Genomic DNA, 57,243 nt, shown 5'->3' with positions numbered 1-57,243 from the left:
AGTCATTTCTAAGCCCGCGAGCCTTTTTGTAAGGCAGATTTGGTGTGATTCCAAAGCCGACAGTATAGTCTGGATGGGAGAAGATGGAGGTCTGCCAACGTTCACAAAAAATAAAAAATCGAACGTTTATTTGAGCATGCCGATCCTCCCTTAAGTATAGATACTTAAGGTTTTTTATTTATCTGCGCTCTATATTTATGGCAACCTTGCTTCTTGTGTCGATGAATCACGAGAAGGGGAGAAACAAATGAAAAAGATGAACATTCGTCGTTTTACTGCTATTGGGCTGTTAAGTAGTGTATCCTATTTGTTTATGCTACTAAACTTTCCTATTCCACCATTTCCAGGTTTTCTAATGGTAGACTTTAGCGAAGTACCTGCATTGATTGCCGCAATTGTCTATGGGCCGGTCGCAGGGATTCTAGTGGAGTTATTGAAAAATGTATTAAATTATATTATGCTAGGAAGCCCCACTGGTGTACCTATCGGACATATCGCAAACTTTGTCGCAGGCTTAACATTTATATTACCAACTTATTTTGTTTATAATAAAATAAAATCAAAAAAAGGAATGACGCTTGCACTTATTGTTGGTACAGCGGTAATGGCGTTATTGATGAGCATTCTAAACTATTACATCATTTTACCTTCGTATACGATCTTTATGAATGCACCTGCAATGAGCGCACCTGAAACAAAAGCATTAGTCATTACAGCGATCCTACCATTTAACGCTATAAAAGGATTCATTGTGGCCGTTGTTTTCATGCTTATATTCACACGCATGGATTCATGGTTGCAAAAACAAATGGTAGCTAAAGGTGCATAAGAATAAAAGAGCGACGGGGTCGTTGCTCTTTTCAAAATCAATAAAAAAAGCTGATCTATTGACCAGCTTTTTTTATTGATTTAGGGAACTATAAAATTTAGAACTGTGATAACCTTTTAAAAAATGTTGTCCACGTCTAGCTACAGTGTCTATCGGCTTGCACATTTATCCTCGACTATTCGAATTTCAATGCATCACCATCAAATGGTTCATCTGCCACTTTAATGGAGTCGGTTGGACATCCTTCAAAGGCATCCTGCATATCATCTTCAAGTATTTCAGGAACTTCCGCAGTTCCTTGGTTATCATCTAAAATAACAAAGGCAATCCCTTCATCATCATAGTCGTAAATATCAGGTGCAGCAGCGCCACATGCACCACAAGCAATACATGTATCTTTGTCGACAATTGTATATTTAGCCATGTATATGTCCTCCTTGAGAATAATCTATGTCAGTTTGTATAACTTTTCTCGCTTAATGACGAGTAGTTCAAAAATCTCCTACCCTCATTGTAAATCTGTTTTCATTTCTTTTCAATACAAAAGTGCTAATGGATAGATAACGAATGACATCATGTAACATTTCATGAATAAAATTTTCCTAGTACATGTCAATATAAAAGTACACCGACAATTTTCGTGATAGAATAAAGGATAATGAATAATGGTAAAGGAAGTTAATTGAATGTCTTTTTTACAAGAGATTGTTTTACAGTGTATTCATTTGATTAATGGTGATCGAACGGTTTATGCCATTTATCATCTCTTAAAAGGAAAGAAATCCTCACAAACCATCCAGGATGCACATTTATATCATTTGTCCAAATGGTTTCAAACGACACCTTCTCTATCAAGGGAACAATTTGATGGAATCATTCGTCTATTAGTTAAACAACAATGGATTCAGTTAAATGATCAAAAGGCTGCGATCATCACTAAAAAAGGACTCGCGGAGATCAAGGCCTTTGAACAAAAGATCGATTTTCCTTATTTAAATGGCTGGCAATTACAAGACACTGCAAAAATTGCCTGGAGAAGATTAAACTTGCTTGTACAAGTAGCATCCAATCTCATTTATGAAAACACAAAGTATTATCCAATTGAACGGGATGAATCGATCCAATTTTGGGTAAAGACCTATATACAAAACCTACACTTGAATAGACGACAATTGGCTGATCAATTATATAAAGAGTTTGAATCCTTACTTGATTCACAGGAGGTAGATTGCCCTACCCTCCTTACCCTTAGATTCACAGGGGAGAATTCAACCGGAAAAACTGTTTTGCAATGTGCTCAAATACTGAAAATTGAACATACGGAATACTATTTCCGTTTTCTTCATTTATTCCATTATTGTATACAGAAGATTTTGCAAAATAAGGAAATCTTTCCACTCTTGTATCTGACTGTACAAGATGTACATCAGACGATTCCTTTGACCTACTCAACGATGAAAACATATAGGCTATTCAAAGAAGGAAACTCAATAGAGGAGATCTCGACTATACGCAATTTAAAAATAAGTACCATTGAAGATCATTTTGTCGAAATTGCACTTTTTCATCCTCAATTTTCAATTTCTCTCTTTATTTCACAAGAAAAGATTGAGAAAGTACTTCAGATTGCCCATACATTACCGAATAAAAGGTTAAAACCAATAAAAGAAAGAATACCTGATTTAAGCTATTTTCAAATCAGACTCGTTTTAGCAAAGTACGGAGGTTCAATATGAAGTTAGAAAAGATTTTAGACGAATACTTTGGTTTTCCTTCATTTCGTTTAGGTCAAAAAGAAATTATTCAATCGATCCTAAGTCACCAACATACATTAGCGATGCTTCCAACAGGAACCGGGAAATCATTGTGTTATCAATTTCCGGCTTATTTTTTTGAAGGTTCTATTATCATTGTTTCCCCGTTGCTCTCTCTCATGCAAGATCAAGTTGAACAAATGAAATTCCAAGGTGAGAAAAGGGTGATTGCACTTAATTCATTTCTTACTTTTCAGGAGCGGCAACAAGTTTTAGCGAAATTATCTCATTATCGCTTTATATTTTTGTCCCCAGAAATTTTTAATAATCAAAGTGTATTATCGGCATTGAAAAAAATTAAAATTGGTTTATTTGTTGTTGATGAGGCACATTGTATTTCCCAATGGGGATATGATTTCCGTCCTGAATATTTACGTCTTGGTGAATTCAGACGGGCTTTAAACAATCCTTTAACATTAGCTTTAACGGCAACAGCTACTGAGAAAGTGCGTAAGGATATCCTTCACTATTTGGAATTGGACAAAGTGAAGGAGTGGATCTATACAGTTGATCGTCCTAATATTGCCTTATCCATAGAAAAGATGACTTCTCAGAAAGAAAAATTATCAAAATTACTGCATTACGTTCAACGACTTGAAAAACCGGGGATTATTTATTTTTCAAGCAAGAAAATAGCAGAAGAAATTACGAATTATTTAATGGAAAATGGGGTTTCAAATGTTGCGACCTATCATGCGGATATTGAACAGGAGGAACGAATCTTAATCCAACAACAATTTCTATATGGTGAACTTGATATCATCTGTGCGACAAGTGCATTTGGCATGGGCATCAATAAAGAAAATATTCGATTTATTCTCCATTATCATCTTCCATCTCAACTAGAGTCGTACGTACAAGAAATTGGTCGGGCAGGGCGTGATGGGAAACCTAGTATTGCCATTCTTTTATATGTAGAAGGTGATGAGATCGTACATAAATTATGGATTGAAAATGAATTACCATCGAATGAACAAATTGATGGGTATTTCCAATACGAAAACCAACTGAAAAACAAAGAAATAATCGATTATTTACAATTATCGGAAACTCAACAACGATTTTTGATTTATATAAAAAAGCGCTTAACAAATGAATCAAATCTTATAAAAAGCACCGTTGCAAAGCAAATAAAAGATGACAGGGTGAAGACAAAATACGGAAATTTACAATCAATGTTAAGGTGGATTCATTCGGAAGATTGCTTAAGAAAGGGAATATTATCATACTTTGATGAAGAGATGGAACAGATCATTTCCCCTTGTTGTCAACAATGTGGATTTGATGTGACCACATTTTTTTGTGAACAAAAAGAAACGAGAAAAAATGATAGCGAAAGATCATGGAAAGACCAATTAAAAAAACTATTTAAAGTAGAAGGATGCCAAAAATGAATAGAAAGAATAAACAGGCAAAACTAATCGCACAAATGACAAATAAAGAAGTATTATGGTCACTTTATAGTACACAAATCCTATTATTAACCCTTTCTTTCATCATTGGATTCTTATTATTTGATGATGTTTCATCTTTCATGGAATTATTTAAATGGAAAGATCCATCTGTTTTTTTATACGGGATCCCCGCTGGTTTACTTGTTGTACTTGTTGATTTAGCCAGTATGAAATGGCTTCCGCAACATTATTATGATGACGGTGGAATTAATGAGCGAATTTTCTCAACGCAGACTTATGGTCATATTGCCTTCATTTCCATTATCATTGCTTTTTCCGAAGAAATTTTGTTCCGCGGCATTATTCAAACACATACCGGGCTGGTTTGGGCAAGTTTAATCTTTGCCATTGTTCATATTCGCTACTTATCCAATTGGTTTCTAACCCTAAATGTCATTTTCGTAAGTTTCTGGATTGGCTTTATTTATGAATCGACGAATAATTTGTTCGTGACGATGATGATGCATTTTACCATTGATTTCGTATTAGGGGTCATGATTCGCAGGAAAGCATTGAAAGATCATAAGTAAAAAATAGTTCATATAAGAGAGGGGGAGGACATACATTGCAATAGGGGGGAGGTAAATGGATCCGAAATTAGTACATTTCAATAATGGCACTGATCAAGCAACGAAACAAATGTTACAAGCTCTAATTGACCGTAAACGTAAATTTGAACAATTAAACAAAAGATATACCATCACGATGTGGGTAACGGTTTTCTTTTGTTTTTTCTATATGTACATGCTTTATAAAACAATTATAAAACCATATTCCTACTCTTTTTTTGATATATTTTCTTCAGCTGTTCGCAGGTCGGATATGTTCCTTCTATTTATTGTTGCTGTTGCACTATTCGGCATAATGAAAATATGGAAGGATCAAAAAGATAAAGCGGAAGATGAATTCCATGCCCTCCGTTGCGAAATTATCGATCGAAGTAAAGATCTATGGAAAAACGAAGCATGGGCAAAACGGCACCAATTGTTTGAATTTATGAAAAAAGATTATGGCATTAATCTATATCATGAAAGTAAATAATCGAGAAGGTCTATCCTTCTCGATTTAAATGTTTAGAAAAATTTTTTTTGGCTCCTTTCATCTTTAAGAATTTCAACAGCTTCCTGAAAGCGTTGAGCATGTATTATCTCACGCTCTCTTAGAAAACGTAGAGAATCATTAATATCGGGATCATCACTTAAATTAATTAACCATTGGTAAGTTGCACGCGCTTTTTCTTCTGCTGCTATATCTTCATATAGGTCTGCAATCGGGTCTCCTTTTGCTTGAATGTAAGTAGCTGTCCAGGCTTCTCCAGCTGCATTTTCGTAATAAAGGGCTTTATCATGATTAGCGTAATGAGCACCAAGACCTGCTTTTTTCAATTGATCTGGTGTAGCATCTTTCGTTAATTTATACACCATCGTGGCGATCATTTCCAAATGTGCGAATTCTTCTGTGCCTATATCCGTCAGTAAGCCAATTACTTTATCAGGAATCGAGTATCGTTGGTTTAAATATCTTAATGCTGCAGCTAATTCCCCGTCTGCCCCCCCGTATTGTTCAATTAAAAATTTTGCAAGCATTGGATTACATTTACTTACTTTTACAGGGTATTGTAATTTTTTCTGATACACCCACATGAAGCTACACCCCTTTCTTTTGCGTTAAACTTGCCATGGCCAAGGTGCTTCTTTCCAATCCCATGGATGGCGCGAAAAACTATAACCAAAACTCGTTAAAGATCCATAATTTTTTTCGAAATTGTTCTTAAGCTTTATACTTTTTTGCACGAAGGCATTGTATTGGCGGATAGCATCCATATCATCTGGATGTGTATCTAAGTAAAGAGCAAGTTCTATAACAACGAAATCCACTGCTTGCAGTTCTTGTAAGTCTTTATAGTATTGCGGGGGGACTTGTTTCATTCTCTCGAACCCCCTTTTGCCGTTTCATATGGGCTATAATAAGGGTCATAAAAATATTTCCAAAGGGTTCCTTTTTGTAAAGCTTCAAATGGCGAAAACTGTGGCAAATTAGGTGGCTGAAATCCGATATATAAATGTGGTGGAGTAGAGTAGGTTTTCACTTTCATAGGTGGACACGGATCAAACGGGCTAACGTACGGGTGATACATTTTAAAACGTGTGTGCTTCATCGCTTTATCCCTCCTCACCAAGGACTTCATTTAATGTGTATGAAAGGGAATTTGTCCAAATGTATAGTATTTAGTTTAAAAACACGCCAAGGCTAATCAGATGCTTGTCGCAGCAAAACAGTCGCCTCCGCTTTTCTTGTCTAGCTGCGGCTCCTAGCTGCTCGAGGTCATCTGTTCATCCTTTTTGTGGCAAAGTACGCCACACCAAGGCTGCCCAGATGCTTGTCGCAGCAAAACAGTCGCCTCCGCTTTTAGTTTTATGGTATTATTTATTTCATTAATGAATTTGCTGTGGGGAGTCGTACATGATATTTTTTATATTCACGATTATTTTTTTAGCTATTATTGTTTTGCTTTATATGTGGAAGGAAGCTTTTCGGAATGTGGTTGTTTTTGATCATGTTTATGTTCCTTCTCTTCCTAGTGAGAATCCGGTACGTCTTTTTTTTATTTCGGATATTCATCGCCGGGTCATTCATCCAAGTATCATTCAAAAAATGAAAGATAATGTGGATGTCATTATTATTGGTGGGGACTTAGCTGAAAAGGGTGTTCCGCTTGAACGAATTCAACATAATGTACGAAAGTTATCATCGATTGCCCCTGTTTTTTTTGTATGGGGAAATAATGATTATGAAGTAGATGTGCTTGAATTAAAAAAAATATTAATGGAGGAGAATGTGACGATCTTAAAGAATACCTCAATTACATTTCCACTAACAGGTGGGAAAAGAATTAGATTAATTGGGGTAGACGATTTAAGTAATGGAAATGCGGACAAAAATTTAGCCTTTAAAGAAGTAGTTCCAACAGACTTTAATATTTTGATCAGTCATAATCCTTATTTTATCAAAAAATTACAAACAACCGACCCTATCCACCTAATGTTAAGTGGCCATACACACGGCGGACAAATCCGCTTATTCGGATTGGGTTTATACGAAAAGGGTGGTTGGTTTCAACATCATCAAACGAAATATTTTGTAAGTAATGGCTATGGTACAACTGCCTTGCCACTTCGCTTTGGTGCGAAAGCTGAAACCCACTTAATTACTATTTCGAACAGAAAGAAGCCTGAAGGAATCTCGATTTAAGTGAAACTTCGCATTTGCAAGTTTTTATCCCCGGCCCTGCAACTTCTGGGCAAGTCCACCCCAATCCTCCGCTATTTGGAGGTAGTGCGAATGCCCGTTGATGCGGGAATAAAAGGAATGTTTCCATACGGGAAGCACCTTCTACCATCCCTGACATAGTATATTGATAAGAGTCCATACTCAGGGGGCAGCAATATGAATATTGAACGATTGACATGTAATTCGGTAAAGTTATTTATTTCGTTCGAAGAGTTAAGTGAGAAAGGGCTATTTCACGAACGTTTATTAGAAGATTCATTCGTTTTTCATCAATTATTTGAATCTCTTCTTGATGAAATCGAATCGAAATATGATATTCAATCAGATGGGGCCATATCGATCGAAATTCATTCCTTAACCGATGATGGTGTTACCTTTATTTTTACATTAAATGAAAATGATGTAGAATCTGATCAGGAGCTATGTGTGATGCATGAAAATTTGGAAGGAACGGAATCGATTTATTTATTTGAACAATTTGATCATCTAATCTATTTTATCCAAGATACGAGTCCAAATATCTTAAATAAACTGAGAGCTTCCTTATATATAAAGGATTACCAATATTATCTAACCGTCTTTTTTCCTTCAGATGCGGTGAGATCGATTGTAGAACCATTATTATTAGAGTATGCCAAGATTGCAAATGAAACGATCCATTTATTAAAAGAATACGGTAAGATCATCATCGAAAAACAGGCATTTCAAAAAATTCGAACATACTTCGTGAAATAGACAGGGACAGTATATCCAATCCCTTTTCCTATTTTTTCGGCCAAAATGCATGATTATAGTAAAAATAATCACGATATGTTAGACTATACATTGGTCGAAGTTCTGATATGCAGGGTAAGTTAAACTTGAATTAAATGTCTCCTATCATTGTTAGATGGGAGTTTTTTTCGTTCAATAACTTGAAAAAGGAGAGACCTGAAATGCAAAAGGAAGAATGTATTATCGTAGGCGGAGGTCCTTGTGGTTTAGCCGCAGCCATTGCAATCCAAAAAATTGGACTAGATCCGCTCATCATTGAAAAAGGGAATATCGTTAATTCTATTTATCATTATCCCACACACCAGACGTTTTTTAGTTCAAGTGAAAAATTAGCGATCGGGGATGTCCCGTTTATTATAGAGCAACGAAAACCAAAAAGAAATCAAGCTCTCACTTATTATCGTGAAGTAGCTAAACGCGAAAAATTACGTATCAACCGATTTGAATGTGTCCAGAAGGTAGAAAAACAGGAGGACGCATCGTTTTTGATTGAAACATCAAAAGATATCTATCAAACAAACAAAGTGATTATCGCAACGGGTTACTATGATCATCCCAACTATATGAATATTCCAGGGGAACATTTAGGTAAAGTATTCCATTATTTTAAAGAAGCTCACCCATATTTCGATACCGATGTCGTCGTCATTGGGGGGAAAAACTCCGCAGTAGATGCTGCATTAGAGTTACATAAAGCAGGGGCACGTGTGACAGTGTTATACCGTGGAAAAGAATATTCAAGTAGCATTAAACCATGGATTTTACCCGAATTTGAAGCACTTGTTCGGGATGGTGAAATTATTATGGAATTTGATGCGCATGTAGAACAAATAACAGAGGACCAAGTCATCTACCATGTATCCGGTGTGAATAAAGAGATTAAAAACGATTTTGTTTTTGCTATGACAGGTTATCATCCTGACCATAGTTTTCTAACAAAAATGGGTGTAGAAATTGATGAAGAAACAGGAAGACCATTATTTACCCCTGAAACGATGGAAACAAATATACAAGGAATTTATATTGCTGGAGTGATTGCAGCAGGAAATAATGCGAATGAAATATTTATCGAAAATGGTAAGTTTCACGGGGAACTAATTGCTGAGGCAATTAAAGAGGAAAAATAAAAGGAAGGGGTGCCCCTTCCTTTATTCATGGTGAAATATTTCCTCCAGTTTTTTTGGATCTTCTGTGATGGACAAGGCAATGAGTAATTTCAATCTTGCTTTTTGTCCGTTAAGTCCATTTGAAAAAATAACACCCATCTCTTTTAATTGTTTTCCCCCTCCATCATAACCATAGATATCTTGTGCAATCCCATTAAAGCATCTTGAAACTAAAACGATAGGAATTTTAGCTTCAAGCAGTTTTTTAATCCCCTTTATAGCTTGAGGGGGAAGGTTCCCTTGACCAAATGCCTCAATGACCACTCCATCATATTGTAATTTCAGCATCGCTTCGAGCAAGCTTGAATCCATTCCAGCATAGGCCTTGATTAAACCTACCTGTTTTGATATATGGCAAAACGGATAACACTCCCGTTCAGTTGGCTGATGGTGAAAAATAACGGCCCGTTTCGTGACAATTCCAATTGGTCCATATTGTGGACTTTGAAAAGTAGAAACATTACTAGCATGTGTTTTTGTCACATTTTTGGCTGTATGGATCTCATCATTTAATACGACTAGGACTCCTTTTCCTTTCGCCCTGTCACTTGAAGCTACACGAACAGAGGAGACTAAATTATATAATCCATCAGACCCAATTTCATTACTAGAGCGCATTGCACCTGTCACGACGATGGGGAGATCTGTGTCAATCGTAATATCTAAGAAGTACGCTGTTTCCTCCAAGGTGTCAGTTCCATGCGTAATCACAAAACCATCGTACTTATTTGATCCAAGATGGGTTTCGATTCTTTTTTTTAGTTCATACATTTCTTTAGGCGTAATATGAGGAGAAGGAAGGTAATAAGGTTCTTCCGATGTAATATGAGCGTACTCATTTAATATGGATATTTCCGCGCTTAAAGGGTTTTGATGCCCTGGCAGAACGGCTCCTGTTTCCCGATCCTCATGCATGGAAATAGTACCACCTGTATGTAATATTAAAATATTTTTTTTCTTCATCATCCGCCTCCTAATAAAGTGAAACTTCATCCCCACGGTATGTTAGTTATACTTGTTACACTAAAAAAGCACCATGTCCTGTGGAATCGCCTGACAAGTCCCATCCTCGTCTATCGTCGGAGACCTTTATGGGCAGTTGTCCCCAACTATCTTTTTTGATTCCTCATCATTTTTGAGATGGGTGTTTTACTGCCTGTTAAGGTGAGATAAAGTGAAAAGGGATATTTTCAATCTCATTTATACATGATACGATGATTATAGTAAAACTTCCATAGGATGAGGGAACTTTTAACAGATGAATGTGGACGAAGAGGATTTCATCACGCGACTAATGTATTAGATTTAGATAGAGCAAATATTCCCATTCGGGTTAAAACGGAAAGAAAAGAGGGCTAATATGCTTGCGATTGTTTCGGCTGGAATTGCTCCCGGCTTTGCGCTATTAAGTTATTTTTATTTAAGGGATAAATATGAGGCTGAGCCTATTATTACAGTGCTAAAAGCTTTTCTTTTCGGAGTCATCATTACGTTTCCTATTATGTTTATCCAGTATGTCTTTTCCGCTGAAGAACTGATCTCAAGCAGTTTGGGTGATGCTTTCCTATCCACAAGTTTACTAGAAGAATTTATTAAATGGTTTATATTATTTTATGCCATCTATACGCATGTGGATTTTGATGAGCCATATGATGGAATTGTTTATGCTACAAGTATATCACTTGGGTTTGCTACAATTGAAAATATTTTATATTTAATCGCCCATGGTGTAGAATTTGCCGTTACAAGGGCATTGCTTCCTGTATCAAGTCATGCATTATTCGGTGTGATTATGGGTTATTATTTTGGAAAAGCAAAATTTTCTATGGATGGAAGAACAAATAAATGGCTATTTCTAGCTTTTTTCCTTCCTTATCTTTTACATGGTCTTTATGATTATATTTTATTCATCGAAAAGGTTTGGGTTTATTATATGATTCCTTTTATGCTTTTTTTATGGTGGTTAGGCTTAAAAAAGGTAAAAAAGGCCCGTATTTTAACGGATCGACATCATTATAAAATGGTTATCAAACAAAAAAGTTCTTCTCTTTAAGAGAACATGAAGAAGGGTGAATGCTACTGACCGTAGTGTTCCCCCTTCTTTGTTTTGTTCTTCATGTAAATTAGGATGTTTTTTCCATACTCTTACTTATGTATAAAATAGTGGCTGTTACAAAAAATAGGATTACTGTTTAATACATGATCTGGAGGTTAAACCAACATGAAGAAAAACAACAAGCTCTTTCAGTGTATTTGTGTATTAATGCTTTTTATTGCGCTATTCTCAATTGGGCATGAAGACCATCATGCTAGAGCTTTTTCTAATCAAGTCATTCAAAAAGGAGCTTCAGGTGACGATGTAGTTGAACTCCAATCCCGCCTACAATATATCGGTTATTATAAAGGGAAAATTGATGGTGTTTTTGGTTGGGGGACATATTGGGCATTAAGAAATTTTCAGGATGCCTTCGGGTTACCTGTTGATGGACTAGCTGGTCAGGCAACGAAAAATAAACTGGTGAAAGCGTCAAAATATAACGAGCAATATGTAAAAAAACAAATAAGAGGAGGAAAAAAGTTTACTCATTATGGGGGAGCAGATGTTAATAAAAAAACCCGACAAAATGCTAACCAAATGAAAAAGGCGAATAAGGTCACGGCTGTTAATACACCAAATGGCTTTTCGCAAAATGATATCCAACTATTGGCCAATGCTGTACATGGGGAAGCAAGAGGAGAGCCTTATGAAGGTCAAGTAGCTGTGGCAGCCGTCATTTTAAATCGCATTCAAAGTGCATCATTTCCTAATACAGTATCTGGAGTGATTTTTGAACCACGTGCTTTTACAGCAGTGGCCGATGGTCAAATTTGGTTAACTCCGAATGAAACATCAAAAAAGGCGGTTATAGATGCGATTAACGGCTGGGATCCAACAGGAAATGCCCTATACTATTTTAATCCTGAAACGGCAACAAGTGAGTGGATTTGGACAAGACCGCAAATTAAACAGATTGGAAAACATATTTTCTGTAACTAAAGGGGTGAAGTTAAAATGATACGATCTATTTTGATAGGAGTACTGACTGTTGGAATTATTGGGACAGGGATTTGGGGTTATCAGGAGCATAAGGAAAAAAACGCAATCTTAATCAATTCAGAAAATAACTACCAAAGAGCATTCCATGACCTCACATACCAAATGGATTTATTGCACGACAAAATTGGAACAACCCTTGCGATGAACTCAAGAAAATCATTATCCCCGGCTTTAGCAGAAGTATGGCGCATTACTTCGGAGGCCCATAATGGTGTCGGTCAATTACCATTGACTTTGCTTCCTTTTAATAAAACGGAGGAGTTTCTTTCAAAAATCGGGGATTTCAGTTATAAAACGGCTGTAAGAGATCTGGACAAAGAACCGCTAACAGATAAGGAATATAATCGCTTAAAAAAACTATATCAACAATCTGCTGATATCCAAAGTGAGCTGCGTAATGTGCAACATATGGTATTAAAAAATAATCTCCGCTGGATGGATGTCGAAATGGCATTAGCATCAGGAAAAGAAATGTCAGATAATACGATTATTGATGGATTTAAAACAGTTGAGAAAAAAGTTGAGGGGTATGATGAAGCCAATGTTCAAGGGCCAACGAATCTATCTGTAGAGAAGCGGAAACAAAGCTTTGAACATTTAAAAGGAAAAAATATTTCTAAAAAAGAAGCGATTCATATCGCCAAAAAATATGCAACCCTCAAAAATATTAAAAACGTAAAAGTAACGACGAATGGAAAAGGGGCTGATTTTGATTTCTATAGTGTCTCACTTTCGGATGGCCCAGGAATTGAAGCCAATATGGATATTACCAAAAAGGGCGGTTATCCTATTTGGTATATATTACAACGTGATGTGAAGAAACAAAATATTAGTTTAAATGATGCGTATTTAAAAGCTGCTCAATTTTTAAAAGACAATAAGTTTAAAGACTTGGAGTTACTGGATAGCTCGCAATATGATCATGTAGGGGTCTTTACATTTGTATTGAACAAACAAAATGTAAGAATTTATCCGGATTCAATTAAAATGAAAGTGGCTTTAGATAACGGACAAATTATCGGTTTTTCGGCATCAGATTATTTGAAAAACAATCATGAGCGAAAAATACCGAAGCCTAGTATAATGGCTGAGGAAGCAAGAAAAACGATTAATCCAAAAGTGAAAATTCAAGAAGAACGACTAGCGATTATTGAAAATGATATTTTGGATGAAGTTTTATGCTATGACTTTTTAGGAACTTTAGGCGAGGATACGTATCAAATCTTCGTCAATGCACAAACAGGAGAAGAGGAAAAAGTAATGAAACTAGGGAATGCTGAGCAAAAATTTGGTGAAACATTATAATGAGCAGGCTGTCGAGAAAAATTCGACAGCCCCTTTTTATTTTTTAACTCTGTTAAACTCGGGTGTTGATTTCTGTTCCAGGCACTTCTCTTTTTGCGGGCGATCGCTGAGCACTACGTATTTGTGACCGAATTTCCCGCGAGGAGTCTTCGTGACTTCCACTGCAATTAATAATGGTCCTTAGCACAGCCTGTTTTTTTTTAAAAAGTTTTTGTAGGTTGAAAGACCTGTAATTTCTATATATGATTGAATATATCATATAAAATTAACATAATTTATGATGTTAACTAAGTAAAAATAACTATATTGTTTTAAAATTAGGATGTGTGATGAAAAGTAATGCTGAAAATTGGAATGACGTTAACTTTAGAGCCGGTTGAAATGACAGATAGTAAAGAACAATTCAAGTGCAAAGTGGTTGAAATGGAAGAATCGAAACTTTTTATTACTTACCCCATTAATGTCGTTACGAATAAAACGAGTTTTTTATTGGATGGGATGCAATTAAAAGCTAGTTTTATTGGAGGGCGTTCTGCTGTTTTCATGTTTGAAACAGAAGTGATTGATCGCGTTAAGAAAAAGATTCCAATGCTTGTTCTCCAGGATCCAGGCCCAAGTCTATACATACGGATTCAGAGGCGCCGATTTGTACGAGTGATGACAGGAATGGATATTTCCGCTACATTCGCGTCTATCCCAACCTTTACGACATGCACGGAAGATGTTAGTGCCGGTGGGATGGCGATCTTAATTCCAGAGCATATTCACTTAGAACAGGGGATGGATGGAGAATTTTTAATGGTGGTGCCCATGCAATCTGGGGAATATCATTACATCAAGGTGCGCGGGAAAGTCATTCGAATATGGGAGGATTTGAAACGGAACATTGCCTCAATCGAATTTATAGAATTATCTAGTACCATTCAACAAACCCTATTAAGATTTTGCTTTCAACGACAACTGGCTTTAAGAAAAAAAGGGTTAACCGAATGATACATGAATAGAATGATTTTCCTATTCCTATACTAGTAGATAGTAACCTGAACGTTACGATTAGAAGTATAGGGGTGGGAATGATTGAAAACGATCGAAAGATGGTTAATCAAGCTAACGATTATACAAGTGATTCTACTTTTGGTGACCCAGTTTTTCTTACATAATTGGGATCCTTTTCATGATCTTCAAAAGGTTGCATTATATGAAGGAGTTCATCATGAAATCAAAACCCCCATATTTGAAGTGATGAAGCAAAAATAGGCATGGAGAAATCATAAAACTCCAGCCTTTTTTTCGTAAGTAGACAAATGGTTATTCATATATTAAATGATTTATTTTAGTTATAAAAAAATGTGGGCTCCGAACTACACTTAGATAAGGAGCAATATGTTAAAATAGGAAAGTATTTATTTAGAGAGAAGGTGGAAAGATGAACAAACCAATCAATATTGCAATTGATGGACCGGCTGCAGCTGGTAAAAGCACTGTGGCGAAATTAATAGCGGAAAAAATGCACTATACTTATATCGATACAGGTGCCATGTACCGTGCCCTTACATATAAAGCACTAAAGCAAAATGTAAATGTAGAAATGGAACAAGAACTTGTAGATTTATTAAAGCAGACCAAGATTGATTTACAACCTGGTGAGAAGGGACAGCTTGTTTTTTTGGACAATGAGGATGTCACAAATTTTATACGAACATCAAAAGTAACAAACACAGTTTCGATTGTAGCTAAACACCCCAATGTCCGTTTTGAAATGGTTAAAAGACAGAAGGAGTTTGCGAAAAAAGGCGGAGTTGTCATGGACGGAAGAGACATCGGCACACATGTCCTTCCAAATGCAGAAGCCAAAATATTTTTGTCGGCAAGTGTTGAAGAACGAGCGAAAAGAAGATATACAGAAAATATTTCGAAAGGATTTAAGGAAGATTTAGAGAAGTTAAAAGAGGAAATAGCACGGCGTGATCAACTTGACTCCGAAAGAGAGGCATCCCCATTAAAAAAAGCAGAGGATGCAGTGGTTGTCGATACAACTTCACTCAGTATAGAGGATGTAGTAGAAAAAATTATGTCCGTTGTATCAGAAAGGGTTCGATAAAGGTGACATTTTACTCATTTGCAAGAAACGTTGTAAAACTAGCTTTAAAACCAATTTATCGAATGGAAGTCATTGGTTTAGAGCATTTCCCGAAAGAAGGCGGGGTATTGTTATGTTCAAATCATATTAATAATTTAGATCCACCCGTAGTCGGTATTACAGCGCCACGACCCGTCGTATTTATGGCCAAAAAGGAGCTATTTGAAGCTCCTGTACTTGGGAAGATAATTCACCATTTACAGGCTTTTCCTGTGAAAAGAGGGATGAGCGATCGGGAAGCATTGCGAAAAGGATTATCGGTATTGAAAGAGGGAAAGGTATTTGGATTATTCCCTGAGGGGACAAGATCCAAAACTGGGGAATTAGGTAAAGGATTGACAGGTGCGGGTTTTTTTGCATTACGATCAAATGCAAAGGTCATTCCATGTGCGATCATCGGACCCTATAAGCCATTTCGAAAAATAAAAGTGGTCTACGGACCGCCAGTACCTATGGATGAATTGCGAAAGAATAAAGCGTCTGCTGAGGAGGCGACAGAGGCGATTATGTCGCAAATTCAGCAATTGCTTCACACTTATCGGTAGAAGTCTTCCTGCTTGACAAATGACAGCTTTTGTTAGAAGTTAGTAATAGGTTAATTTTTCTCTGTAAATAATAAAAAATGGCTTTCACATAGTTGGACGTTGCGATGTCTAGCTCAAATTCCGTTCCTACTCTTAAGGAATCCATTTTAATACGGATCAGTGATTCTGCAGTTCAGAAGAACGGATGATGCTTTACGCGTTTCTAAGTATATGTAGTTTCGGATTAAGGAGGAGTACATATGGTAGAGGACATGAATCAAGTAGAAGTAAATGTATATGGTGTGGGCGATCGGGTAAAAGCAACCGTGACAAAAGTAGAAGAAAAACAAGTTCAAGTAGAAATTGAAGGCAGCAAAAAAGACGGAATTATTCCGATTAGTGAATTATCAAGCTTGCATATTGAATCTGCGTCTGATGCAGTTAAAGAAGGGGAACAACTACAATTAATCATCACAAAAGAGGAAGATGATTTATTTGTTCTTTCCAAACGAAAAGTAGATGCTGAAAAAGCATGGGAAGATATGAAAGAGCGTTTTGAGCAAGGGGAAGTATTTGAAGCCGAAGTGAAAGAAGTTGTGAAGGGCGGACTTGTCGTCGATCTTGGGATCCGCGGGTTTGTACCAGCTTCATTAGTAGAAGATTATTATGTCGAAAGCTTTGATGATTATAAAGGCAAAACATTAACGTTCAAAATTGTTGAATTAGACCAGAATAAAAACCGCCTCATTTTATCTCATCGGGCTGTTTTAGAAGCGGAAAAAGAAGCAGCGAAGAAGAATGTTCTACAATCGATTCAAGAAGGCGATATCATTGAAGGAAAAATCCAACGTTTAACTGATTTTGGTGCTTTTGTTGACATCGGTGGTGTAGATGGACTTGTTCATATTTCTCAATTATCCTATGAACATGTTGAGAAACCGTCTGATGTTGTTTCAGAAGGCCAAGATGTGAAGGTGAAAGTTCTGGCTGTAGATCGTGATAATGAAAGAATTTCTTTATCCATTAAAGACACTCTACCTGGTCCTTGGACAAATATTTCAGAAAAAGCAGCGGCTGGCTCTGTATTAGATGGGGTTGTCAAACGACTCGTGTCTTATGGAGCATTTGTAGAGGTGTTCCCAGGAGTTGAAGGCCTTGTTCATATTTCACAAATCTCTCATAAACACATCGGTACACCTCAAGAAGTACTGAAAGAAGGGCAAGAAGTACAAGTGAAAGTACTGGATGTAAATGAAAGTGAAAAAAGACTTTCACTTAGTATTAAAGCTTTACAAGAACCTACTTTTGAAAAAGAAGAATCATTCGATTTTCCAGAGGAATCCAAAGGGTTTCAACTAGGTGAAATGATCGGTGATCAACTTAAAGATTTAAAATAATAGATAAAGTGAAGCTTCAATCAGTGGGGGGGTTCTTCATCCCCACTGAATGTTAGTTGACCTTATCGGACCTTTAGGGGCAGTGATCCTCTACCTATCTTCTAGGTGGGGGTTTTCCTGCTTGTAAAGGCAGGATAAATAAACAAAACCACAGTTTTGAATGAAATATCATTCGAAAAACTGTGGTTTTGTTATCTTTCACTTCTTCTGTCGTCTTCTTGCTTCATTTGGTCCCTCTAACTTTGTTGCTCCATCGTGGTGTAATGCTTGATCACGATCGGATTGAACCCTTCCACTTTTCTTCAATTTCCGTTCCTGACGATCTCTGCCCATTATAACCACCTCCTATCTATAAAATCCCTATCTTTTCAGGACTTATACATGAATGAAAACCGTATTTTTTTCCCATAATGGGAATAATAGGAGGGAGAGGAGTGGATGGAATTTTTTTGATTATATGTTGGGGAAATTGGATTATTACTACTTTTATACTAGATAAAAAACATCCTCGACGTTTCCATATAAGTCTCTTGTCATTGTTGCTCATTATTTTTGCTCATGACCAAATGTTGATTGGAGCATATTCAATTTCTGTTACCTACCTCATACTTGTCTTTCAATCTTTTTATTTCGTGATCAACCTATCCTTGAAAGAGAAGGGGTATTTATTCATCACATCTTTAATGGTGACGATGCTCTATACAGGAATTTATTTGTTAGAGCTCTATGAAAGAGCAGTGTTCAAAACCGATGGTAGATGGTATATATTTGTCGCCATTATGGTTGTGATTCAATTAGTATATCCGGTTAAAAGTCATTTAGGAAAGAAATTTCTTGCCCTTTCCGTAGGATTATTACAAGGAGATTGGTTAATCGCTGTGATTTTGCACTCAGTTTCCTTCCCCTATAAAATAGGGGGCCTTCCATTCCTCGATTTTTACATATTTCATCTTGGAGCGATCTTAATCATGCACTGGTTAGGAAACTTAATTCGTTCTTTAGATATAAAATCTTTTGCGGCAAAGGAGAAACAAAAGAGCTATGAATGAATATGTTTTCCCTATCATTTTTGGAGTCATCATTGGGACGGCCACAAGGTTCTTTTTGTTAAGAACAGATTATCGACAATACCCAACCTACTTACACGGCAAAATCATTCATTTGGCACTTGGCTTTATCGCTGCAGGGTTAGGTACGATTGCTGTCCCTGCCTTAATGGAGGCGAATTATACGGCGATCACTTTTTTAACTGTTGCTGCTTCTCAATTTCGGGAAGTAAGAAATATGGAGAGAAATACGTTAACCATGCTGGATGATTTTGAACTAGTTCCAAGAGGTACAACGTATATTGAAGGGATTGCGATTGCGTTTGAAAGCCGAAATTATTTAGTCATTTTCACTTCCATGATTACAACATTAGTTTATATTCTTTTAAATGTGTATATCGCCATTATTGTAGCTGTGATTTGTATTTTAATATCGAAAGTGTTAAGTGCAGGGGGAAAGTTGAAGGAAATTGTAGATATTGAACATGTCGAACCGCATTTTAAAGAAGCAGGTCTCTATGTAGATAATATCTATATTATGAATATAGGTTTAACTGCTCGTCGTAAGGAGTTGCTTCGTTACGGGATGGGGTTTGTTTTAAAGCCAAAGAGTTTTGATGCTCGATCAACGATAGCAAATTTAGGACAGCGTCAAGCGATTTTACATGATCTATCTACTGCACTTGGTGTCTACCGGGATTCAGGTACACCTGCATTAAGTCCGTTGGCGAAAAGAGATTTAGAAGATGGAAGAGTGGCGGTTTTTGTACTCCCTCAAGAAAAGGATCTGAAAAAGGCGATCACCATTCTAGGTGAAGTCCCGACTTTGGAAAATGCCATTAGAATGCCAACAGAATCAAAAGCTAATGAAAAGGGGCGGAAGATTGAATGACCATCGAAAAATTTATTCTTGCTGCTATTACAACGAATCCTAGTAAAGTGCCAAGTGGTACGGCTGTCTTCCATTGTCATGATAAAGAGGAATTAGAAGTGGTCGCTTCCAATTTAGAGGCTATTTTGGACGGGATCGCTCATCAATTAACAGAAGAGATTTTTATTATCGTTAGACATTAATGCTTTCGTAATTGCGAAGAGATGTAAATATTGATAAAATGTTAAAGTTGAACACCCTTCTAATTAAAGAAGGGTTTTATTTACATTTAACCCCCCTTAATGGGCAGTAAAACCTCCACCTCAAAATGATGAAAAATCAAAGAATAGGTGAAAGATCACTGCTCATGAAGGTCCGGTGATGAAAAAGATGGATCGTGCTAGACTGACTACGGGACGTGGCGTTCTTTAGCGTGGCTAGTTCAACTAACATTTAGGGGAGATAGAGAAACCTCCACTGAATGAAATTTCACATTACAGAGACAATGACAGAATATTGCTTTAAACGATAAAGCTGTATTTTTCTACATATTCTTAGATTCGTCATTCAAGAAAGGAAGAGATAGATGGTTAAACCAGTTGTTGCTATTGTTGGCAGACCAAATGTTGGGAAGTCGACTATTTTTAATCGGATTGTAGGAGAGAGAATTTCGATTGTGGAGGATGTTTCGGGGGTGACCCGAGATCGAATCTATAGTTCAGCTGAATGGTTGACTCACGAATTTAATATCATTGATACTGGTGGAATCGACATTGGGGATGAACCTTTTTTAGATCAAATTCGTCAACAAGCTGAAATCGCCATTGATGAGGCGGATGTGATCATTCTTTTAACAAGTGGACGCGAAGGTGTCACCTCTGCCGATGAAGAAGTGGCCAAAATTTTATATCGGTCAAAAAAGCCAGTGGTTCTTGCTGTCAACAAAGTAGATAACCCTGAAATGAGGGATCAAATTTACGATTTTTATGCATTAGGTTTTGGAGAGCCATTCCCTGTATCAGGTGCACATGGCATTGGGTTGGGAGATTTACTTGATGAAGTGGCTAAGCATTTCCCTGAAACAGAGGAAGAGGAATATGATGATCAAGTCATTAAGTTTTGTTTAATCGGACGCCCAAATGTCGGAAAATCTTCTTTAGTAAATGCCATTTTGGGAGAAGAGCGTGTTATTGTGAGTGATATTGCGGGAACGACGAGGGACGCAGTTGATTCATTGTACACATATGATGGACAGGAATACGTTATTATTGATACGGCAGGTATGAGAAAAAAAGGGAAAGTGTATGAATCTACCGAAAAGTATAGTGTATTACGTGCTTTACGTGCAATGGAAAGATCCGATGTTGTGTTAGTTGTATTAAATGCGGATGAAGGAATTCGTGAACAGGATAAAAAAATTGCTGGGTATGCACATGAAGCAGGGCGCGCCATCGTGATTGTTGTGAATAAATGGGATACAATAGAAAAAGATGAGAGAACTATGCGGGATTTTGAGCAAAAAATTAGAAACAACTTTTTGTTTCTTGATTACGCACCGATTGTCTTTTTATCTGCAAAAACGAAAAAAAGACTTCACACTCTTTTACCAGTCATTAATATGGTAAGTGAAAATCATGCCCAACGAATTCAATCAAGTGTACTCAATGAAGTAATTATGGATGCGGTCGCTATGAACCCGACCCCGACAGATAAAGGAAAGAGATTAAAGATTTTTTATGCTACACAAGTAGCCGTAAAACCGCCGACATTTATTTTATTTGTCAATGAACCGGAATTATTGCATTTCTCTTATGAGCGCTTTTTGCAAAATCGAATTAGAGAAACATTTGGATTTGAAGGAACACCTATTCGAATCATTGCCCGTGCTAGAAAATAAGAGGAAGATTGACACATCTACTTCCTTTTAAATTCTAACCTTGTCATTAATGCAAAGGCTGTGTTAGGACAGATGTTGATTAGAGTGAAAGGCGCGAAGACTTTTGTGAGAGGATGAGAGGGAGGGGAGACGCAGCAGGCGCTAAAATGCTTAGGGGGATCACCTTCCGCCCACAGAAATAGAGGCGCCTGGAGTGAAAATCAACAGCCAAGTTTCACAGAGTCAATGTAAAAGAAAAATAAGCAGGTGATAAATTATGAAAAAGAAAGAAACGGTTGCCGTTGTGGGGGCGGGAAGTTGGGGAACTGCCCTTGCGATCGTTTTGGCAGATAATGATCATCGCGTTCGCCTTTGGGGACATAAAGAAGAATTAATGAAAGAGATTAACGAAAAACATACGAATGAGAAATACTTACCTAATATATCATTGCCAACAAATATTGAAGGAATTCCTTCCTTAGAAAAGGCTTTAAATGGAGTAGACATCATTGTTATGGCTGTTCCGACAAAAGCCATAAGAGAAGTATTGCGGAAAATTGTAGCTTTTCAAAAGACACCCCTTACGATTGTGCATGTGAGTAAAGGGATTGAGCCTGATACATTACTTCGAATTTCGGAAATGATTGAGGAAGAAATGCCTGCAAATATTTTGCGAGATATCGTTGTTTTATCCGGACCAAGCCATGCCGAGGAAGTTAGTTTGCGTCATCCAACAACTGTGACCGTTTCCTCGAAAAACATGGAAGCAGCAGGGTCCATACAAGATTTATTTATGAATCAACATTTTCGTGTCTACACGAACCCAGATGTGATTGGGGTAGAAATTGGTGGGGCATTGAAAAATATTATTGCATTAGCCGCGGGCATTTCAGATGGATTAGGATATGGGGATAACGCGAAAGCGGCATTGATTACACGTGGACTTGCTGAAATTGCAAGATTAGGTACAAAAATGGGGGCAAATCCACTTACATTCTCTGGATTAACAGGGATTGGAGATTTAATCGTTACTTGTACAAGCGTTCATTCCCGTAATTGGCGGGCAGGAAATATGTTAGGAAAAGGGCAGAATTTAGAGGAAGTCCTTCATAATATGGGCATGGTTGTCGAAGGGGTAAGAACAACAAAGGCGGCCTATCAGCTTTCTGAAAAATATAAGGTGAAAATGCCAATTGCGAAAGTGTTGTATCATGTACTATTTCACAATGAATCACCTAAAGAAGCTGTTGATGAGCTTATGGCAAGAATGAAAACCCATGAGATGGAAGATTTAGTGAATGTACTGGAAGACCGCGTGAATGAATAATTGTTAGACATTAGGCGAATGAGGAGACAAAGGTTTTTCTATATCATAGAATACTATGAGAAACCCAGCTTTAAAACGGATGGAAGCGGTCTTAATTAGTTGAAGCTATTGTGATCAATCCAATAGCTTTTTTTTCTGGACTTTTCTCACAGATTAATGGCTATATGTGTAGGGGGGAGTTTCCATTCATTGGGAGTAATGAAATTGCCGAAGAATCTTTCAAAAAGGAGATTCTTGTCCATTCTATATATTTATTATGGTATAATACTGTTCGAAATTAAAAGGGGGCAGAATGATGTCATCGATGATGAAAATGTGGATCTCATTTATTTCAATGGGATTAATGTTTGCTGCGATTTTTACTATATATTTAAGCCGATATAAATTGAAACAGGGAATATTAAAGTTTGTAACAGCATTGATTGCGTACATATGCATGATTGTTGGCGGGCTCATGATGATTTATATTGTTTTTAGTGGACCTACTGCATGATGAGGTTAGAAAGGAGCTTTACATTGAGGAAAAGGTTTTTCGCATTATTTATAAGCGTATTTACCATAACGATATTATCTGGATGTATGTTTCCAGAAGAAAAGAAATCACAGAACCAAGTTCCGTATGAAAATCAAATCCAGTCTGTACAATCGGCCGTAGAGCAATTTAGAGAAAAAAATGATGGGATTCTACCAATTAAAACGAAGGAGCAGGATACACCTATTTATTTGAAGTATCCGATTGATTTTAAAAAGTTAGCTCCTGAATTTATGGCTGAACCACCAGGAAATGCATATGAGAGTGGGGGAGTTTTTCAATATGTATTAATTGATGTTGAGGACCAACCAACAGTAAAAATCTTTGACTTGCGCATAGCTGAGCAAATACGCGAACTGAATATTCGCCTTCAAGCCCATCAATATCCTCCATTTAAAGAGGAGATTGTCAATAATGTATATACACTCGATTATTCTAAATTAGGATATAAAGAGGAACCACATGCAGTAAGCCCTTATTCAAACAAAAATTTGCCTTTTGTCATGACAGGGGACGGGAAGATTTACGTGGATTATCGAATGGATTTATATGAATTATTAAAGAAAGAGAAACATTCATATAAAACAGGTGAAGATATACGGCCGCTTTTGACTAAAGATTCAGTATTTGTACCAGCTTATTCATTGCCTTATACAGTTGATGATAAAAAAGAACCGATATTTTTACAAAAATAGTTCTAACCCTTCCATCTACAAATATATTGTAGAGGAAGGGTTCTTTTATTGTTAGGAATTGTTTGATCACTTCTGGATCACTCATACGGATCCAGTCTGTGATCACGAGTGATCCTTTCTTTAATAAATATATGCGTTTTAAATGCTTTAATAGGGGAAAATATTATTTTATTTTCTAGTCATAAGAGTGTGGGACAACATCATAAATATATTTTGAGTACAAGAAATACCAGACTATAATCCCTGGAATGAATGTTGGGAGGGAATCTCTTTGGAAAAAGTAGATATTTTTAAAGATATTGCAGAAAGAACAGGTGGAGATATTTATTTAGGAGTTGTAGGAGCTGTAAGAACGGGGAAATCAACATTTATCAAAAAATTCATGGAACTAGTTGTCATTCCGAATATCCAAAATGAATCTGATCGTGCACGTGCCCAAGATGAGCTTCCTCAAAGTGCAGCAGGAAAAACGATTATGACAACAGAACCGAAATTTGTACCGAATCAAGCCGTTTCGGTTCATGTTGATGAAGGTCTAGAAGTAAATATTAGATTAGTGGATTGTGTTGGTTACACAGTTCCGGGAGCAAAAGGCTATGAAGATGAAAATGGCCCTAGAATGATTAGCACTCCTTGGTATGAAGAACCAATCCCTTTCCATGAAGCAGCTGAAATTGGCACAAGAAAGGTGATTCAAGAGCATTCGACAATTGGAGTTGTAGTGACAACAGACGGAACCATTGGAGAAATTGCAAGACAGGATTATCTGATCGCCGAGGAACGCGTGATTAACGAGCTTAAGGAAGTTGGAAAGCCATTTATTATGGTCATTAATTCAGCAAAGCCACATCATCCTGAAACAGAGAAATTAAGGGCAGAACTGAACGAAAAATATGATATCCCTGTCATTGCGATGTCAGTCGAAAACATGCGAGAAGGGGACGTATTGAATGTTCTTCGTGAAGCATTGTATGAATTCCCTGTTTTAGAGGTGAATGTGAACTTACCAAGCTGGGTTATGGTATTGAAAGAGGAACATTGGCTCAGAGGAAACTACCAAGAAGCAGTGAAAGAGACAGTAAAAGACATTAAGCGCCTGCGAGATGTGGATCGTGTCGTTCAAAACTTCGGAGAATATGAGTTTATCGAAAATGCAGGGTTAGCTGGAATCGATATGGGGCAGGGGATTGCAGAAATTGACCTTTTTGCACCAGATGAGTTATACGACGAAGTGTTAAAAGAAATTGTTGGAGTGGAAATTCGCGGGAAGGATCATTTATTAGAGTTAATGCAGGATTTTTCACATGCAAAAAGAGAATATGATCAAATTTCCGACGCATTAAAAATGGTGAAACAAACTGGATACGGCATAGCGGCCCCTTCTTTAAATGACATGAGTTTAGATGAGCCTGAAATTATCCGACAAGGTTCAAGATTCGGTGTTCGTTTAAAAGCTGTAGCACCGTCGATTCATATGATTAAAGTAGATGTAGAATCAGAATTTGCCCCAATTATTGGAACAGAAAAGCAAAGTGAAGAACTTGTCCGCTATTTAATGCAAGATTTTGAGGATGATCCATTATCCATATGGAATTCTGATATATTTGGCCGCTCACTAAGTTCAATTGTAAGAGAAGGTATACAGGCAAAGTTATCATTAATGCCAGAAAATGCGCGTTATAAATTAAAAGAAACATTAGAAAGAATCATAAACGAAGGTTCTGGTGGCCTCATTGCCATTATTTTATAACAAGTATTTCAATAGACTCTCAAGCCTGGGGGTCTATTTTGTCTTGTTCTAATGGGTCATTACAGCGGAGCAAAAAAAGGAGGACAGAAAGAATAAACTGTATGAAGATTCACTATATTAAGGACTAAACTCATAGAAAAAGAGAAAACTTTTTAATTTAAAGTGTTTTGTCAGAAAAGATTGCCATGTTTTAATGAATTCTGCTTGATATGGAATTTCTTATATGATAATCTTTTAACAGAATTGGTGCGGTAAACATTGATTCTACAACATTTTACTGGTTTAAAGTATATTATTCCGGAAAATTGTTCATTAATGAAAGTAAGAAGTAATTCTACTTTTAACCCTCTTGGGAGGAGGTGAATGGCATGAATAAAACAGATTTGATTAATGAAGTTGCAGAAGCAACTGAACTTTCTAAGAAAGATGCTACAAAAGCGGTTGATGCCGTTTTCGATGCCATCCAAAAATCATTAGCAAATGGAGATAAAGTTCAATTAATTGGTTTCGGTAACTTCGAAGTACGTGAACGTGCAGCCCGTAAAGGACGCAATCCACAGACGGGAGAAGAAATTGAAATCGCAGCAAGCAAAGTACCAGCATTCAAACCTGGGAAAGCGTTAAAAGATGCTGTTAAATAACTACATAGCCTCTTGGCTAAGAAGACTCGTACACGGGTCTTCTTTTTTACATCCTCACTCTTTTTCCTACCAATAATAAATAGTTAGGAACTAATATTGACGGAAATTCTACTTCATTAATGGTGTCATAGATCCCTTTTTAGGATTGCGGACGGGAATCCTCTACCTCTTTAGAGTAGAGATGAGAGTACGCTTTTGTCGAAATCCCCTTGTGGGATGGCAAGACAAAACATGATATACTACTTACAAGAACGAGTGTTCTTTGAAAACTGCATTATATGGGGTTGTGGTGAAGAAAGGACAGTCACCACGTAAAATAATGCCTGTCATGTGGGAAAGACCCACTCATTTGAAACCATTGCAAGGTTCGGAATGAACCTTCGTGGAGGGCAGGTCGATAGACCGCCCGATGAAGCGAGAAGCTCAGTCAATTCATTGACGGGTAGTTCACGAAACGTCTTTTTTGCCCCTTCCCTATCATTGTGCTAATATTAGGAATGTTAGAGATCAAATGAACTTTATGTGAAATCGTTATGTAGGAGAGGATAAATAGATGACAGAAGTGAATCGTGCGAAAATAGAGGACGCTATTCGAATGATACTCGAAGCGATTGGTGAAGACCCCAACCGCAAAGGTTTATTAGATACACCAAAACGGGTGGCAAAAATGTATGAAGAGGTCTTCGCCGGATTAAATCAAGACCCAAAAGAATATTTTGAAACTATTTTTGGGGAAGCTTATGAAGAGCTAGTACTAGTAAAGGACATTCCGTTCTACTCTATGTGTGAACATCATTTAGTCCCATTCTTCGGCAAAGCCCATGTCGCTTATATTCCAAAAGATGGGAAAGTGACGGGGTTAAGTAAATTAGCTAGGGCGGTTGAAGCTGTAGCGAAACGCCCTCAATTACAAGAAAGAATAACATCGGATGTTGCCGATGCTATTATGGAAAAATTACAGCCATATGGTGCAATGGTTGTCGTTGAAGCAGAACATATGTGTATGACGATGCGGGGAGTAAAGAAACCAGGTGCTAAGACTGTGACAAAAGCTGTTAGAGGAATATTCGCTGAAGATGCAGTAGCTAGAACGGAAGTACTAAACCTCATTAAGGAATAATGGTGATGGATGTATGAAAAATTTTCAAGCTGATTTTATTATGATTAAAGCTTTAGAAGATGGGGTCAATGTGATTGGGCTGACAAGGGGATCAGATACTCGATTTCACCATTCCGAGAAATTAGATAACGGAGAAGTCATGATCGCACAATTCACAGAGCATACTTCTGCAATCAAGATTAGAGGTCGTGCCGAAATTTCAACAAGTTTTGGTGAAATGCAAAGTGGAGATTAAGAATGAGTAAAGGGATGTTAGCTGTTTTCTAAAACGATAGAAGACAGCTTTTTTGTTTGCTTCTTGTTAGATGTGTTTATTTCTTTAGAACTGTTATTCGTAATTCATGGATAGTTATGTTATAATATTGCTTGTTTTACTACGTATATAAAATGATTAAATCTTTTTTTACATAAACATTAGAAATATATTAGAATGGGGAATTTGGGGTTATGATGAACGATTGGCTAAAAATAGTAGCTACCTTAAAAGAGAAAATACAACTTAAGCTAAATGAACCATATTTAATGCAGCATATAGATAGTCCCATGATTAATGAAGACCGATTATTATATTTATTATTACCATTTTCAAAAGGTCAAATCCAATCTCCAAAAGTAGAGATGAATGTAACGACAGCCATGCTCATTCAAGTAGCCCTTGATACCCATGAAAAAGTAATAAATTCAAACGAATCTACTCAAAAGCAGCAACTTACCGTATTGGCTGGAGATTATTTCAGTGGGCTATATTATCAATTATTAGCCAACGGGAAAGATATCCAGCTTATTCGTTATTTAGCCAAAGCCATTAAAGAAGTGAATGAGCATAAAATAGCTGTTTATCAATATGAAAGCCATTCGATTGAAGAGATTATTGAAAGTATCAGGAAGGTTGAAGCTAGTATTATTCAAAAATTTTATCAATATTTTCATTTTGAAACATATAGCTTGTTAGTGACGGAATTGTTATACTTAAAAAGACTTTTTAATGAACGTACCTTATTATTGGAGAAACAACCATCACAAATGTTTAACGCGATACATCAACAGCTTTTCCAAAGTGTTCAAATGGATTCAGGCATACCCGAAAGCAACTTGCCGATCCTAATGGATTATTGCAATCAACAAATTAATAATGTGAAAGCCACTATTTCAAAACTTATGAAAGAAGATTGCCCTGAGAATGAACTTTTTATAGAGTCTGTTCGTGAACTTTTAAAAGTAGAGTGATGGAGATTTGAATACGGAGGAAGGTATTGCTATGTCACAACAATCTAAAGAGGAACGTGTACATCACGTATTTGAAAAAATATATTCAGATTACGACAAGATGAACTCAGTCATCAGCTTTCAACAACATAAGAAATGGCGAAAAGATACGATGAAACGAATGAATGTTCAAAAAGGAGATTCAGCTCTGGATGTTTGCTGTGGTACAGCCGATTGGACGATTGCACTTGGACATGTTGTTGGAAAAACAGGAAAAGTCATTGGACTAGATTTTAGTCAAAATATGTTGAAAATTGGTGAGGAGAAGGTCAAGCGTGAACAACTATCTCACGTTGAACTAATCCAAGGGAATGCTATGGAACTTCCTTTTGAGGACGGAAGTTTCGACTATGTCACAATTGGTTTTGGGCTAAGGAATGTTCCTGATTATATGCAAGTTCTAAAAGAAATGAACCGAGTGTTAAAACCAGGTGGAATGGCCGTGTGTTTAGAAACATCACAGCCGACAATGTTTGGGTTTCGCCAACTTTATTTCTTTTATTTTCGCTTTATCATGCCTTTATTTGGGAAAGTATTTGCCAAAAGCTACGATGAATATTCATGGTTACAAGAATCGGCACGTGGATTTCCAGGTATGAAAGAATTAGCAAAGATGTTTGAAAGAGCAGGGTTTGTAAATGTTACGTATAAACCACATAGTGGTGGAGTTGCAGCCACACACATTGGATATAAACAAAAGTAGGACATTAGGGTGAAAACGGATATGAAACTTAAAATACTGTATTCGTTTTTAAAGGCGGATATTGAATTAATAGAAAAAGAACTAGAAAATGCTATACAATCGCATTCTCCATTACTAAATGGAGCCTCATTGCACCTTATACAAGCTGGAGGCAAAAGAATTCGTCCTGTTTTTGTTTTACTTGCTGCGAAATTTGGGCAATATGATATAGAACGAATAAAGGATGTGGCCGTTGCATTAGAATTGATTCATATGGCTTCTCTTGTACATGATGATGTGATTGATGATGCAGAACTTCGGCGAGGTAAACCTACTATTAAAGCACAATGGAATAATAAAGTCGCAATGTATACAGGTGATTATATTTTTGCAAGATCTCTTGAATATATTACGAATATAGAAGATGCGCAAGCTCATCAAATTCTCTCATCCACAATGGTAGAATTAAGTATCGGTGAAATCGTCCAGATTAAAGATAAATACCGGTATGAACAAAATTTACGGGAATATTTACGGCGAATAAAAAGAAAAACAGCCCTACTAATCGCAGCAAGCTGTCAGCTAGGTGCCATTGCAGCAGGTGCAGAAGAAGAGGTTCACCGTAAGCTATATCAATTTGGCTACTACGTTGGAATGGCCTTTCAAATAACAGACGACATTCTTGATTTTACGGCTACGGAAAAAGAGCTTGGAAAACCAGCAGGCGATGATCTCCGTCAAGGAAATATTACCCTTCCAGTATTATATGCAATGGAAAATAAAGCCCTTCGTAGCAAAATTATAAAAGTCACAGAGCATTCAACAAAAAATGAGATGGAAGAAATCATCCGTTTAATTAAAAGTACCGATGCGATCGAACGGTCCCATATATTAAGCAAAAAGTATCTAGTAAAGGCCTTAAATATTTTAGAAGAACTACCAGTAAATCGAGCAAAAAAATCATTAAAAGATGTAGCTACATTTATTGGAAAAAGAAAATATTAAAATCACTACCTGGCTGTTGTAAAACAGTGGAATCAATGATAATATTTTTTTGTATTGCTAAAAATGAACAGTACATATACATAATTTAGGAGTGGATCATAATGGAAAGAACATATTTAATGGTTAAACCTGATGGTGTACAACGTAATTTAATCGGAGATATCGTGAGTCGTTTTGAGAAAAAGGGTTTTCAATTAGTAGGAGCAAAATTAATGAATGTATCAAAAGCTACAGCTGAAGAGCATTATGCAGAGCATAAAGAACGTCCTTTCTTCGGTGAACTAGTTGACTTTATTACTTCAGGTCCTGTTTTTGCTATGGTTTGGCAAGGTGAGAATGTAATTGCGACTGCTCGTCAAATGATGGGTGCTACAAATCCTAAAGATGCTCTTCCAGGAACCATTCGTGGTGATTTTGGTGTCACTGTTGGAAAGAATATCATTCACGGATCTGATTCACCAGAAAGTGCGCAAAGAGAAATCGGTATTTTCTTTAAAGAAGAAGAGCTGACTGAATACTCAAAATCAATGAATGACTGGATTTATTAATCTCAGGGTATGAACAAAAAGGAATCGTCTTGACAGACGATTCCTTTTTTACATTCAACAAATCTTTTTTCTTTGACCTATCCTAACAACAATAAAACATTCACTTCAAAATGATGAGGAATCAAAGAAGATAGGGGAGGATAACTGCTATAATGGTCCGAAAAGAAAGGATGTGACTTGCCAGGTCAATTCAGTGAACGCACATTCTTCTTTAGCGTGACAAGTTCAATCCACATTCAGCGAGGGATGGAGATAAGGAAGTTTCACTTTATCGTAAATATTGCTCATAATAAATAGATAGAAATTATTAACATTTTAAATAGTTCTTTCGATATAATATATAATGATATAAAAGTCATATATGAAGATAAACAAGGGAGATTTGTGAATGATGTCCAAAGACTATGGAGACTTTATTATTTCGGTAAAAAGAAAAACAGGAATTGATCTTTCACTTTATAAAGAAGCACAAATGAAGCGAAGGCTAACCTCACTTTATGAAAAAAGGGGGTTTCATTCATTTAAAGAATTTTTTGAAGCGATGGCAAAGGACCGTAACTTATTAAATGAATTTTTAGATCGAATGACGATTAATGTTTCAGAATTTTACCGGAATGCTAAACGATGGGAAGTGCTAGAAAAGAAAATACTTCCCCGCTTGCTATCCGAAAATAAACGATTAAAAATATGGAGTGCTGCCTGTTCTACAGGAGAGGAACCTTATACCATCGCGATTATTTTGTCACAATTTGTTCCATTGTCCGAAATTTCAATATTAGCATCTGATATAGACGAGAATGCCATCCAAAAAGCTAAAATGGGAGTATATTCTGAACGATCATTAGCAGAAGTGCCTAGTCATATGAAGAAAAAATATTTTCGTAAAGAAGGGGACTATTTTGTCTTAGCAGAGGAGATTAAACGAACGGTCATGTTTCGAAAGCAAAATCTTCTAGCCGATCATTTTGACTCCAACTTTGATTTAATTGTTTGTCGCAATGTACTGATCTATTTTACAGAAGAAGCGAAAGATATCCTATATCATAAGTTCAATCAGGCTTTAAAACCAGGTGGAGTTTTCTTTGTGGGCAGTACCGAACAGATTTTTACCCCGTCTATTTATAGATTCGAAACAGAGGATACCTTCTTTTATCGAAAAATATGACAAACAATAGCTGTTTTAAAAGCAGCTTTTCTTTTATTTATGATCTATTATTAATGGAAAAATGAAAAAATATAATAAATTATGACAAATAATGCTTTATTTGTGGTAAAATTCACAGAAAAACATAATAAATTCTATATAAGAAGTTTTAAATATGATATAGTTTTACATAACTTCTTTAGCGAGTTGAAGGGGGAAAGTGGAAATGAGATATTTAACAGCTGGTGAATCACACGGACCACAATTGACTACGATCATCGAGGGTCTTCCGGCAGGAATGCCATTGGTAGTTGAAGATATTAATACGGAGCTTGCACGCCGTCAAAAAGGGTATGGCCGTGGGCGTAGAATGCAAATAGAGAAAGATCAAGCGATGATTAAAAGTGGTGTTAGACATGGGAAAACATTAGGATCTCCCGTTGCTCTAGTTGTCGAAAATAATGATTGGAAACATTGGACAAAAATTATGGGGGTTGAACCACTCGATGAAGGGGCAGAGGAAGAGATCAAAAGAAAAGTAACAAAACCTCGGCCAGGACATGCTGATTTGAATGGTGGTATTAAATACGGCCATCGTGATATGAGAAATGTTTTGGAACGCTCTTCTGCACGTGAAACGACTGTACGTGTGGCAGCGGGGGCAGTCGCCAAGAAATTATTAAAGTTATTAGGGATTGAAATTGCTTCTCACGTAATTGAAATTGGTGGGGTAAAGGCGAACTCAATAAACTTTACGTCCTTAAAAGAACTGCAAGAGGTGACAGAGGCATCCCCTGTACGTTGTTTTGATCAAGAAGCTGCCGAAAAAATGATGAAAGCCATTGATGATGCCAAGGATAATGGTGATTCAATTGGTGGAGTTGTGGAAGTAATTGTGGAAGGAATGCCAATTGGGGTTGGAAGCTATGTTCATTATGACCGAAAAATAGATGCGAAAATTGCTGCGGCTATCGTGAGTATCAATGCATTTAAAGGGGTTGAATTCGGAATAGGCTTCGAAGCTGGGAGGAAATTTGGCAGTGAAGTACATGATGAAATTGCTTGGGAAGCCGAAAAAGGCTATTATCGAAAAACGAATCGTTTAGGTGGGCTTGAAGGTGGCATGACCAATGGGATGCCAATTGTTGTAAGGGGAGTCATGAAACCAATTCCAACCTTATATAAACCGCTTGAAAGTGTAGATATTGAAACAAAAGAGGTATTCGCAGCAAGTATTGAGCGTTCCGATAGTTGTGCCGTACCTGCAGCAAGTGTTGTGGCAGAAGCGGTTGTTGCTTGGGAAGTAGCTTCAGCCATTATTGATCATTTTTACAGTGACCGTTTTGATGGATTGAAAGCTTCGATCGAAGAACATCAACGATATGCGAAGGAGTTTTAAACCATGCAATCACTTAATGTTGTCACGATGGATCAAACATATCCTGTCTGGGTTGGAGATGGAGCGATAAATAAACTGAAGGAATTGTTTCAAGAATCGTTTCAATCCGTTACGAAAATTCTAGTCATTTCAGATGAAAATGTGACAAATCTTCATAAAGATGTATTAGTTAAGGTGTTACCAGAGCAGATTGATTGGAAATGGCATACTGTACCAAAAGGGGAGCAAGCGAAATCCTTTGCTGTATTCGAACAGTGTATTTCTTTCGCTTTAGAAAGTCAGTTGGATCGAAAGTCTTGTATTTTAGCTTTTGGTGGTGGAGCAACTGGTGACTTAGCAGGATATGTAGCGGCTAGCTTTATGAGGGGAATTCCATTTATTCAAATCCCGACAACCATTCTAGCTCATGATAGTGCGGTAGGTGGAAAGGTAGCAATCAATCATCCACTTGGAAAAAATATGGTTGGCCATTTTTATCAACCGAAAGCAGTAGTTTATGATACTCGTTTTTTACGAACACTTCCAGCTCAAGAAATTCGCTCTGGATTTGCAGAAGTCATCAAACACGCACTGATTCAGGATGCTTCATTTTTGGAAGATTTAATGACAAACTTACAAGACTTTCAAGCAATGGATGAACAATATTTACAGAAGTGTTTAATAAGAGGGATTGAAATTAAGGCCAACATCGTTGCGGTAGATGAGAAAGAACATGGGATTCGCGCCTTTTTGAATTTTGGTCACACATATGGACATGCTCTTGAGGCGAAAATGGGCTATGGGAACATTACTCACGGTGAGGCTGTCATGATTGGCATGATGTATGCTTTGTACTTAAGTAAAAAGTATTTTAAGCTGACATTGGATCTCCACAAATTCCAAAACTGGATTGAATCTCTCGGATATCAATTGAATATCTCAACTTCCATCTCTTTTGAAGATTTATTTAATGCCATGAAGCGAGATAAAAAAACAATTGGTCAACATGTCAGATTTGTATTATTAAAACAAATTGGAGAACCAGTATTGGTCGACATGGAGGAAAAGGATTTACTGGAAGCAGATGCTTTCATTCGTTCTATTTAACAAAAGGAATTTAGAAAACTAAACAGTCAAATTGATTGGGGGGATACGAATAAATGATCAGGGGAGTGCGAGGAGCTATAACAGTTAGTCATAATGAAGAAAATGAAATCGTCGATGCTACTGAACAGCTTGTAAAAAGTATGATCACTGAAAATCAGATAGAGGCAGAAGATGTTTCATCTGTTTTAATTTCAGTTACGGAAGAATTAGATGCAGCTTTCCCGGCGAAAGCACTAAGGCGGATTAAAGGCTGGACATATGTACCAGTGATGTGTATGCGTGAAATTCCTGTGACAGGAAGTTTGGAGAAATGTATTCGAATTATGATGCACGTAAATACACCCCAATCACAGAAAGAAATCCAGCATATCTATTTAAATGAAGCGATTTGCTTACGCCCAGATTTACGAGAAAAGAAAATCGAAGAATAAAGGCTGTAGGCTTGGGTTAAATGAAAAGGAATCATACAATAAGGAAAAAAGAGGGAAAAGGGAGAGACATCTCATGAAATGGAAAGAGCAAATCTTGAACTTAAAAGCATATCAACCAGGACGTTCAGTCGCCCAAGTAAAGGAAGAATTTCAATTGGAACATATCGTCAAACTAGCTTCCAATGAAAATCCTTTTGGCTGTTCACCACTTGTAAAAGAATGGTTAAGTCAGTTTAATGAATCGTTTGCCATCTATCCAGATGGATATGCTACGATATTAAGAAAAGAGCTTGCTAATCATCTCCAACTACAGGAAAGCCAATTATTATTTGGGAACGGCTCAGATGAAATTATCCAAATCATTTCACGTTCTTTATTAAAACCTGGAATGAACACTGTTATGGCGACTCCGACATTCCCACAATATCGCCATAATGCAACCGTGGAAGGGGCAGAAATTCGCGAAATTCCATTGAAGGATGGGGCACATGATTTAACCGCAATGGGAGAAGCGATCGACGAGAACACTGCTATTGTATGGCTATGCAGTCCAAACAACCCATCAGGAATTTATATCAATGAAAGGGAATTAACCGGCTTTTTAAATTCCGTTCCTAAAGATGTATTGATCGTACTTGATGAGGCATACCATGAATATGTTACAGCAGAAGACTACTATGATGCCCGTGATTTGATAAAAGAATATCCCAATCTGTTAGTGATGAGAACTTTTTCAAAAATTTATGGGCTTGCCAGTTTCCGGATTGGATACGCATTTGGTTCGGACCAACTGATTAGATTCCTTGAACCAGTTCGTGAACCATTCAATGTCAACACAATTGGACAAGGTGTTGCAGCTGTTGCACTGAAGGATCAATCATTTATTGAAAAATGCCGTGCAGAGAATAAAAAAGGATTAAATCAATTTTACGAGTTTTGTGAAAAAAATGAGTTACATTATTACCCATCCGAAGGGAATTTTATACTAGTTGACTTTCAAACAAATGGTGACGATGTTTTCCAATATTTGATGCGTAAGGGGTATATCGTTCGATCCGGGAAAGCATTAGGATTCCCGACTTCTGTTCGAATTACAGTAGGTTCAGAAAGTGAAAATGAAGGTGTTTTAAAAGCGATTGAAAGTTTTTTAGCGGAAAAGAAATAATAATGATGGTGAGGCGACCCAAATGGAAAGAAAAGTATTAGTGATCGGACTTGGGTTGATTGGTGGTTCTCTCGCCCTTGCCATTAAAAGAGAGCATCCTAATTCCATAATAGTAGGCTATGATAAAAGTGAATCAGAATTAAGTTTGGCCAAAGCATTAGGCGTGATTGACAAAAATGCGAAAAAACTTGAAGATGAAGCGAAGGAAGCAGATTTAATTATTCTAGCCACACCAGTCATGCAAACAGAAGGAATTATTCAACAATTAGCCACATTCGATTTGAAGAAAGATGTCATTGTGACAGACACAGGAAGTACAAAGAAAAGAGTAATGGATAGTGCCAGAGTACTCGCAAATAATGGAGTTACGTTTATTGGGGGACACCCGATGGCAGGATCCCATAAAAGTGGTGTTACTGCCGCAAAGGAAATTTTATTCGAAAATGCATTTTATTTATTAACTCCATCCGAATATACGAGTCGGCTATCTGTGGAAACTTTAAAAGAATGGTTAAAGGGAACAAAGTCGAAAATGGTAGAAATCTCGCCAGAAGAGCATGATGAATTAACCGGGGTGATTAGCCATTTTCCACATGTCATTGCTGCAGCTCTTATTCATCAAGCTCAAAGGTTTGATCAAAAGAATTCCTTAGTCTCCCGTTTAGCTGCTGGAGGATTTCGTGATATTACAAGAATTGCATCCTCAAATCCTGAAATGTGGAAAGATATCTCTTTACATAATAAAGAAGTTCTTCTTCATTTACTTCAATACTGGGCAGATGAAACAACTAAGGTGATTTCTTTATTAGAAAATCATGATGAAGAGGCTTTACTACAATATTTTGCACAGGCAAAGAAATTTCGGGATCAATTACCGATCACGTCTAAAGGAGCCATTCCATCCTTTTATGATTTATATGTGGATGTTCCTGATTATCCAGGGGTTATTTCCGAAATAACAGCTTATTTAGCAGAAGCCAGAATTAGCATTACGAATATTAGAATCATTGAGACTCGGGAAGATGTGTACGGGATATTAGTCATTAGTTTTCAAAATGACGAAGACCGTTTACGTGCAAAACAGTGCATCGAAAATATAACAAATTATGACGTATTCTTTGCTTGAAAAGGATGATTAAATGCAAACATTGAAACTACTTTTTAATCAGAATGGCTTAAGAGGTTCAGTTACGATACCGGGAGATAAATCGATTTCCCATCGTTCTATTATGTTTGGTGCAATCGCAAAAGGAAAGACTACGATCAGTAATTTCCTAACAGGTGCCGATTGTTTAAGTACGATTTCTTGTTTTCGAAAATTAGGTGTTGAAATCGAACAGACAGAAGAGATGATTACGGTTCATGGTCAAGGATGGGAAGGGTTAGTAGAACCGAAAGAAGTTTTAGACGCGGGTAATTCTGGAACGACGACTAGACTGATGCTTGGTATTCTTGCGGGACTTCCCTTTCACTCAGTATTAGTCGGTGATGAATCTATTGGAAAACGTCCGATGGGCAGAGTTGTAGAACCGTTAAGACGAATGGGAGCTTCTATACGTGGTCGCGAACAAGGACAATATACTCCACTTGCGATTGATGGAACTGGACTTACTTCAATCCACTATGAACTTCCTGTCGCAAGTGCCCAAGTCAAATCTGCTATTATTTTTGCTGGGTTACAAGCCCAAGGAACAACCATTGTAAAAGAACCTCAACAAACGAGGGATCATACGGAAAAGATGATTTTACAATTTGGTGGATCCGTCGTGAAAATTGAAGATGAAATTCTTATTAAAGGCAAACAGACTTTTAATGGGACTCATGTTCATGTGCCAGGAGATATATCATCTGCTGCCTTTTTCCTAGTAGCAGGAGCTATTGTACCGAAAAGTGAAATAATACTTACGAATGTAGGGTTAAATCCTACAAGAACGGGCATTATCGAAGTCTTAAAACAAATGGGTGCCAATATTGAAATTGAAACAATGGAATCAATCGGCGAGGAAACAGGAAATATTGTTATTCGTACTTCAGAATTAACTGGAATAGAGATTGGTGGAGATTTGATTCCCAAGCTAATTGACGAGATCCCAATTATTGCATTGATGGCGACACAAGCCGAAGGGGTAACGATTATTAAAGATGCGGAAGAGTTAAAGGTGAAGGAAACGAACCGGATTGATACGGTTGTTGGTGAATTGAGAAAGCTAGGAGCAAAAATTGAAGCTACTGAAGATGGAATGATTATTCATGGAAAAAGTTCACTAACAGGCGGAAATGTCTCAAGCTTCGGGGATCATCGAATTGGAATGATGTTATCCATTGCAGCTTTAATATGCCGAGAAGAAGTCGAATTAGAGGATCCTGAATGTATTGCCATTTCATACCCAACATTCTTTGAACATTTAAAGCAGTTAATACAATAAACGTTATGAAAAGGAGAGCTCGTTCGGGCTCTTTTTTTTCTTTCATTCTGAAGTTAAAACTTTTTACAAAGTATCAAATAAACTATAAAATAAATAAAGGGATACTATCATCAATTTTTCGACAAAATGATAAAGGGAATAAGACTCTTTGTTGAAAAATATTTAAAGGGAAAAACCATTTGAACAAGAATTTAAATAAAGAAACCGGTTCATCACCTGTACATATGAAGGGGCTACGAAAAGCTCTTATTGGGTGAAATAGCCTGTAATGATTATTTTAAAATAGCATTGTCACATGCTTTTTGAAAGGAAATGAACATTATGTCCACTCCACAACAAATGATCTTATCCTTAGAAAAGGGAGAATATGATCAAGCCCAATACTATTTTAATAAAGTGAAAAAAAGTTCCAATGAGGATGAGCAATTCCAGTTGGCAGAGGAGCTCTATCAACTAGGTTTTTTGGAAGAATCCAGGGAACTCTATGAAATATTGCTAAATAAGTACCCCGATGAAGGGGAACTACAAATATTATTAGCGGAAGTATTGGTGGAAATGGACCAGGAAGAAGAAGCTCTATCTATATTAGAACAATTTTCTGAATCGGATTCATTTTACCCACGGGCTTTATTATTACTGGCCGACCTATATCAAATGCAAGGTTTATTTGAGGTGAGTGAACAAAAGCTATTGAAGGCGAGAGAATTATTACCAAAGGAACCAATCATTGACTTTGCTTTGGCGGAGCTATATATGGAGCAAGGCCGATTTTCAGAAGCAATTCCGTATTATGAGAAGATTCTCAAACAAGGTGAGAATGAACTGGCTGGTGTCGATCTCCACCAAAGAGTGGCGGAAGCATTAAGTACACAAGGAGCATTTGAAGAATCATTGCCATATTACGAGAAAGCGCTAGAGAATAAACTGGAAATTAACACATTATTTGGTTTTGCTTTTACAGCCTATCAAGCAGGGTTTTATCGAACGGCCATCGAAAAATTTACTGAATTAAAGCAATTAGACCCTGATTACCATTCTGTCTATTTATTTCTGGCAAAATGTTATGAGCATGAAGGGCAACTAATGGAAAGTTTAGAGACGATTAAGCAAGGAATTCACCACGATGGTTTTAATAAGGAATTGTACTTTTTAGGTGGGAAAGTTGCACTCAAGTTAAATGAGGAAGAGGAGGCCGAAAAATTTCTGCGGGAAGCCTTTTCATTAGACCCGGGCTATATGGAAGCGGCCCTTACCTTAAATAAATTATTATTCCATCAGGAAAGATATGAAGATGTGATTGAGATCATACAAATTCTGATGCAAGAAGGGGAAGTAGATCCCCAGCTATTATGGGATAAGGCAAAAGCCTTTAATGAAACCGAGCAATATTCATTGGCATTAAATGCTTACCAAGAAGCATATACTTTCTTTAACAACAATCAAGACTTTCTTGAGGAGTATGCGTATTTCTTACTTGAAGAAGGATACCATCAAAAGGCGATTGAGTTGTTTAAAACACTTCTTGTCTCTGATCCAACGAATGATGAGTGGATTTCACTTGTGGAAAGACTGGAAAATTAATTTGTAGGTTTTTTAAAGAAGAGATATTATGTGGAGGGCGAGAAAGCGATGTGATCATTTTAACTTCTAGTCCACATTGGACAAATAAAGATCCCGGTTAAATTATTGCTGACCAACACATGAATATGTGCTAGTTGTGGCTAGAAAGACAACTCTGTATATCCTGCAAAGCTTTCTTGAAAAAACACAGAGGAGGGAATAAAAAATGGCTACCCCTGTATCTGTTCATGAAAAGAAAGATTTTATTAGATGGTTTTTGAATCATTACCAATTGAAAAGACGAGAATCGGTATGGATATTGAATTATTTAATGAGTCACGATCGCCTAATGGAAAAGGTGCATTTCGTTGATGATGCTCAATATTGCCCAAGGGGAATTGTGATGGCAACTCATTGTGTGGATAGTGCACCTTTCCGTTTTTTTAAAGAAAATATTATGACAACAGATGCAGAGAAATCCTTTCATGATATTCGCTTAAATAAGGAAGAAGAGATTTATATTGAGATCAGATTCCGTGGCTCCAATTTATCACACCAGTATGCTGCTGTGTTAGAAGAAAATCCATATATGCCAAAACACCTAAAAATATCGGAGAAAGACCGGGTAATAGCGGAAAACTTCTTGAAAGAGAGCATTTACCGGTTTAGAAAAGAAAAGTTGCAAAAAGCAATCGATGATGCCCTAGATCATCAAGATAGAGAAGCATTTCAAAAGCTGACAAAAGAGTTAAATGAATTAAAATAAACCCAATGCCAAGGCGTTGGGTTTATTTTTTTGGGGGTTATTCAAAAAATAGGTGAGAAATACTAAGTAAAAGTACAAGTTTATCCCGTCTTAACGGGCAGTAAAACCTCCACTGAATGAAGTTTCACTTTATATTTACAGGTATAAAAGTTCTTACATTCTACTTTTGAATGGATCGTGGTAAGATAATAATAGTTTTTAGAAGGGGGTGAGATAATGCTTTGGAATGCGAAGGACATCACATTATATTTGCAAGAAAAACAATATGTGGACACGGCAGTAATTCCCCTATTGCCAATAGGATTAAACGAAGATTTAAAGGATTGCGCAACACAAGTGGAGTTTATATCACTTTTAACGATGCTTCTAGAAAAACAATTTAAAGGGAGAATGATGCTCTTTCCTTCATTAACCTATTTGAAAAATCAAGAGGAAGGGGATAAAATCTTAGAGGCGAAAAAATGGGCTTCTATGTGTAAAGACGCTGGATTTACTCATGTTTTCTTTCTTACATCGGACAGTTTTTGGAAAATGTATGAAGAAGACTTAGAAGGGCAAGTCATTTGGGTGCCATCGATTCCATTAGAACATATGGATGAATCTTATAAATACTCCTTAATGGAAGACCAAGTAAAACAATTTGTCAATATTATTGTTCACAAATGGCAAAGTAGTATGTGATAATTCGGAAATTCGTCACAATGTTCGATAGAATTGAAAGACAACCATATTGACCTCTTTCCAAGATTGATTTATCATAGTTATGTCCTAGTTTATATTTGTGCACATATTTTGTCCGATGGACTTACCTTAAGATAGAGGGGGGAAAAGGATGAGCAAGCAACGTGTATCAAGACGTCAATTTCTTAACTATACACTTACTGGTGTAGGTGGGTTTATGGCAGCAGGTATGCTTATGCCAATGGTGCGTTTTGCTGTAGATCCAGTTCTAGAAGCTGGAGGTGGAGGCGAATTCCACGCTACTAAGCAAAAGGTTGATGAATTGACTAAAGTACCACAACGTGTCGACTTTACTTATGAACAAAAAGATGCCTGGTACACATCTGACGTAACACAAACAGCATGGGTGTATAAAGATGATAAAGGTGAAATCGTTGCATTATCACCAGTCTGTAAACATTTAGGCTGTACTGTGAACTGGGAAGGGGATAAAAATCACCCTAACCAATTTTTCTGTCCTTGTCACATGGGACTGTATGAAAAGAACGGGAAAAACGTTCCTGGCACACCGCCAACGAAACCACTTGATGTTTACCCATTTAAGGTAAAAGGTGGATTTCTTCATTTAGGAAAGCCAAAACCAAATAATATCGTGTAAAGGAGGCGTAATGTATGCTTAATAAAATTTATGATTGGGTAGATGAGCGAATTGATATTACGCCTTTATGGCGCGATATCGCAGATCATGAAGTGCCTGAGCATGTCAACCCTGCTCATCACTTTTCTGCATTCGTTTACTGCTTTGGTGGATTAACTTTCTTCGTTACGGTAATCCAAATATTATCTGGAATGTTTTTAACAATGTATTATGTTCCAGATATTAAAAATGCTTGGGAATCCGTATATTATCTTCAAAACGAAGTTGCGTTTGGACAAATTGTCCGCGGCATGCATCACTGGGGTGCAAGTTTAGTAATAGTGATGATGTTTTTACATACGCTACGTGTATTCTTCCAAGGTGCTTATAAAAAACCTCGTGAACTAAACTGGATTGTCGGAGTACTTATTTTCTTCGTTATGTTAGGTCTAGGTTTTACTGGTTATTTATTACCTTGGGATATGAAAGCGTTATTTGCAACAAAAGTAGGATTAGAAATTGCAGCTTCCACACCATTTATAGGCGAATGGGTGAAAATTCTATTATCAGGTCATGCTGATATAGTTGGGGCGCAAACACTTACTAGATTCTTTGCGATTCATGTGTTCTTCTTGCCTGCAGCTCTATTTGGCTTGATGGCAGTACACTTCTTAATGATTCGTAAACAAGGTATTTCTGGTCCGTTGTAGGATGTCATTGATTTTAATGTAGACATAGTTGAATCTATTAAAGAATAAAAGGAGGGGGACGCTATGCATCGTGGAAAAGGGATGAAATTCGTTGGAGATTCACGTATTCCTGCGGCTCCACGTAAACCGAATATTCCAAAAGATTATTCGGAATACCCGGGTAAAACAGAAGCCTTTTGGCCAAACTTTCTATTAAAAGAATGGATGGTTGGCGCTGTTTTCCTAATTGGTTATTTATGTTTAACGGTAGCTCATCCATCTCCGTTAGAGCGGATTGCAGATCCAACGGATACTGGATATATTCCACTACCTGACTGGTACTTTTTATTCCTTTATCAGCTTTTAAAATATTCATATGCATCCGGACCATATAACGTAATCGGAGCTATGGTTATTCCTGGACTTGCGTTTGGTGGTTTATTACTTGCTCCGTTTATTGATCGCGGGCCACATCGCCGTCCATCAAAACGTCCATTAGCGACTGGATTTATGTTATTGGCGATTTCTGGAATAGTCTATTTAACATGGGAATCTGTTGTGAACCATGACTGGGAGGCAGCTAAGAAACAAGGTGAAATTGTTGCCGAGGTAGAAGTTGACCAAGAAGCTGAAGGTTATAAAATTTACGCAGATAGTAAGAATGGTTGTATTAACTGTCACGGTGAGACTCTTACAGGTGGAGCAGCCGCACCAAGTTTAGTGGATCTTGATTTAACAGCAGATGAAATTAAAGATATCGCTAAAAATGGGAAAGGATCTATGCCTCCTGGAGTATTTAAAGGCACAGATGAGGAACTTGATAAATTAGCAGAATTTATTACTACTTTAAAAAGTGAATAATTTGCCCTAGGAGCCAGCTGTTATGCTGGCTCTTTTTGATGATGAACAAATGCACAAGAGCTGCAGAACTGGCGTACGGATTTCATAGTCTTTGCTAAAGATAAAGGAAACACTGCGTGGACAACATTTTTGATTCCAGTAAGGTTTATTTATTTGGGTGATAAAATTTGATATGATTACAAAATAAAGCAAAGGAGGTTTTTTTTTGAATGGTCTGTATCTTATTTTAGGTCACTGTAAAATGATCTTCTTATTATTTATGATTAATATTATTGGAACTATATATGGATATTATTGGTATGGATCTCAACTACAATCTACTCCCTCCTATTTCATTCCATTTGTCCCCGATAGTCCTACCGCAAGTTTATTTTTTGTTTTTGTGTTACTTGCTTTTTTATTCAACACAAATTGGGGGTTATTTGAAGCGTTAGCGATCATGACGTTATTTAAATACGGAATATGGGCAGTGGCGATGAATATTTTAACATTAAAGGTCGATGGAAACTTACCATGGGAAGGTTATATGTTAATTGCTTCCCATCTAGGGATGGCGATACAAGGAATATTATATGCTCCGTTTTACCGAATAAAAGCTTGGCATTTTTGTGTAGCGGCGATTTGGACCTTACATAATGAAATAATTGATTACGTATTTATGCAATATCCGGTTTATTCTAGCCTTCATCACTATATTCAAGAAATTGGGTATTTTACTTTTTGGTTAAGTATATTATCAATCTTCGTAACCTATTATTTAACCCTAAGAAAGAATCGATATTCACTAGAATTTTTTAAGTAAAGGCTCTGTTTATCTTGGCTGTTAATTATCGCTCAAGGATTCTTCACTTTCCACGCGCGGTACGGTGAGCCTTCTCGGGTGCGTTTTAGCCTTCCGCTCCAATCATTAGATCGACATTTCTTTTAAAAAAGCCAAAGTAAAATATAGAAATTAAAAGTTCTACTCTTGTCCCACTATTCATACATTTTATTAGTAGCTTGAGGGGGGACAAGAATGTATTGGAAAAGATTATTCCTTATACTAATTTGTTTTTTTGGTTTCAATTTTACTGTCCATGCACAGGAACAATCATCGCCAATTTTGAAATTAGATGCCATTGCGGATCAGGCATTGCAATTAACAAAAATGGCTCGTTATGATGATGCAAAACAATTATTAGAATATTTCTCGGATGAGTTTACAAGTGTCACTCTTCAAGAACAGGTTTTTACGATGGATGAAATACGTATTATCACGGTTTCCCACCACCAAGCCTTACAAGCGGTGAAAAGTCCTTCATTAGAAAAACAAAATAAAGTGGATGCCGTTATTAGCTTTCGATTAGTCATGGATGCTTTAACATCTCAGTACGAACCATTATGGACTGGAATGAGAGAGCCTATTATGAATGCATTTCAACATATGAAAGAAGCGGTGGAAACAGGTGATAAAGAAAATTATCATGAATTATTAAATTATTTTTTAGCAAAGTATAATATTATTCAGCCAAGTTTAAAATTGGATATCCCTGTTGAAAAGCTTCAGGAAATTGATGCTAAAATTGATTATATCGAATTGAATCGTTCGAATTTACAAAAGAATGAACAAGCATTTGCTGAATTAGAATCGGATTTACAAAAACTATTTGACGGTGTAGAGGAAGATGAAACAGACCCTTCAATATGGTGGGTGATTATTTCTACCGGTGGAATCATCATTAGTACATTATCCTATGTCGGATGGAGAAAATATAAAGGGCAAAAAGAACATAAAAAGCCGAAAAAGCTAAATGATTGACTTTATCTTGACTTCACCATAAAATATTTGTAAATGTTTGAAAAAATAGTGGGGGTTCAGAAGAATCATGATGGGTTATTTAATCTACTTTTTGCTTTTAATGATTATTCCAATCTGGGCGCAAATGAAAGTGAAAAGTACGTATAACAAATTTTCGAAGGTGCCTACGTCAACTGGAGTGACAGGGGCTGAGGTCGCTCGACGTATTTTAGATGAAAATGGATTGTACAATGTCAAAGTACTGGAGACGAATGGTTTTTTGAGTGATCATTATAATCCAATGACAAAAACTGTGAATTTATCGACTGATAATTATCATGGCCACTCGATTGCCGGTGCTGCGGTTGCGGCCCATGAAGTCGGACATGCCATTCAAGATAAGGAAGCCTATGCTTTTTTACGCTTTCGTCATGCTTTAGTTCCAGTAGCAAACTGGAGCTCAAATCTTTCGTGGATCTTTATTTTAATCGGTATTTTCACAACTATGACCTCAATGTATTTATTAGGAATTATTTTAATGGCTGCTGGTGTTTTATTCCAACTTGTCACATTGCCAGTAGAATTCAATGCCTCTTCACGTGCAATGGACCAATTAGTTTCCTCAGGGATTATCCGTAATTCTGAAGAGCGGGAAGCGAAGAAAGTGTTAAGTGCAGCGGCTATGACGTATGTAGCGGCAGCATCAGTTGCTGTCATAGAATTACTTCGACTCATTCTTATTTATACTGGAATGCAAAGTGACGATTAATGGTTTTGGCTTTGTTAAAGATTATTGTTTATTAACGTTAGTTTGTTGATTGGAAGGCACGAGAAGACTGCTCGCGGGAAAAGTGAAACAGACGAGATTCCACAGACACGAGGTGTCGAGAAGGCTCGGCGACCGCCTGCGGAAGGCGAAGTGCCTGGAATAGGTATCAACACCCAGGTTTAACAGTACGATGTTTTAAAAAAGTGGTTGACTCAATTGGAGTTCAGCCACTTTTTTTTAATTAAATTTCTAAAGGTTTTTTATTTTCATCAAGTGTAAAGCCTTCTCCAAGCACATCATGAACAATGGTAACTGATACGAAAGCGTGCGGGTCTACGGAATCCACAATCGCTTTAAGTCTTACAATTTCATTCTTTGCGACTACACAATATAAAACATCGCGTTTCTGTTTCGTAAAGGATCCATACCCTTTTAGAATCGTTACACCACGATCCATTTCCTGCAAAATTTTCTTTGCGATATCTTCGTGTTTTTCTGAAATAATCATCGCTCCTCTTGCTGAATAGGCTCCTTCCTGCATAAAATCAATCACTCTTGCGCCAACAAAGACAGCAACTAAAGTGTACATTGCTTCGCGATAATCAATATACGTTAATAAAGAAGCTACAATGACAAGAAAATCAAACATAAACATCGTTTTCCCCATGCCTACATTCCAATATTTATGGACAAGTCTTGCTATAATATCAACCCCACCAGTTGTGCCACCAAATCTAAAAATAGTCCCCAACCCTATTCCGATAAAGACTCCTGCAAACAGTGCAGCTAAGAAAAGATCATCATGAAGTGGGATATGCAATTGATAACGTTGGAAAACCCATAAAAAAATGGAAACTCCAACGGTTCCAATTAGCGTATATAAAAATGCATTTTTTCCAAGCAGTTTCCAACCTATAAAAAATACGGGGATATTTAGTATGAGGTTGGTGTAGGATGGATCGATGTTAAAAATACTATATAACATTAACGTAATACCTGTGAATCCACCTTCAGCCAAATTATTTTGAATATTAAAGTGTACTAGACCGAAACCTAAGATCGCTGAGCCAAACAGGATAAACAAAATATTTTTTATTTTTAACCCGTAAATCATAGGTAAATCACCTTCCTTTACAGCTGGCTTAAATTAGTATTAGTCTCTAATAATTGCCATTATATTATACATCGGATGGAATGAGCAATAAGGTGAGTACTTGCCGGTCTTGATATTATTACAAAAGCGTTCATGAAAATTTTGTCCCCTATGATATAGTTAAATGGGGATGAAATTTGCAGGAGCTCAAGAAAATGATGATAGTATTCTATTAGGTGATCGTATAAATTTATTGTAAATATGGCATGAATTAGCTAACATGAAAAGAGAAAGTGAGGGATTTGAGTTGGAAAGAAAGACGATCCAGCAAATGCAGAAAGAAGTCGATGATTATATCGGCCAGTTTAAAGAGGGTTATTTTAGCCCCCTTGCTATGCTCGCTCGTTTAACAGAAGAATTAGGTGAACTAGCTCGAGAAATTAATCATTATTACGGAGAAAAGCCAAAGAAAACAACAGAGAAGGAAAATACTGTTGAAGAAGAACTTGGAGATTTATTATTTGTCATCATTTGCTTAGCTAATTCACTAAACATTGACTTACAGGAGTCACATGATCAAGTGTTACATAAATTTCAAACAAGAGATAAAGATCGATGGACAAGATTAGAAACTGGGGAGGTAAAGTCAAATGGAAACGATTAAAATTATTATCGCAGGTCCCAGAGGAAGAATGGGAAGAGAAGCGGTACAATTAGTAAAAAATACTGAGCATTTTGAATTAGTTCGCGTATTGGATCATAAATATGGAGGACAATTATTAAGTGAGCTTGATGGATTCACAGGAATAGATGTTCCGATTTATTCCGATATTGATGAATGTTTTAACGAGAGTGGAGCAGATGTCCTCATAGATTTAACGGTCCCAGAAGTAGGGTATCTACATACAAAAAAAGCCTTAGAATATCATATACGTCCAGTTGTAGGGACAACGGGCTTCACAGAAGAACAATTAGCTGAAATAAAAACATTGACAAAACAGCAAGGAAAGGGATGTATTATTGCTCCTAATTTTGCGATAGGCGCCATATTAATGATGAAATTTTCCCAAATGGCGGCAAAATATATGCAAGATGTTGAAATTATCGAGCTGCATCATGATCGAAAACTAGATGCCCCGTCTGGTACAGCTGTGAAAACGGCCCAGATGATTGCAGATGTACGCGAACAAAAAATACAAGGTCATCCAAACGAAAAAGAGACAATCCCAGGTGCACGTGGAGCAAATTATGATGGAATGCATATTCATAGTGTTCGTTTACCAGGATTAATTGCTCACCAACAAGTATTATTTGGTGCGGATGGTCAAACTTTAACAATCCGTCATGATTCATACAACCGTGCCTCTTTTATGTCTGGGGTTAAAATGAGTGTGGAAGCCATCATGAAAATTGATACACTTGTTTACGGATTAGAAAATATTATCGACTAAAAGAATCAAAGTGAGGACGAAGAAAAAGTTGCTCGGCAAAGAATACGATCATCATGAATCCCAATTTCCCCGTTCTCACTCGAATATTGCATCTATGGAAATTTAGTACAAGAATGTGGGGATAAATATCCCTACTTAACAATTGAGAGACAAAATAAACATCGTAGGTTTTTTATTATTGCAAAAGGGGAGAACTGTGATGAAGATAGCCTTAATTGCTCATGATAAGAAAAAAGATGATCTTGTCCGTTTTACCATAGCCTATCAAGCCATCTTTCAGGAGCACGAGTTATATGCAACAGGAACAACAGGGAAAAGAATTATCAATGAAACGGGTTTGGATGTAATTCGTTTCCGTTCAGGTCCATTAGGTGGAGACCAGCAAATTGGCTCTATGATTGCGAACAATGATATGGATTTAATTTTCTTTTTCCGTGATCCACTGACAGCTCAGCCACATGAACCTGATGTTTCCGCTCTTATCCGTTTATGTGATGTGTATTCGATTCCACTTGCAACCAATATGGGGACAGCTGAAATCTTAATCAAAGGCCTTGAAAGAGGGGATTTTTCTTGGAGAATAGTCGCGAAAAAAGAGGAGGGACCGATACATTTTGATAAATAAAGCAATTGATATTTTAGCATTTGGGGCTCATGCCGATGACATTGAAATTGGAATGGGTGGAACAGTGGCGAAGTATGCCAGCGAAGGGAAGTCCATTGTGTTCTGTGATTTAACTCAAGCGGAATTATCATCTAATGGAACCGTTGAATTAAGAAAACAAGAAGCGTTTGAATCAGCAAACCTTTTAGGAGTCAAGGAAAGAATCAATTTACAATTGCCTGATCGTGGACTTTTCTTACTTGATTCATATATAAGAAAGATAACCTCTGTGATTCGTTATTATCGCCCAAAAGTAATATTTGCCCCATATGAAGTCGATCGTCACCCTGACCATGGAAATTGTTCAAAGCTTATACAAGAAGCTTTTTTTTCTGCTGGAATACGAAAATATGAAACAGAAGATTCTTTGCAACAACATAAGTCAAAAGCATTATATTTTTATATGATTAATGGATTCCATCATCCTGATTTTTGTGTTGATATTTCCCAACACTTTCAAACGAAGATCAAAAGTTTGCAATCGTATAAAAGTCAGTTTGTATTTGAATCAAACGGAGTGGAAACACCCTTAACGAATGGATACATTGAAACGGTAGAAGGTAGAGATCGCATGATGGGCAAAGAGGTATCCGTTCCCTTTGCTGAAGGATTTATTTCTTCTAAACCACTTATACTAAACAAAGATTTATTAGGGGATGTACAATGAAATTAAAAATTGGTATAACATGCTATCCAACGGTTGGAGGATCAGGGGTCATCGCTACAGAATTAGGAAAATTACTTGCAGAAAAAGGTCATGATATTCATTTTATAACATCAAGTATGCCTTTTCGATTAAATCGAATGTATCATAATATATTTTTCCATCAAGTAGAGGCAAATCAATACTCTGTATTTCAATACCCTCCATATGATATTGCATTAGCAAGTAAAATGGCGGAAATAACGAAGCGAGAGAAATTAGATGTTTTGCATGTGCATTATGCAATTCCCCATGCAGTTTGTGCGATATTGGCGAAACAAATGTCTGGAGAAAATGTGAAAATTGTCACAACCTTGCATGGAACAGATATAACGGTTCTGGGATATGATCCTTCATTAAAGGGCGCTATTCGATTTGGTATTGAAAAATCAGATGCAGTAACCGCAGTGTCCAAATCTCTTGTTGACCAAACGTATGAACTTATACAACCGAATAAATCCATACATACTGTGTATAATTTTATCGATGAACGAGTGTATAAATCTGTAGAATCTTCTCATCTAAAGGAAGAGTACGGAATTCAGGACCATGAAAAAGTGATCATCCATGTTTCGAATTTTCGAAATGTGAAAAGAGTGCCAGATGTGGTAAAGGCATTCCATGAGATTTCCCGTCATATTCCGGCTAAGCTCTTGCTTGTAGGTGATGGGCCAGAAATGACCATTGTTTGTAAATTAGTCTCAGAGTTAAACATAGAGAAACAGGTTATTTTTTTAGGAAAACAAGACAATTTGGAAGAGCTTTATTCCATCAGTGACTTGATGCTTCTTCTGTCGGAAAAAGAAAGCTTCGGATTGGTAGCTCTTGAGGCAATGGCTTGTGGTGTCCCTTGTATTGCAACAAAAGTAGGAGGAATACCAGAAGTCGTTGAAGAAGGGGTAAATGGTTATCTTTGTCCACTAGGTGACATTGAAACAGTAGCTACGAGGGCCATTGAACTATTAACGGATCCTAAGCGCCATCAGCAATTTTCTCTGCAATCGATTCAGACGGTACGGAAGAAATTTCACTCTGAGCAAATTGTCAGCAAATATGAAAGACTGTATTATGAACTACTCCAAAAAGAAAAGGTGAGTTCACATGGATAATTGGCAACTATTTGAAGAGGCTTCCCCTGTTTTAGAGAAAATTGAAGAGGCAGGGTTTGAAGCCTATTTTGTTGGAGGTTCTGTCAGAGATTATTTACTAAAACGTCCTATTGATGATGTTGATATTGCGACATCGGCTTTGCCTGAAGAGATAAAGGAAATATTTCATAAAACAATTGATGTGGGGATTGAACATGGAACGGTTTTAGTTAGATGGCAAGGGGAGAGTTATGAAATTACAACATTTCGAACCGAATCAGAATACGAAGATTTTCGCCATCCAAATGAAGTAACTTTCGTGCGTTCTCTTCAGGATGACTTAAAACGTCGAGATTTTACCATGAATGCGATTGCGATGGATCGAAAGGGAAATATTATTGACCCATACAATGGTCAAAGAGATATTCAAAATGAGATCATTACGACAGTAGGGTGTGCGAAAGAAAGATTTTCTGAAGATGCCTTAAGAATGATGAGAGCGGCTAGATTTGTCAGTCAGCTAGGGTTTCAATTGCAAGAAGCAACCTATCAATCATTAGAAAAATACACCCCTTTATTAAAACATATTGCGGTCGAGAGAAAACTCAATGAATTCGAGAAGTTACTAGATGGCCCCTTTAAACATAGGGGGCTACAGCTGATTGTGCAAACAGGATTATATCGCTTCCTACCTGGATTATTATATGAAAAAGAAGCACTACAAACATTGATAACATTTGAATGTACCAAAATGACGAATATCCAAATGTGGATGATATTAACGGACCGGTTGCAAGTTGAAGAACCTACTTCTTTTTTGAAAAATTGGCGACTGCCAACTAAAAAAATAAAGTACATTTTAAATGGAATCTCACTACTAGAAAAAAGAAAAAAAGAGTCCTGGAAACCGTTCGATTTATATGAATATGGACTATCATTAGTATTAGATGTTGAAAATATTTACTCGATTACGTTTGGAAAGAAAAATGAAAAAGGGAAATTGTTAACATGGAATGATGAACTCCCCTTAAAAAGTCGCAAAGATTTAGCGATTACTGGAAACGATTTATTAAATTGGAGTCGAATGAATGGCGGACCATGGGTGAAAGAATGGATTGAAGCGATTGAGAAAGCAATTATTTCTGGAGAAGTCAAGAACGAAAAAGAATCAATAAGGGAGTGGCTTAAATCTTGCAAACGAATGTAAGAATACAATTACTAGAGGCTTTTTCCAATGCAAATGGTGAGTTCATTTCTGGTCAAGCATTAGCTGAAATCATTGGATGTTCCCGTACGGCTGTTTGGAAACATATAGAGGATCTTCGCAAGGAAGGCTTTGAATTGGAAGCAGTAAGAAAGAAAGGGTATCGAATTCTTCATGCTCCCGATAAGGTGACCGAAAACGAAATCTTAATTGGATTACAGACGAAACGCTTAGGGAAGCAAGTTCATTTTGTTGAAACAGTCGATTCTACTCAAAAAGAAGCCCATCGCATCTCTCAAGACGGATGTATGGAGGGAACTTTAGTCATTGCTGAAGAACAAACAGCCGGAAGAGGAAGAATGGCGAGAAATTGGCACTCACCAAAATATACGGGAATTTGGATGAGTATTATTTTAAAACCTGAGTTGCCTCCATATCGGGCTCCGCAATTCACATTAATTGCAGCCGTTGCCATTGTGGAAGCCGTGGAGGAAATAACGGGGATTCAGCCAGAAATTAAGTGGCCTAATGATTTATTAATTAAGGGAAAAAAAATCACGGGAATCTTGACCGAATTACAAGCAGATGCAGATCAAATCCACGCTCTCATCATTGGAATTGGAATGAATGTGAACCAATCGGAATTTCCTAAGGAGATAGAGAAAATTGCCACATCATTAGCCATTGAAAAAGGCGAAAAAATTTCCCGTGCCCTCTTAATTCAAAGAATCCTTGAAAAACTAGAATTTTATTATGAAATGTATGTCGAAGAGGGATTTTACCCGATAAAACAGCTTTGGGAGAAGTATGCTATTTCAATAGGCAAACAAATCATTGCTAGAACCATTAACAAAGAAATAAAGGGAAAAGCCATTGGGATCACGGATGATGGGGTGTTGAAGCTAAAAGACGAAAATGGTGTGATCCATGAAATCTATTCTGCGGATATTGAACTTGGATCATAAACTAGAAAGTTTTGAATATTATGTGAAAAAATAAATAGTCAAATACTTATCGACTCTGTTATAATTTAATTGGGCAGTATCCAATAGAACTGCACCTCTTAGTTATGATGATAATTTTAATAATAGTCTGCCTTGATCCATTTGGACAGGGACAGAGGGTCGAAACGTTTATTTGTCTTTGTATGTGATAAGAGTCCTCTGTCAAAACAGGACTCTTTTTTATTTCAATAAAAATGTTTCGGCTTCTCTGAAATGATAGGAGGAAGCGATATGAAACAAACGACTGACTTTGAAAAAATGAAAAGCAGACAAGAAAAAATTGCCATGATTACCGCTTATGATTATCCTTCTGGTAAGCTTTCTGAAGAAGCCGGGGCTGATATCATTCTTGTTGGAGATTCTTTAGGGATGGTTGTTTTAGGGTACGACTCAACCATACCTGTAACAGTTGATGACATGGTTCATCATACGAAAGCGGTAAAAAGAGGGGCGAAAGATACCTTCGTTGTAACAGATTTACCCTTTATGTCTTACCATATCTCCAAAGAGGAAACCCTCAAGGCTGCAGGTCGGCTCATGCAAGAGGCAGGAGCAAATGCGGTTAAAGTTGAGGGAGCAGGAAATGTGCTTAAAATGATCGAAGCTTTAACAATGGCAGGTGTTCCCGTCGTAGCACATCTAGGGTTGACCCCCCAATCTGTTGGCGTCCTAGGTGGCTATAAGGTGCAGGGGAAGACAGCTGCAGCAGCTGAAAAATTGATGGAAGATGCAAAAAAGATTGAAGAGGCCGGGGCCTTTATGCTCGTTTTGGAATGTGTCCCTTATCAGCTCTCTCAGGAGATATCGCAATTATTAACGATCCCGACGATTGGAATTGGCGCAGGAAATGGTACAGATGGTCAAGTGTTAGTCTACCACGATATCATTCAATACGGGGTAGAGCGCGTCCCTAAGTTCGTCAAAACATATGGCGATGCCAATCATCTTATTACACTTAGCCTACAAAAATATGTAGGGGAAGTGAAAACTGGACAATTCCCTCAAGAAGTACATTCCTTTTCTATGAAACAGGAACAATTAGGAATGCTTTACGGAGGAATAAAATCATGAAAATCATTCAATCAGCAAAAGAGATCCAACAATTTGCTAAAAACAATAAAAAAGATGGAAAAACAATTGGATTCGTCCCGACAATGGGTTATTTACATGAAGGGCATTTAGCGTTGGCAAAACAAGCTCGAAAAGAAAATGACCTTGTGATTATGAGTATATTTGTGAATCCACTTCAATTTGGTCCAAATGAAGACTTTGACTCCTACCCCCGTGATGTTGAGAGAGATCAGGAACTAGCGAAGAAGGTTGGGGTAGATCTATTATTTATCCCATCTCTTGAAGAAATGTATCCGAAAGAAGCGACCATTCAGCTGACTGTAACGAAGAGAGTACAGGCGTTATGTGGTCGTCAAAGAGTTGGACATTTTGATGGAGTGGCAACGGTCCTAACGAAATTATTCCATTTAACACTTCCTGATCGAGCCTACTTTGGAATGAAAGATGCCCAGCAAGTCGCTGTAATTGAGGGATTCGTATCGGATATGAATTTCCCACTCGATATTGTTGGGGTTGAAACGATTCGCGAACAAGATGGCCTTGCAAAAAGTTCTAGAAATGTCTATTTGAACGAGCAAGAAAGAAGGGAAGCACCCCACTTATATGGGGCCTTATTAAAAGGAAAAGAAATTATACAATCAGGGGAACGTCATGCCAATCATATTATTTCAGTGATGACAGATTATATTACAACAAATACATCAAGTAAAATTGATTACGTAGAAGTTCTGTCTTATCCAGAGTTAGAAAGTATCGAATTACTACATGGGAAAATCATTCTGGCTGTCGCTTCAAAATTTTCTTCAGCAAGATTAATTGATAATATCATACTAACTGTGTAAAGGAATGAGGAATGAAGATGTTTCGAACAATGATGAATAGCAAAATACACCGAGCAACTGTAACGGAAGCAAACCTAAACTACGTTGGAAGCATTACGATCGATGAAGATATTCTAGATGCAGTAGGAATGGCGATCAATGAAAAAGTACAAATTGTAAACAATCATAATGGTGCACGTTTTGAAACATATATTATTCCAGGTGAAAGAGGCAGTGGGGTCATTTGTTTAAATGGAGCAGCGGCAAGACTCGTTCAGCCTGATGATAGTGTTATTATTATCTCCTATGCTCTTGTCCCTGAAGAAAAATTGAAAGATCACCAACCGACCGTTGCCATTATGGGAGAGGGCAATAAAATTGAACAATTAATCAAACAAGAACCAGCAGCTACGATTATGTAAAAAGAAAAGGGGCTGTTCGAAAAGTAGTTTTCTAAGCCTAAATCGGTAAAATGCAAAACCCAAGAATGCTGTCATATCAACATTCTTGGGTTTTTAATTTGGGCAAAATTCATATTAAAATGGACTTTTGAGACAACCCCTTTTTTCACTCCCTAATAAAGGAGACTCGATTTTTTTTAGAGGAAGAAGATATATAATATTACATATGATAAACTTGTAATGATTTTAGAAAATAAAGGTGTGCAAAAAAATGAGTCATCTACGTTTTGTCGTCGTTGATCTTGAAACTACTGGTAATTCCCCTCAAAAAGGAGATCGAATTATTCAAGCTTCCTTTGTAATGGTGGAAGATGGAAAGATTATGGATCAATATACGACCTTTATTAACCCCGGATTCGAGATTCCTGTTTTTATTCAAGAATTGACGGGGATTACAAATGAAATGGTTACGGCTGCTCCGTCTTTTATAGAAGTGGCGCCGAAGTTTTTACAGTTATTAGAAAATGCGGTATTTGTTGCTCATAATGTCCCTTTCGATTTCACTTTTCTCCAAGATGAATTCGAAAGAGTGGGATTTCCAGCCATTCATAACGATACAGTGGATACAGTAGAATTAGCGAAAATTATGTTCCCAACTGCGGATAGTTATAAACTAAGTGATTTAACTGAGCATTTCGAATTTCCTCATGATCGACCTCATCAGGCAGATAGTGATGCTTATGTCACGGCAAAATTACTATTGTTGATGATCGAGGAGATGGATGCATTACCTGTTGTAACCCTAGAGAAACTATTGAATTTCTCTTATCATCTAAAAAGTGATATTTTCAAGTTATTTCAATTAAAATTGGCGGAAAAAGAAAGAAAAGTTGAACATTTATCAGCAGATTTGGAAATATATCAAGGGATTGCTCTTAGAAAAAAACAAATAAAAAAGAGAGAATACTCAATCAATCCTCCTTTTTTTCCTTTAGAAAGAGAAGAAAAAAAGAGATTACTTCAACAATTAAAAGATTATGAAGAAAGAGATTCACAAATTCGCATGATGGATTTAGTGAACGAGTCTTTTCATTTAGCTACACATGGTGTCATTGAAGCTGGAACAGGAATTGGAAAAACATTAGCATACCTGCTTCCGGCACTCTATTTCAGCAAAGAGAAGAAAACAACCATCATGATCA

Annotated in this window: 65 protein-coding genes and 1 riboswitch (2 of these 66 running past the window's edge); of the genes, 58 read left to right on the top strand and 7 right to left on the bottom strand. The window is 37.0% G+C overall.

Annotated features, from left to right (window positions below):
• Positions 1 to 89, top strand: a riboswitch (FMN riboswitch); it begins 47 nt to the left of the window's first position.
• 158 nt (positions 90 to 247) lie between these two features.
• Entirely contained in the window at positions 248 to 829 is a 582-nt protein-coding gene (locus tag J2S13_RS00610) for an ECF transporter S component (RefSeq protein ID WP_307255718.1), read from the top strand.
• Positions 830 to 1,004: 175 nt separating this feature from the next.
• Here the strand turns inward: J2S13_RS00610 and J2S13_RS00605 are convergent, their stop codons facing one another.
• On the bottom strand, positions 1,005 to 1,253 hold the full coding sequence (locus J2S13_RS00605; RefSeq protein WP_307255717.1) for a ferredoxin: 249 nt from the start codon (positions 1,251 to 1,253) through the stop codon (positions 1,005 to 1,007).
• Positions 1,254 to 1,515: 262 nt separating this feature from the next.
• Here J2S13_RS00605 and J2S13_RS00600 point away from each other — a divergent pair, with 262 nt between their 5' ends.
• The 4 genes from J2S13_RS00600 to J2S13_RS00585 are packed head-to-tail and all read left to right on the top strand — an operon-like array spanning position 1,516 to position 5,138.
• Complete coding sequence (locus tag J2S13_RS00600; RefSeq protein ID WP_307255716.1) at positions 1,516 to 2,565, top strand: YpbB family protein; 1,050 nt, start codon at positions 1,516 to 1,518, stop codon at positions 2,563 to 2,565.
• Positions 2,562 to 4,037: a RecQ family ATP-dependent DNA helicase gene (locus J2S13_RS00595; protein WP_307255715.1), complete on the top strand. Its 1,476-nt coding sequence runs from the start codon at positions 2,562 to 2,564 to the stop codon at positions 4,035 to 4,037. The genes J2S13_RS00600 and J2S13_RS00595 overlap by 4 nt, the downstream gene beginning before the upstream one ends.
• Positions 4,034 to 4,627 (top strand): CPBP family intramembrane glutamic endopeptidase, encoded by a 594-nt coding sequence (locus J2S13_RS00590; RefSeq protein ID WP_307255714.1) that lies wholly within the window; start codon positions 4,034 to 4,036, stop codon positions 4,625 to 4,627. The genes J2S13_RS00595 and J2S13_RS00590 overlap by 4 nt, the downstream gene beginning before the upstream one ends.
• A 55-nt stretch (positions 4,628 to 4,682) precedes the next feature.
• A complete protein-coding gene (locus J2S13_RS00585; protein WP_307255713.1) occupies positions 4,683 to 5,138 on the top strand; it encodes a YpbF family protein in 456 nt (151 codons plus the stop codon).
• A 32-nt stretch (positions 5,139 to 5,170) separates the two neighbouring features.
• Here J2S13_RS00585 and J2S13_RS00580 read toward each other — a convergent pair whose 3' ends face one another.
• From J2S13_RS00580 to J2S13_RS00570, 3 genes are read right to left on the bottom strand one after another with little or no spacing between them, the layout of a single operon-like run.
• Complete coding sequence (locus tag J2S13_RS00580; RefSeq protein WP_307255712.1) at positions 5,171 to 5,740, bottom strand: manganese catalase family protein; 570 nt, start codon at positions 5,738 to 5,740, stop codon at positions 5,171 to 5,173.
• A 24-nt stretch (positions 5,741 to 5,764) separates the two neighbouring features.
• On the bottom strand, positions 5,765 to 6,025 hold the full coding sequence (locus J2S13_RS00575; protein ID WP_307255711.1) for a spore coat protein CotJB: 261 nt from the start codon (positions 6,023 to 6,025) through the stop codon (positions 5,765 to 5,767).
• On the bottom strand, positions 6,022 to 6,255 hold the full coding sequence (locus J2S13_RS00570) for a spore coat associated protein CotJA (protein ID WP_307255710.1): 234 nt from the start codon (positions 6,253 to 6,255) through the stop codon (positions 6,022 to 6,024). Before J2S13_RS00570 ends, J2S13_RS00575 begins: the two co-directional genes overlap by 4 nt.
• 305 nt (positions 6,256 to 6,560) lie before the next feature.
• Here J2S13_RS00570 and J2S13_RS00565 point away from each other — a divergent pair, with 305 nt between their 5' ends.
• The 3 genes from J2S13_RS00565 to J2S13_RS00555 all read left to right on the top strand — a co-directional run bounded on the left by J2S13_RS00565 (position 6,561) and on the right by J2S13_RS00555 (position 9,289).
• Positions 6,561 to 7,349, top strand: a complete 789-nt coding sequence (locus J2S13_RS00565) for a metallophosphoesterase (protein ID WP_307255709.1) — start codon at positions 6,561 to 6,563, stop codon at positions 7,347 to 7,349.
• Between the two features lie 195 nt (positions 7,350 to 7,544).
• Positions 7,545 to 8,123: an adaptor protein MecA gene (locus J2S13_RS00560; protein ID WP_307255708.1), complete on the top strand. Its 579-nt coding sequence runs from the start codon at positions 7,545 to 7,547 to the stop codon at positions 8,121 to 8,123.
• A gap of 200 nt (positions 8,124 to 8,323) precedes the next feature.
• Positions 8,324 to 9,289 (top strand): YpdA family putative bacillithiol disulfide reductase, encoded by a 966-nt coding sequence (locus tag J2S13_RS00555; protein WP_307255707.1) that lies wholly within the window; start codon positions 8,324 to 8,326, stop codon positions 9,287 to 9,289.
• Positions 9,290 to 9,310: 21 nt separating this feature from the next.
• Here J2S13_RS00555 and J2S13_RS00550 read toward each other — a convergent pair whose 3' ends face one another.
• Positions 9,311 to 10,291, bottom strand: coding sequence for an asparaginase (locus J2S13_RS00550; RefSeq protein ID WP_307255706.1), 981 nt, complete (start codon positions 10,289 to 10,291; stop codon positions 9,311 to 9,313).
• Between the two features lie 397 nt (positions 10,292 to 10,688).
• On the opposite strand from J2S13_RS00550, the gene prsW reads away from it, so the two are divergent.
• From prsW to rpsA, 8 genes are all read left to right on the top strand, one after another.
• Entirely contained in the window at positions 10,689 to 11,381 is a 693-nt protein-coding gene (gene prsW / locus J2S13_RS00545; protein WP_307255705.1) for a glutamic-type intramembrane protease PrsW, read from the top strand.
• A 210-nt stretch (positions 11,382 to 11,591) separates the two neighbouring features.
• Positions 11,592 to 12,365, top strand: a complete 774-nt coding sequence (gene sleB / locus J2S13_RS00540; protein WP_307255790.1) for a spore cortex-lytic enzyme — start codon at positions 11,592 to 11,594, stop codon at positions 12,363 to 12,365.
• 15 nt (positions 12,366 to 12,380) lie between these two features.
• Positions 12,381 to 13,730 carry a germination protein YpeB gene (gene ypeB, locus J2S13_RS00535; RefSeq protein ID WP_307255704.1) on the top strand — a complete coding sequence of 450 codons (1,350 nt, stop codon included), beginning with the start codon at positions 12,381 to 12,383 and terminating at the stop codon, positions 13,728 to 13,730.
• A 339-nt stretch (positions 13,731 to 14,069) separates the two neighbouring features.
• On the top strand, positions 14,070 to 14,723 hold the full coding sequence (locus tag J2S13_RS00530; RefSeq protein ID WP_307255703.1) for a flagellar brake protein: 654 nt from the start codon (positions 14,070 to 14,072) through the stop codon (positions 14,721 to 14,723).
• Between the two features lie 84 nt (positions 14,724 to 14,807).
• A complete protein-coding gene (locus tag J2S13_RS00525) occupies positions 14,808 to 14,987 on the top strand; it encodes a DUF5359 family protein (RefSeq protein WP_307255702.1) in 180 nt (59 codons plus the stop codon).
• 169 nt (positions 14,988 to 15,156) lie between these two features.
• Positions 15,157 to 15,831, top strand: a complete 675-nt coding sequence (gene cmk / locus J2S13_RS00520; RefSeq protein WP_307255701.1) for a (d)CMP kinase — start codon at positions 15,157 to 15,159, stop codon at positions 15,829 to 15,831.
• Between the two features lie 2 nt (positions 15,832 to 15,833).
• Positions 15,834 to 16,415 (top strand): lysophospholipid acyltransferase family protein, encoded by a 582-nt coding sequence (locus J2S13_RS00515; RefSeq protein ID WP_307255700.1) that lies wholly within the window; start codon positions 15,834 to 15,836, stop codon positions 16,413 to 16,415.
• A 239-nt stretch (positions 16,416 to 16,654) separates the two neighbouring features.
• Positions 16,655 to 17,791 (top strand): 30S ribosomal protein S1, encoded by a 1,137-nt coding sequence (gene rpsA, locus J2S13_RS00510; RefSeq protein ID WP_307255699.1) that lies wholly within the window; start codon positions 16,655 to 16,657, stop codon positions 17,789 to 17,791.
• Positions 17,792 to 17,989: 198 nt separating this feature from the next.
• On the opposite strand, the gene J2S13_RS00505 is transcribed toward rpsA, so the two are convergent.
• On the bottom strand, positions 17,990 to 18,124 hold the full coding sequence (locus J2S13_RS00505) for a YpzI family protein (protein ID WP_307255698.1): 135 nt from the start codon (positions 18,122 to 18,124) through the stop codon (positions 17,990 to 17,992).
• Between the two features lie 101 nt (positions 18,125 to 18,225).
• On the opposite strand from J2S13_RS00505, the gene J2S13_RS00500 reads away from it, so the two are divergent.
• The 31 genes from J2S13_RS00500 (at position 18,226) to J2S13_RS00350 (ending at position 46,541) form a co-directional block, all read left to right on the top strand.
• A complete protein-coding gene (locus tag J2S13_RS00500) occupies positions 18,226 to 18,840 on the top strand; it encodes a YphA family membrane protein (protein ID WP_307255697.1) in 615 nt (204 codons plus the stop codon).
• Positions 18,833 to 19,729 carry a YIEGIA family protein gene (locus tag J2S13_RS00495; RefSeq protein ID WP_307255696.1) on the top strand — a complete coding sequence of 299 codons (897 nt, stop codon included), beginning with the start codon at positions 18,833 to 18,835 and terminating at the stop codon, positions 19,727 to 19,729. Before J2S13_RS00500 ends, J2S13_RS00495 begins: the two co-directional genes overlap by 8 nt.
• Entirely contained in the window at positions 19,726 to 19,911 is a 186-nt protein-coding gene (locus tag J2S13_RS00490) for a capping complex subunit for YIEGIA (RefSeq protein WP_307255695.1), read from the top strand. Before J2S13_RS00495 ends, J2S13_RS00490 begins: the two co-directional genes overlap by 4 nt.
• Before the next feature lie 383 nt (positions 19,912 to 20,294).
• Positions 20,295 to 21,605 (top strand): ribosome biogenesis GTPase Der, encoded by a 1,311-nt coding sequence (der, locus tag J2S13_RS00485; protein WP_307255694.1) that lies wholly within the window; start codon positions 20,295 to 20,297, stop codon positions 21,603 to 21,605.
• A gap of 256 nt (positions 21,606 to 21,861) precedes the next feature.
• The gene (locus J2S13_RS00480) at positions 21,862 to 22,911 is read left to right on the top strand and encodes an NAD(P)H-dependent glycerol-3-phosphate dehydrogenase (protein WP_307255693.1); all 1,050 of its coding nucleotides are present in this window, start codon (positions 21,862 to 21,864) and stop codon (positions 22,909 to 22,911) included.
• A gap of 292 nt (positions 22,912 to 23,203) precedes the next feature.
• Positions 23,204 to 23,404 (top strand): DUF2768 domain-containing protein, encoded by a 201-nt coding sequence (locus J2S13_RS00475; protein WP_307255692.1) that lies wholly within the window; start codon positions 23,204 to 23,206, stop codon positions 23,402 to 23,404.
• An 86-nt stretch (positions 23,405 to 23,490) separates the two neighbouring features.
• Positions 23,491 to 24,138 carry a YphF family lipoprotein gene (locus tag J2S13_RS00470; RefSeq protein ID WP_307255789.1) on the top strand — a complete coding sequence of 216 codons (648 nt, stop codon included), beginning with the start codon at positions 23,491 to 23,493 and terminating at the stop codon, positions 24,136 to 24,138.
• A gap of 271 nt (positions 24,139 to 24,409) precedes the next feature.
• Positions 24,410 to 25,888, top strand: a complete 1,479-nt coding sequence (gene spoIVA, locus J2S13_RS00465) for a stage IV sporulation protein A (RefSeq protein ID WP_307255691.1) — start codon at positions 24,410 to 24,412, stop codon at positions 25,886 to 25,888.
• A gap of 368 nt (positions 25,889 to 26,256) precedes the next feature.
• Positions 26,257 to 26,529 (top strand): non-specific DNA-binding protein Hbs, encoded by a 273-nt coding sequence (hbs, locus tag J2S13_RS00460; RefSeq protein ID WP_307255690.1) that lies wholly within the window; start codon positions 26,257 to 26,259, stop codon positions 26,527 to 26,529.
• Positions 26,530 to 27,082: 553 nt separating this feature from the next.
• The gene (gene folE, locus J2S13_RS00455; RefSeq protein WP_307255689.1) at positions 27,083 to 27,649 is read left to right on the top strand and encodes a GTP cyclohydrolase I FolE; all 567 of its coding nucleotides are present in this window, start codon (positions 27,083 to 27,085) and stop codon (positions 27,647 to 27,649) included.
• A 13-nt stretch (positions 27,650 to 27,662) separates the two neighbouring features.
• Positions 27,663 to 27,884 carry a trp RNA-binding attenuation protein MtrB gene (gene mtrB, locus J2S13_RS00450; protein ID WP_307255688.1) on the top strand — a complete coding sequence of 74 codons (222 nt, stop codon included), beginning with the start codon at positions 27,663 to 27,665 and terminating at the stop codon, positions 27,882 to 27,884.
• A 212-nt stretch (positions 27,885 to 28,096) separates the two neighbouring features.
• Positions 28,097 to 28,876, top strand: coding sequence for a heptaprenyl diphosphate synthase component 1 (locus tag J2S13_RS00445; RefSeq protein WP_307255687.1), 780 nt, complete (start codon positions 28,097 to 28,099; stop codon positions 28,874 to 28,876).
• 31 nt (positions 28,877 to 28,907) lie between these two features.
• Positions 28,908 to 29,618: a demethylmenaquinone methyltransferase gene (locus tag J2S13_RS00440; RefSeq protein WP_307255686.1), complete on the top strand. Its 711-nt coding sequence runs from the start codon at positions 28,908 to 28,910 to the stop codon at positions 29,616 to 29,618.
• Between the two features lie 21 nt (positions 29,619 to 29,639).
• Positions 29,640 to 30,602, top strand: a complete 963-nt coding sequence (gene hepT, locus J2S13_RS00435) for a heptaprenyl diphosphate synthase component II (protein WP_307255685.1) — start codon at positions 29,640 to 29,642, stop codon at positions 30,600 to 30,602.
• 101 nt (positions 30,603 to 30,703) lie between these two features.
• Positions 30,704 to 31,150 (top strand): nucleoside-diphosphate kinase, encoded by a 447-nt coding sequence (gene ndk, locus J2S13_RS00430; RefSeq protein WP_307255684.1) that lies wholly within the window; start codon positions 30,704 to 30,706, stop codon positions 31,148 to 31,150.
• Between the two features lie 391 nt (positions 31,151 to 31,541).
• Positions 31,542 to 32,315, top strand: a complete 774-nt coding sequence (locus J2S13_RS00425) for a CheR family methyltransferase (RefSeq protein ID WP_307255683.1) — start codon at positions 31,542 to 31,544, stop codon at positions 32,313 to 32,315.
• Between the two features lie 205 nt (positions 32,316 to 32,520).
• Complete coding sequence (gene aroC / locus J2S13_RS00420; protein ID WP_307255682.1) at positions 32,521 to 33,693, top strand: chorismate synthase; 1,173 nt, start codon at positions 32,521 to 32,523, stop codon at positions 33,691 to 33,693.
• 3 nt (positions 33,694 to 33,696) lie between these two features.
• Positions 33,697 to 34,779: a 3-dehydroquinate synthase gene (gene aroB / locus J2S13_RS00415; RefSeq protein WP_307255681.1), complete on the top strand. Its 1,083-nt coding sequence runs from the start codon at positions 33,697 to 33,699 to the stop codon at positions 34,777 to 34,779.
• Between the two features lie 53 nt (positions 34,780 to 34,832).
• A complete protein-coding gene (gene aroH / locus J2S13_RS00410) occupies positions 34,833 to 35,210 on the top strand; it encodes a chorismate mutase (protein WP_307255679.1) in 378 nt (125 codons plus the stop codon).
• Positions 35,211 to 35,283: 73 nt separating this feature from the next.
• A complete protein-coding gene (gene hisC / locus J2S13_RS00405; RefSeq protein WP_307255678.1) occupies positions 35,284 to 36,375 on the top strand; it encodes a histidinol-phosphate transaminase in 1,092 nt (363 codons plus the stop codon).
• A gap of 22 nt (positions 36,376 to 36,397) precedes the next feature.
• A complete protein-coding gene (locus J2S13_RS00400; protein ID WP_307255677.1) occupies positions 36,398 to 37,501 on the top strand; it encodes a prephenate dehydrogenase in 1,104 nt (367 codons plus the stop codon).
• Between the two features lie 13 nt (positions 37,502 to 37,514).
• Positions 37,515 to 38,801, top strand: coding sequence for a 3-phosphoshikimate 1-carboxyvinyltransferase (gene aroA, locus J2S13_RS00395; RefSeq protein WP_307255676.1), 1,287 nt, complete (start codon positions 37,515 to 37,517; stop codon positions 38,799 to 38,801).
• Positions 38,802 to 39,122: 321 nt separating this feature from the next.
• The gene (locus J2S13_RS00390; RefSeq protein ID WP_307255675.1) at positions 39,123 to 40,382 is read left to right on the top strand and encodes a tetratricopeptide repeat protein; all 1,260 of its coding nucleotides are present in this window, start codon (positions 39,123 to 39,125) and stop codon (positions 40,380 to 40,382) included.
• Positions 40,383 to 40,587: 205 nt separating this feature from the next.
• Entirely contained in the window at positions 40,588 to 41,127 is a 540-nt protein-coding gene (locus J2S13_RS00385; protein ID WP_307255673.1) for a ReoY family proteolytic degradation factor, read from the top strand.
• A gap of 216 nt (positions 41,128 to 41,343) precedes the next feature.
• A complete protein-coding gene (locus J2S13_RS00380; RefSeq protein WP_307255672.1) occupies positions 41,344 to 41,808 on the top strand; it encodes a YpiF family protein in 465 nt (154 codons plus the stop codon).
• 151 nt (positions 41,809 to 41,959) lie between these two features.
• Complete coding sequence (locus tag J2S13_RS00375) at positions 41,960 to 42,466, top strand: Rieske (2Fe-2S) protein (RefSeq protein ID WP_307255671.1); 507 nt, start codon at positions 41,960 to 41,962, stop codon at positions 42,464 to 42,466.
• 14 nt (positions 42,467 to 42,480) lie between these two features.
• On the top strand, positions 42,481 to 43,155 hold the full coding sequence (gene qcrB, locus J2S13_RS00370; protein ID WP_307255670.1) for a menaquinol-cytochrome c reductase cytochrome b subunit: 675 nt from the start codon (positions 42,481 to 42,483) through the stop codon (positions 43,153 to 43,155).
• Between the two features lie 63 nt (positions 43,156 to 43,218).
• Entirely contained in the window at positions 43,219 to 43,995 is a 777-nt protein-coding gene (locus tag J2S13_RS00365; protein WP_307255669.1) for a menaquinol-cytochrome c reductase cytochrome b/c subunit, read from the top strand.
• Between the two features lie 205 nt (positions 43,996 to 44,200).
• Positions 44,201 to 44,797, top strand: a complete 597-nt coding sequence (gene lhaT / locus J2S13_RS00360) for a lipoprotein heptaprenylglyceryl N-acetyltransferase LhaT (RefSeq protein WP_307255668.1) — start codon at positions 44,201 to 44,203, stop codon at positions 44,795 to 44,797.
• Positions 44,798 to 45,010: 213 nt separating this feature from the next.
• Positions 45,011 to 45,793 (top strand): sporulation protein YpjB, encoded by a 783-nt coding sequence (gene ypjB / locus J2S13_RS00355; protein ID WP_307255667.1) that lies wholly within the window; start codon positions 45,011 to 45,013, stop codon positions 45,791 to 45,793.
• Positions 45,794 to 45,863: 70 nt separating this feature from the next.
• Positions 45,864 to 46,541: a zinc metallopeptidase gene (locus J2S13_RS00350; RefSeq protein ID WP_307255788.1), complete on the top strand. Its 678-nt coding sequence runs from the start codon at positions 45,864 to 45,866 to the stop codon at positions 46,539 to 46,541.
• Positions 46,542 to 46,782: 241 nt separating this feature from the next.
• On the opposite strand, the gene J2S13_RS00345 is transcribed toward J2S13_RS00350, so the two are convergent.
• Positions 46,783 to 47,655 carry a YitT family protein gene (locus J2S13_RS00345; RefSeq protein ID WP_307255666.1) on the bottom strand — a complete coding sequence of 291 codons (873 nt, stop codon included), beginning with the start codon at positions 47,653 to 47,655 and terminating at the stop codon, positions 46,783 to 46,785.
• Positions 47,656 to 47,914: 259 nt separating this feature from the next.
• Here J2S13_RS00345 and J2S13_RS00340 point away from each other — a divergent pair, with 259 nt between their 5' ends.
• The 11 genes from J2S13_RS00340 to dinG all read left to right on the top strand — a co-directional run.
• Positions 47,915 to 48,298: a nucleotide pyrophosphohydrolase gene (locus J2S13_RS00340; protein ID WP_307255664.1), complete on the top strand. Its 384-nt coding sequence runs from the start codon at positions 47,915 to 47,917 to the stop codon at positions 48,296 to 48,298.
• Positions 48,285 to 49,085, top strand: coding sequence for a 4-hydroxy-tetrahydrodipicolinate reductase (gene dapB / locus J2S13_RS00335; RefSeq protein WP_307255663.1), 801 nt, complete (start codon positions 48,285 to 48,287; stop codon positions 49,083 to 49,085). The genes J2S13_RS00340 and dapB overlap by 14 nt, the downstream gene beginning before the upstream one ends.
• Positions 49,086 to 49,284: 199 nt before the next feature.
• The gene (gene mgsA / locus J2S13_RS00330) at positions 49,285 to 49,710 is read left to right on the top strand and encodes a methylglyoxal synthase (RefSeq protein ID WP_307255662.1); all 426 of its coding nucleotides are present in this window, start codon (positions 49,285 to 49,287) and stop codon (positions 49,708 to 49,710) included.
• Positions 49,703 to 50,416 (top strand): bacillithiol biosynthesis deacetylase BshB1, encoded by a 714-nt coding sequence (bshB1, locus tag J2S13_RS00325; RefSeq protein ID WP_307255787.1) that lies wholly within the window; start codon positions 49,703 to 49,705, stop codon positions 50,414 to 50,416. The genes mgsA and bshB1 overlap by 8 nt, the downstream gene beginning before the upstream one ends.
• The gene (gene bshA / locus J2S13_RS00320; protein WP_307255661.1) at positions 50,413 to 51,561 is read left to right on the top strand and encodes an N-acetyl-alpha-D-glucosaminyl L-malate synthase BshA; all 1,149 of its coding nucleotides are present in this window, start codon (positions 50,413 to 50,415) and stop codon (positions 51,559 to 51,561) included. The genes bshB1 and bshA overlap by 4 nt, the downstream gene beginning before the upstream one ends.
• A complete protein-coding gene (locus tag J2S13_RS00315; RefSeq protein WP_307255660.1) occupies positions 51,554 to 52,747 on the top strand; it encodes a CCA tRNA nucleotidyltransferase in 1,194 nt (397 codons plus the stop codon). The genes bshA and J2S13_RS00315 overlap by 8 nt, the downstream gene beginning before the upstream one ends.
• Complete coding sequence (locus tag J2S13_RS00310) at positions 52,732 to 53,709, top strand: biotin--[acetyl-CoA-carboxylase] ligase (protein ID WP_307255659.1); 978 nt, start codon at positions 52,732 to 52,734, stop codon at positions 53,707 to 53,709. Before J2S13_RS00315 ends, J2S13_RS00310 begins: the two co-directional genes overlap by 16 nt.
• A 270-nt stretch (positions 53,710 to 53,979) precedes the next feature.
• Positions 53,980 to 54,819 (top strand): 3-methyl-2-oxobutanoate hydroxymethyltransferase, encoded by an 840-nt coding sequence (panB, locus tag J2S13_RS00305; protein ID WP_307255658.1) that lies wholly within the window; start codon positions 53,980 to 53,982, stop codon positions 54,817 to 54,819.
• Positions 54,816 to 55,661 (top strand): pantoate--beta-alanine ligase, encoded by an 846-nt coding sequence (gene panC, locus J2S13_RS00300; RefSeq protein ID WP_307255657.1) that lies wholly within the window; start codon positions 54,816 to 54,818, stop codon positions 55,659 to 55,661. The genes panB and panC overlap by 4 nt, the downstream gene beginning before the upstream one ends.
• 17 nt (positions 55,662 to 55,678) lie before the next feature.
• Entirely contained in the window at positions 55,679 to 56,062 is a 384-nt protein-coding gene (gene panD / locus J2S13_RS00295) for an aspartate 1-decarboxylase (protein WP_307255656.1), read from the top strand.
• 250 nt (positions 56,063 to 56,312) lie between these two features.
• On the top strand, positions 56,313 to 57,243 hold the 5' portion of the coding sequence (gene dinG / locus J2S13_RS00290; protein WP_307255655.1) for an ATP-dependent DNA helicase DinG. Its footprint extends 1,868 nt past the window's final position; 931 of the gene's 2,799 nt are visible here — the first part of the coding sequence; its start codon is at positions 56,313 to 56,315; its stop codon lies beyond the right edge, outside the window.

This window comes from Oikeobacillus pervagus, assembly GCF_030813365.1.
Lineage (GTDB): Bacteria > Bacillota > Bacilli > Bacillales > DSM-23947 > Oikeobacillus > Oikeobacillus pervagus.
Note: the sequence above shows the minus strand (reverse complement) of the source record. Positions and strands in the feature narration are given on the sequence as shown.

Coding starts and splice junctions, on each gene's coding strand:
- J2S13_RS00610 (WP_307255718.1), top strand. CDS start 248: ATGAAAAAGATGAACATTCGTCGTTTTACTGCTATTGGGCTGTTAAGT.
- J2S13_RS00605 (WP_307255717.1), bottom strand. CDS start 1,253: ATGGCTAAATATACAATTGTCGACAAAGATACATGTATTGCTTGTGGT.
- J2S13_RS00600 (WP_307255716.1), top strand. CDS start 1,516: ATGTCTTTTTTACAAGAGATTGTTTTACAGTGTATTCATTTGATTAAT.
- J2S13_RS00595 (WP_307255715.1), top strand. CDS start 2,562: ATGAAGTTAGAAAAGATTTTAGACGAATACTTTGGTTTTCCTTCATTT.
- J2S13_RS00590 (WP_307255714.1), top strand. CDS start 4,034: ATGAATAGAAAGAATAAACAGGCAAAACTAATCGCACAAATGACAAAT.
- J2S13_RS00585 (WP_307255713.1), top strand. CDS start 4,683: ATGGATCCGAAATTAGTACATTTCAATAATGGCACTGATCAAGCAACG.
- J2S13_RS00580 (WP_307255712.1), bottom strand. CDS start 5,740: ATGTGGGTGTATCAGAAAAAATTACAATACCCTGTAAAAGTAAGTAAA.
- J2S13_RS00575 (WP_307255711.1), bottom strand. CDS start 6,025: ATGAAACAAGTCCCCCCGCAATACTATAAAGACTTACAAGAACTGCAA.
- J2S13_RS00570 (WP_307255710.1), bottom strand. CDS start 6,255: ATGAAGCACACACGTTTTAAAATGTATCACCCGTACGTTAGCCCGTTT.
- J2S13_RS00565 (WP_307255709.1), top strand. CDS start 6,561: ATGATATTTTTTATATTCACGATTATTTTTTTAGCTATTATTGTTTTG.
- J2S13_RS00560 (WP_307255708.1), top strand. CDS start 7,545: ATGAATATTGAACGATTGACATGTAATTCGGTAAAGTTATTTATTTCG.
- J2S13_RS00555 (WP_307255707.1), top strand. CDS start 8,324: ATGCAAAAGGAAGAATGTATTATCGTAGGCGGAGGTCCTTGTGGTTTA.
- J2S13_RS00550 (WP_307255706.1), bottom strand. CDS start 10,291: ATGAAGAAAAAAAATATTTTAATATTACATACAGGTGGTACTATTTCC.
- prsW (WP_307255705.1), top strand. CDS start 10,689: ATGCTTGCGATTGTTTCGGCTGGAATTGCTCCCGGCTTTGCGCTATTA.
- sleB (WP_307255790.1), top strand. CDS start 11,592: ATGCTTTTTATTGCGCTATTCTCAATTGGGCATGAAGACCATCATGCT.
- ypeB (WP_307255704.1), top strand. CDS start 12,381: ATGATACGATCTATTTTGATAGGAGTACTGACTGTTGGAATTATTGGG.
- J2S13_RS00530 (WP_307255703.1), top strand. CDS start 14,070: ATGCTGAAAATTGGAATGACGTTAACTTTAGAGCCGGTTGAAATGACA.
- cmk (WP_307255701.1), top strand. CDS start 15,157: ATGAACAAACCAATCAATATTGCAATTGATGGACCGGCTGCAGCTGGT.
- rpsA (WP_307255699.1), top strand. CDS start 16,655: ATGGTAGAGGACATGAATCAAGTAGAAGTAAATGTATATGGTGTGGGC.
- J2S13_RS00505 (WP_307255698.1), bottom strand. CDS start 18,124: ATGGGCAGAGATCGTCAGGAACGGAAATTGAAGAAAAGTGGAAGGGTT.
- J2S13_RS00495 (WP_307255696.1), top strand. CDS start 18,833: ATGAATGAATATGTTTTCCCTATCATTTTTGGAGTCATCATTGGGACG.
- J2S13_RS00490 (WP_307255695.1), top strand. CDS start 19,726: ATGACCATCGAAAAATTTATTCTTGCTGCTATTACAACGAATCCTAGT.
- der (WP_307255694.1), top strand. CDS start 20,295: ATGGTTAAACCAGTTGTTGCTATTGTTGGCAGACCAAATGTTGGGAAG.
- J2S13_RS00480 (WP_307255693.1), top strand. CDS start 21,862: ATGAAAAAGAAAGAAACGGTTGCCGTTGTGGGGGCGGGAAGTTGGGGA.
- J2S13_RS00475 (WP_307255692.1), top strand. CDS start 23,204: ATGATGTCATCGATGATGAAAATGTGGATCTCATTTATTTCAATGGGA.
- J2S13_RS00470 (WP_307255789.1), top strand. CDS start 23,491: ATGTTTCCAGAAGAAAAGAAATCACAGAACCAAGTTCCGTATGAAAAT.
- hbs (WP_307255690.1), top strand. CDS start 26,257: ATGAATAAAACAGATTTGATTAATGAAGTTGCAGAAGCAACTGAACTT.
- folE (WP_307255689.1), top strand. CDS start 27,083: ATGACAGAAGTGAATCGTGCGAAAATAGAGGACGCTATTCGAATGATA.
- mtrB (WP_307255688.1), top strand. CDS start 27,663: ATGAAAAATTTTCAAGCTGATTTTATTATGATTAAAGCTTTAGAAGAT.
- J2S13_RS00445 (WP_307255687.1), top strand. CDS start 28,097: ATGATGAACGATTGGCTAAAAATAGTAGCTACCTTAAAAGAGAAAATA.
- J2S13_RS00440 (WP_307255686.1), top strand. CDS start 28,908: ATGTCACAACAATCTAAAGAGGAACGTGTACATCACGTATTTGAAAAA.
- hepT (WP_307255685.1), top strand. CDS start 29,640: ATGAAACTTAAAATACTGTATTCGTTTTTAAAGGCGGATATTGAATTA.
- ndk (WP_307255684.1), top strand. CDS start 30,704: ATGGAAAGAACATATTTAATGGTTAAACCTGATGGTGTACAACGTAAT.
- J2S13_RS00425 (WP_307255683.1), top strand. CDS start 31,542: ATGTCCAAAGACTATGGAGACTTTATTATTTCGGTAAAAAGAAAAACA.
- aroC (WP_307255682.1), top strand. CDS start 32,521: ATGAGATATTTAACAGCTGGTGAATCACACGGACCACAATTGACTACG.
- aroB (WP_307255681.1), top strand. CDS start 33,697: ATGCAATCACTTAATGTTGTCACGATGGATCAAACATATCCTGTCTGG.
- aroH (WP_307255679.1), top strand. CDS start 34,833: ATGATCAGGGGAGTGCGAGGAGCTATAACAGTTAGTCATAATGAAGAA.
- hisC (WP_307255678.1), top strand. CDS start 35,284: ATGAAATGGAAAGAGCAAATCTTGAACTTAAAAGCATATCAACCAGGA.
- J2S13_RS00400 (WP_307255677.1), top strand. CDS start 36,398: ATGGAAAGAAAAGTATTAGTGATCGGACTTGGGTTGATTGGTGGTTCT.
- aroA (WP_307255676.1), top strand. CDS start 37,515: ATGCAAACATTGAAACTACTTTTTAATCAGAATGGCTTAAGAGGTTCA.
- J2S13_RS00390 (WP_307255675.1), top strand. CDS start 39,123: ATGTCCACTCCACAACAAATGATCTTATCCTTAGAAAAGGGAGAATAT.
- J2S13_RS00385 (WP_307255673.1), top strand. CDS start 40,588: ATGGCTACCCCTGTATCTGTTCATGAAAAGAAAGATTTTATTAGATGG.
- J2S13_RS00380 (WP_307255672.1), top strand. CDS start 41,344: ATGCTTTGGAATGCGAAGGACATCACATTATATTTGCAAGAAAAACAA.
- J2S13_RS00375 (WP_307255671.1), top strand. CDS start 41,960: ATGAGCAAGCAACGTGTATCAAGACGTCAATTTCTTAACTATACACTT.
- qcrB (WP_307255670.1), top strand. CDS start 42,481: ATGCTTAATAAAATTTATGATTGGGTAGATGAGCGAATTGATATTACG.
- J2S13_RS00365 (WP_307255669.1), top strand. CDS start 43,219: ATGCATCGTGGAAAAGGGATGAAATTCGTTGGAGATTCACGTATTCCT.
- ypjB (WP_307255667.1), top strand. CDS start 45,011: ATGTATTGGAAAAGATTATTCCTTATACTAATTTGTTTTTTTGGTTTC.
- J2S13_RS00350 (WP_307255788.1), top strand. CDS start 45,864: ATGGGTTATTTAATCTACTTTTTGCTTTTAATGATTATTCCAATCTGG.
- J2S13_RS00345 (WP_307255666.1), bottom strand. CDS start 47,655: ATGATTTACGGGTTAAAAATAAAAAATATTTTGTTTATCCTGTTTGGC.
- J2S13_RS00340 (WP_307255664.1), top strand. CDS start 47,915: ATGAAAAGAGAAAGTGAGGGATTTGAGTTGGAAAGAAAGACGATCCAG.
- dapB (WP_307255663.1), top strand. CDS start 48,285: ATGGAAACGATTAAAATTATTATCGCAGGTCCCAGAGGAAGAATGGGA.
- mgsA (WP_307255662.1), top strand. CDS start 49,285: ATGAAGATAGCCTTAATTGCTCATGATAAGAAAAAAGATGATCTTGTC.
- bshA (WP_307255661.1), top strand. CDS start 50,413: ATGAAATTAAAAATTGGTATAACATGCTATCCAACGGTTGGAGGATCA.
- J2S13_RS00315 (WP_307255660.1), top strand. CDS start 51,554: ATGGATAATTGGCAACTATTTGAAGAGGCTTCCCCTGTTTTAGAGAAA.
- panB (WP_307255658.1), top strand. CDS start 53,980: ATGAAACAAACGACTGACTTTGAAAAAATGAAAAGCAGACAAGAAAAA.
- panC (WP_307255657.1), top strand. CDS start 54,816: ATGAAAATCATTCAATCAGCAAAAGAGATCCAACAATTTGCTAAAAAC.
- panD (WP_307255656.1), top strand. CDS start 55,679: ATGTTTCGAACAATGATGAATAGCAAAATACACCGAGCAACTGTAACG.